The organism is Pseudomonas sp. S2_C11, assembly GCF_054668395.1.
On record NZ_CP162765.1, the window covers coordinates 4809658 to 4867328 of the forward strand.

Below are 57671 nucleotides of genomic sequence, written 5' to 3' on the forward strand. Positions count from 1 at the left end.
GATTTGAGCGGTTTGACACTGCCAACCCTGCCGGATCTGAGCAGCGACTTCAGCCATGTCGGCTCACTCAAACTCAACAACATGAATCTCACCGAATCCCCGGAAGGTTTCCTGACCCGCTTCCGGCATTTGCGCTGGCTGAACATGGCGAACAATCGACTCAGGGATCTCCCTCCGGCCATCGGCGAGATGCACGGGATGACGCGGTTGTTCCTGCAGGGCAATCAACTGGAACTCACCGCCGAGACCGCGCAGATACTGGCCGGGAGAACCACTCTGAGGGCCTTGTGGATTCACGACAACCCGCACTTGAGCGTGAGCCCGGATTTCAGTGCGATCACTGACATGCGCGAGGTCGACATGTCCAATACGGGCATCGAAAGCTGGCCAACCGGACTGTTCGATCAGCCCCTGCTGGGCAAGGTCCATCTGAACGACAACCGGATCACGAGTCTGCCCGACTTTGTCGTCGCACCGGCAGCGGATCGCCTGACGCATTCGATTCAGGTCAACAGTGGCACTCAGATAAGCGGTAATCCCCTGAGCGCATACACACGAGAACGCCTGGCCGGCTACGGTGAATGGCTGAACCGCTCCGCAGCATCGCTCTACAATCCATTGAACCTGCTGACGACTTCTCTTTCGGCAGCCCACCCGCAAGCAGTGGCAACGAACTCTGTTTCGGTCTATCCGCAGTTGACCGTCGGCATGACGGCAGACGAGGCGATGATTCGCGCCGAGCAATTGAACAGGCTCAAAGCACAGGTGGGCTCAGATGGCTTTTTCAACATCATTTCCAAGCTCGCCCACCATGCCGATTTCCGCCGACAGATCTGGGACGTGGTCGATGCGATCAGCGAGAACAGCGTGCAGACACGTGCGCTGCGCAGAGACGTTTTTGATCGCGCCTGCGAGGCTGGCTGCACTGACCTTGCCGCTGCCACGTTTACAGACATGCAAGTACTGACCATGACGCACAAGGCGCGAATGCAGGCGAGGCAAGACGGCGATGGTGCTCGATTGGTGGACCTGTCCAGAAGCCTGTTCAGACTCAGACAGGTCGATGATCTGGCCGCAGCCGAAATCGCTGCGAGCAGGGCAATCGTCGACGATCCGCAAACTTCAGCGAGGGAGCGCAATATCCATCAGCTGCGCTTGCGCGACCCGCACGAGATGACGATGGCCTACCGCTTTGGGCTCAAGGATCGGCTGCAGTTACCGTTTCAGCCGCAGACACTGTCCTTTATCGGCATGGCCGGCGTCACATCGCCGATGCTGGAAGTGGCCTACCGAAAGGTCATCGCCTTGAACGACTCCCCCGATGAGTTTCAGGCTCTGGTATCGATGGATTTCTGGCAGGACTTCATCACGCACAAATACTCGTCCCGGTTCGACGCCGCACGTCAGCCCTATCAACAGAAACAGGCCGCACTGGACGCGCAGTCTGCGACAAATGCCCTGACCGAAACCGAATATCAGGCGCAAACCAATGACGTCACAGCACAGCTGGCCATCAGCGAAGCGACGCTGATCCAGGCACTGACCCGCGAGGAAATTCGCCCCGGTGACGGAGTCGAAACAACTGCAAGCAGCGAGACGGCAGCTTCGGCCGATTGAAACCGACCACGACAGCAGGCCGGATGATCCGGTCTGCTGTTACTCGTCGTCGTCGAAGTTGTAACTGCCCGGCGCGAGGTTTTCGAAGCGCGTGTACTTGCCGATGAACGCCAGCCGAATAAACCCGATCGGGCCGTTACGCTGTTTGCCGATGATGATTTCGGCAATGCCCTTGTGCTCGGTTTCCGGGTGATACACCTCGTCGCGATAAACGAACATGATCACGTCGGCGTCCTGCTCGATCGCTCCGGATTCGCGCAAGTCGGAGTTGACCGGGCGTTTGTTGGGGCGTTGTTCGAGGGAGCGGTTGAGCTGCGACAGGGCGACTACCGGGCAGTTGAATTCCTTGGCCAGCGCTTTCAGCGATCGCGAAATCTCGGAAATCTCGTTGGTGCGGTTGTCACCGCTGGAACCGGGGATCTGCATCAGTTGCAGGTAGTCGATCATGATCAAGCCGACATCGCCGTGCTCACGCACCAGACGCCGGGTCCGCGCGCGCATTTCCGAAGGGCTGATACCGGCGGTGTCATCGATGAACAGTTTGCGATCATTGAGCAGGTTGACCGCTGACGTCAGGCGCGGCCAGTCGTCATCTTCGAGCTGGCCGGAACGCACCTTGGTCTGGTCGATTCGGCCGAGCGAAGACAGCATACGCATGATCAGCGATTCGCCTGGCATCTCGAGGGAGTAAACCAGGACAGCCTTCTCGCTGCGCAACACGGCGTTTTCCACGAGGTTCATCGCGAAGGTGGTTTTACCCATCGACGGACGGCCGGCGACGATAATCAGGTCGGACGGCTGCAAGCCGCTGGTCTTTTCATCGAGGTCGGTGTAACCCGTAGACAGACCGGTGATGGCGTCGGCGGTGTTGAACAGGGTATCGATCCGGTCGATAGCCTTGGTCAGCAACTCATTGACGCCGACCGGGCCGCCGGTCTTCGGCCGCGCTTCGGCGATCTGGAAGATCTGCCGTTCAGCTTCATCGAGGATCTCTTCGGCGGTACGGCCTTCGGGGTTGAAGGCGCTGTCGGCGATCTCGGTACTGATGCCGATCAGTTGGCGCAACGTCGCACGCTGGCGGACGATCTGCGCATAGGCCTTGATGTTGGCGACGGACGGGGTGTTTTTCGCCAGTTCGCCAAGATAGCCGAGGCCGCCGACTTGCGACGTCTGACCTTCCTTGTCCAGCTGTTCGGCAAGGGTCACGACGTCGATCGGCGAGTTCTGATCAGCCAGTTTGGCGATCGCTCGGAAGATCAGACGGTGGTCATGTCGATAGAAATCGCCATCGGAGACTTGATCGAGCACGCGTTCCCAAGCGTTGTTGTCCAGCATCAGACCACCGAGTACGGCCTGTTCGGCCTCGATGGAATGCGGCGGCACCTTCAGGGCAGCGGTTTGCAGATCGTATTGCTCGGGAGCGGAGATATCGTTCATGGCCACTTGAGTATTAGTGAAAAGCAGGGAATTCAGAAAGACAAAGGGCACGACCTGTAAACAGGATCGTGCCCGATGTTAACCGTCTGATGGACAAGCCGCCAGCCGATCGATGTTGCTTAAGCTGCTACCACGACAACGCGTACGGTGGCTTCAACTTCGGCGTGCAGGTGCACGGCCACGTCGAATTCACCCACGTTGCGGATGGTGCCGTTCGGCAGACGAACTTCGCTCTTCTGCACTTCAACGCCGGAGGCGGTCAGTGCGTCAGCGATGTCGTGAGTACCGATCGAACCGAACAGCTTGCCTTCGTCGCCAGCGGTGGCAGTGATGGTCACTTCCAGCTCGGCCAGTTGGGCAGCACGGCTTTCAGCCGATGCCTTACGGTCTGCGGCGGCTTTTTCCAGCTCGGCGCGACGCTCTTCGAACGCAGCCAGGTTGGCAGCGGTCGCAGCGGTAGCCTTGCCGAAAGGCAGCAGGTAGTTACGGCCGTAACCGGCCTTAACGTTTACTTTGTCGCCCAGGTTGCCCAGGTTGGCGATTTTTTCCAGAAGGATCAGTTGCATGTGAAAATCCTCTAACTTTTAACCTTCACCGTTCGCGCTGTCGGTGTCTTTCGACACGTGACGACCGCGAAAATCAATCAGGCTGTCGACAATGGCCAGAACCACGAGCAACGGATAGATCAGCTGCATGAACAACAGCAGCGTGACGTACAACCCCACCAGCCAGAAACCGGCCAGTCGCTTCTGCCCGACCAGCCCGTGAATCAGGGCCAGCCCGGCGAACACCAGCGGTACACTGCACAACGGCGTCAACATGGCCATCTGTGCACCGAGATTCGGGCCCAGAAGCATCAACGCCAGCAGTAACATCGCCGGCCCCAGCGGGATGCGGATGGCGCGAAACTCGCGACCGAAACCACCCGGGTTGTACAACAACGCCTGCCAATGCCGCCCGACAATCAGGCTCAGCACGCTGACGATCTGCAACAAGGCCGCAATCAGTCCGGTCAGGACCGGTGCAATCAGGGACGCGAAACGCGCTTGCTCATCGACCGACAATTGCTTGTAGGTCTCACCGAGAAGTGCCGGCATGACCTTTATAAGGGCCTGTGCAAGCATCTCGATCTGGGCCGCAAACGCGACCCCGAGCACCACTGAAAACACCACTCCGATCACTACGCTGACCAGCAGCGTGCGGACCCAGGATTCGCTTGCGCGCAAAACCAACGCATGCCCCGAAGACCCCAGCAGCACCAGAAGTGCCCGTGGGTCATCGGCATACAGCCACCAGATCAAGGCCGGCAGCAGTCCCAGTGACAGAACGCCAAGGGCGTCCGTCAATCCGCGCCGCAGCAGCACAAGGCTCCCGGCGGCAGCACCCAACCAATACAACAACGGCAATGTTGCACATCCGGCCACCACGAGAGTGGCCTGCATTCGGCCTCGCATGATGAACTCAGCTAAGGCGCGCATGCATTCAATCCTTTGCTACTTGTCGACTGCCCGGTCTCAGCGGCCGTGGCTGTCGGTGTAGGCCAGCAGGGCCAGGAAGCGGGCGCGCTTGATAGCGGTGGCCAGCTGACGCTGATAACGAGCTTTGGTACCGGTGATGCGGCTTGGAACGATTTTGCCGGTCTCGGATACGTAGGCTTTCAGAGTGTTGAGATCTTTGTAATCGATCTCTTTCACGTCTTCAGCGGTGAAGCGGCAGAATTTACGACGACGGAAGAAACGTGCCATTTGATAGGCTCCTTAATAAGGTCCGTGGATTACTCGTCAGCGTTATCGCTGTTGTCGCTGTCATCACTGTCGGTGCCTTCGGCGCCTTCGTGCTCAGGACGGTCGCGACGCTCACGGCGCTCACTGCGGTTTTCTTCAGCCTTGAGCATCTCGGACTGGCCGGTAACGGCTTCGTCGCGACGGATGACCAGGTTACGGATCACTGCATCGTTGTAGCGGAAGTTGTCTTCCAGCTCGGCCAGGGCCTTGCCAGTGCACTCAACGTTCAGCATCACGTAGTGAGCCTTGTGAACATTGTTGATTGCGTAGGCCAGTTGACGACGGCCCCAGTCTTCCAGACGGTGGATTTTGCCGCCGTCTTCTTCGATCAGCTTGGTGTAACGCTCAACCATGCCGCCGACTTGCTCGCTCTGATCCGGGTGGACCAGAAAGATGATTTCGTAATGACGCATGAATGCTCCTTACGGGTTGTAGCCTGCCGCTCAAAAACGGTCAGACAAGGAGTGAATGACACTTATGGACTTGCTGGCGCGGGGCACATGCGTGCCTGCCGTCACAGCAAGGGGCGCAATTGTAGAGAAGGGACTGCGGGCGCGCAAGGCAATTGGTGAATATTTGAACAACCACCGGGCGACCCGTGTAGGAGCTGCCGAAGGCAGCGATCTTTTGACTTTGATTTTTTCAAAGCAAGATCAAAAGATCGCAGCCTCGTTTCACTCGACAGCTCCTACAGGGGATTTGCAGCAGGTCAGGACTTCTTCGCAGTAGCCTTGGCCTTCGCACCGCGCTGGCGCTGGGCTTCGAACAGGCACACGCCGGTGGCGACCGAGACGTTGAGGCTGCTGACGCTGCCGGCCATCGGCAGGTTCACCAGATAGTCGCAGTGCTCGCGGGTCAGGCGACGCATCCCTTTGCCTTCGGCGCCCATGATCAGAATGGTCGGGCCGGTCAGGTCCTGGTCATAAATGCTGACCTCGGCTTCACCAGCGGTGCCGACTACCCACAAACCGCGCTGCTGAAGTTTTTCCAACGTGCGCGCCAGGTTGGTCACGGCCACCAGCGGGATCACTTCCGCCGCGCCGCAGGCGACTTTACGCACCACCGGGGTCAGCGTGGCCGACTTGTCTTTCGGCACGATCACCGCCAGCGCACCGGCCGCATCGGCCGAACGCAGGCAGGCGCCGAGGTTGTGCGGATCGGTCACGCCGTCGAGCACCAGTAACAGCGGCGCGCCTTCGGTGCGATCGAGCAACTCGTCGAGCATCGCCTCGCCCCAGACCTGACTCGGGCTGACTTCAGCGACAACACCCTGATGCACGCCTTCAACCCAGGCGTCCATTTCGCGACGCTCGGCCTGGCCGACCTGAACACGGTTTTCATTGGCCAGCTCGACCAGCGTCTGCACGCGCGGATCGTTGCGGCTTTCCGCCAGCCAGATCTGCTTGACGCGCTTGGGGTGGTGACGCAGCAACGCTTCTACCGCGTGAACGCCGTAGATTTTTTCCAACTGACTCATGACTTCGCCTTCGGTTTACGCGCCCCGCCACTTTTGGCTGGAGCGGAACCCGCTTTTGGCGGGCCCTTACGGTGTTTGCTCGGTTTGGCTGGCTTGCCGTCGGTCGCCCTGTCAGGCGCCGACCGTCCGGTCTTTCCCCCGGACGCCGCTTTACCACCGTTTTTCGCATCGGCCAGCAAGGCCTTCTTCAATTCACGGCTTTTGCGCAGCTCGGCGTTTTTCGCCACGGCATCGCTCGGACGATAGGCTTCGGCAACCTTTTCCTTGGCCGGACGACGGCTGGCGGTTTTCGCTGGAGCCTTTTCTTCCGCAGCCTTGGCAGCAGGCGCAGCGGTTTCGGCGCCACGTTTCTTGCGACCGATCGGCGCGCTGATGGTTTTCTCGGCCATCTCGAAGTCAATCTTGCGCTCATCAAGGTCGACGCGCATGACGCGTACTTCAACGGTGTCGCCAAGACGGAAACTGCGACCGGTGCGCTCGCCCGCCAAGCGGTGATGCACAGGATCGAAGTGGTAGTAATCGCCCGGCAGCGCGGTGACATGCACCAGGCCTTCGACGTAGATATCGGTCAGCTCGACGAACAGACCAAAACCGGTAACAGCGGTGATTACGCCCGGGAACGATTCGCCGACGCGATCCTTCATGAACTCGCACTTGAGCCAGTTCACCACGTCACGGGTCGCTTCGTCGGCACGACGCTCGCTCATCGAGCACTGCTCGCCAAGCTGCTCCAGCGCCGCTTCGTCGTACGGATAGATGCGCGCTTTCGGAATGGTCATCGCACCGGCACGACGAACGTGCGGGGTGTCCTGTTTCGAATGGATCACACTGCGGATCGCGCGGTGCGTGAGCAGGTCCGGGTAACGACGGATCGGCGAAGTGAAGTGGGTATAGGCTTCGTAATTCAGGCCGAAGTGGCCGTCGTTTTCAGCGCTGTACACCGCCTGACTCAACGAACGCAGCATCACAGTCTGGATCAGGTGGAAATCCGGACGATCCTTGATGCTCGCGAGCAAAGCCTGATAATCCTTCGGCGACGGACCGTCCTTGCCCTTGTGCAGGGACAGGCCGAGCTCACCAAGGAACGCGCGCAGCTTTTCCAGACGCTCTGGCGGCGGACCGGCGTGAACGCGATACAGCGCAGGGATTTCGTGCTTCTTGAGGAATTCGGCAGTGGCCACGTTGGCGGCCAGCATGCACTCCTCGATCAGCTTGTGCGCATCGTTGCGCACGGTCGGACGGATTTCGGCAATCTTGCGCTCGGAACCGAAAATGATCCGGGTTTCCTGGGTTTCGAAATCGATCGCGCCACGCACATGACGGGCGGCCAGCAATACCTTGTACAAGGCGTAGAGCTGCTTGAGGTGCGGGACGACGTCGGTGTACTCGCCGCGCAGTTTGCGCGCTTCGGTAGCCTTCGGCGTTTCCAGCATCGCGCTGACCTTGTTGTAGGTCAGACGGGCGTGGGAATGGATCACCGCCTCATAGAAGCAGTAGTCGGTCATTTCGCCGGACTTGGAGATGGTCATCTCGCAAACCATGGCCAGACGATCGACTTGCGGGTTCAGCGAGCACAGGCCGTTGGACAGTTGCTCCGGCAGCATCGGAATCACGCGCTCGGGGAAGTACACCGAGTTGCCGCGAACCTGAGCTTCGTTGTCCAGCGCCGAACCGATCTTCACGTAACTGGAAACGTCGGCAATCGCCACGTACAACTTCCAGCCACCGGAGAACAGACGCAGCTTGCCCGGTTTGGCTTCGCAGTAGACCGCATCGTCGAAGTCGCGGGCATCTTCGCCGTCGATGGTGACGAACGGCAGATGACGCAGGTCGATGCGCTTCTCTTTGTCTTTTTCTTCAACTTCCGGCTTGAGCTTGGCGGCTTCTTTCACAACCGCTTCAGGCCAGACGTGCGGGATATCGTAGGTGCGCAGGGCAACATCGATTTCCATGCCCGGCGCCATGTAGTTGCCGACCACTTCGACCACATCGCCTTGCGGCTGGAAACGCGGCGTTGGCCAGTGGGTGATTTTCACCTCGACGAATTGACCGATCTGCGCATTGGCGTTGCGGCCCGGGGTGACCAGCACTTCCTGCTGAATCTTCGGATTGTCGGCAACGACAAAACCGATGCCGCCTTCTTCGAAGTAGCGGCCGACGATGGTTTCGTGAGCGCGGGAAACTACTTCGACGATCACGCCTTCACGGCGACCACGACGGTCGAGCCCGGAAACCCTGGCCAGCGCGCGGTCACCGTCGAACACCAGACGCATTTGCGCCGGGCTCATGAACAGATCGTCGCTGCCGTCGTCCGGCACCAGGAAGCCGAAACCGTCACGGTGACCGCTGATGCGGCCGAGGATCAGGTCGAGCTTGTCCACCGGCGCGTAAGTGCCACGGCGGGTGTAGATCAGTTGAGCGTCGCGCTCCATGGCGCGCAAGCGGCGGCGCAGGGCCTCGATCTGGTCTTCGGTGGTCAGACCAAACTCTTCGACCAGTTGCTCGCGGGCAGCAGGCGAACCCCGATCGGCGAGGTGCGCCAGGATCAGTTCGCGGCTGGGAATAGGGTTTTCGTATTTTTCCGCTTCACGAGCGGCCTCGGGATCGAGGGACTGCCAATCGGCCATTAGAGAGTTTTCACCTTGTCTATATGCGGGTTAGTTTGGCATAGGCGCCGGGAAACGGGAAATTTCCGCTTCTATAAGGCTTTGCATGGCCCTGTATCGACGCTCTGATAGGGTTTTGAACGCCGCTGGTAAAAAAATTCAGTTTTTTCTGCAGTAGGGGTTTACAGTTAAAAAGGCGCTCCGTATAGTGCGCGCCATCGACGACGCACAAGCGCTTTCGATGATGCCCAGGTGGTGAAATTGGTAGACACGCCAGCTTCAGGTGCTGGTGACCTTACGGTCGTGGAAGTTCGAGTCTTCTCCTGGGCACCAATTTCGAGTTGGAGACTAGATCAGTTTCAAGACTCACACAAAACCCGCGAAAGCGGGTTTTTTGCATTTGCGGGAAAGCTTTTGTTCACACTGATTTATTAAAACCAAATCAGGGGTTTACAGATCAAAAAGGCCTCCGTATAGTGCGCCACATCAACAGCGGCAACGCTTGCGATGATTGCCCAGATGGTGAAATTGGTAGACACGCCAGCTTCAGGTGCTGGTGACCTTACGGTCGTGGAAGTTCGAGTCTTCTTCTGGGCACCAATTCAAATTCAAGGTTCAGGCCTTGGATTTCACAAAAACCCGCGAAAGCGGGTTTTTGCGTTTCTGGCTTCCTGAATTTCGCCATCCCTACAGGATCGCCAGTCGCCCCACAAGGCGCACTTGAGAAACAATATCGTTTATCATTGTTGCAAGTTTTTGCAATGCGACAGTGAGGAACCCTGCGAATGACGTTTCGAAATACCCTGCGCCGAGGCCTGACCTTCACCCTCCTCGGCCTGGCACTCGCCACTCCCCTCACCCAGGCTGCCGATGCGGTTTCCCTGACTCTCTACAACGGCCAGCACGAGGAAGTCGGCGACGCGATTGCCAAGGCTTTCGAAGCCAAGACCGGCATCCACGTCAACGTGCGCAAAGGCAGCAGCAACCAGCTCGCCAGCCAGATCATCGAAGAAGGCGACCGCTCCCCCGCCGATGTGATCTACACCGAAGAGTCGCCGCCGCTGAATAACCTCGGCGAACAGGGTCTGCTGGCCAAGGCCGATGACGCCACGCTGGCAGTTCTGCCGGAAAAATACGTCGCCGCCAACGGCACATGGATCGGCGTTACCGCCCGCGTACGCGTGGTCGCGTTCAATCCGAAACTGATCGATGAAAAAGACCTGCCGAAATCGGTGATGGAATTTTCCGAGCCGCAGTGGCAGGGCAAGGTCGGCTTCGTTCCGACCAGCGGCGCCTTCCAGGAGCAGGCCGTAGCGATCATCAAGCTGCACGGTCGTGACGCCGCCGAAGAATGGCTGACCGGCCTGCGCGCATTCGGCAAGACCTACAGCAACAACATGGTCGCGCTCAAAGCGGTGGAAAACGGTGAAGTCGCCACCGTACTGGTGAACAACTACTACTGGTTCGCCCTGCAACGCGAGAAAGGCAAGCTCGATTCCAAATTGCATTACTTCACCGGCGGCGACGCTGGCGGCTTGATCACCGTGTCCAGTGCTGCCGTGCTGAAATCCAGCAAACATCCAAAAGAAGCCCAGCAATTCCTCGCCTTCATGGCCAGCGAAGAAGGTCAGCGCGTGATCACTCAGACCACCGCCGAATACCCGCTGCACAAAGGCATGGAATCGGATCGCGGCCTCAAGCCGTTCAGCGAACTGGAAGCGCCGAACGTCACCCCGGCGGATCTTGGCAACGCAGAAGAAGCCCTGGAACTGGAACGCGAAGTTGGCCTGAACTGATGGCAGCATCGTTATCGGCCCCCGCCGCGCGCGGGGGTTACGTACCAAGACGCAAACGGCCGTCGATATGGCTGGTACTGCCGGTATTGCTACTGGTGGTACTAAGCCTGCTGCCACTGGCCTACGTCGGGGTGAAAGCCTGGCAAGCCGGCTGGGCCGAGGCGCTGCATTTGCTGTGGCGCCCGTACGTGTTCGGCCTGTTGCTCAACACCTTGGCGCTGATGGTCGGCGTGACGATCACCTGCGCCGTGATCGGCCTGTCGCTGGCATGGCTACTGGAACGCAGCAATCTGCCGGGTCGACGCCTGTGGGGCGTGATCCTGTGCCTGCCGTTTGCGGTGCCGGCGTTTGTCAGCAGCTTCACCTGGGTGTCGCTGAGTGCACAGTTCGAAGGCCTCGGCGGAGCGATTCTGGTGATGAGCCTGTCGAAGTATCCGCTGATCTTCCTGCCAGTTGCGGCGACCCTGCGCAATCTCGATCCCTCCCTCGAAGAATCCGCCCGCACGCTGGGACAGAATCGCTGGGGCGTGTTTTTCCGCGTCACCCTGCCGCTGTTGTGGCCATCGCTGCTGGCCGGCTCGCTGCTGATTGCCCTGCACATGCTGGTGGAATTCGGCGCGCTGTCGATCATCGGTTTGCAGACCTTCACCACGGCGATCTACCAGCAATTCGAACTGGAATTCAGTAACGCCAACGCAGCGATGCTTTCGGCGGTGTTGCTGGCGCTGTGCCTGCTGCTGTTGTGGCTGGAACTGCGGGTGCGCGGCAAGGGCCGGCATGTGCGCACTGGCCAAGGTGCAGCGCGACAGGCTGAGCAAGTAAAGCTTGGGCCATGGGCTGCGGCAGGTCAGTTGTATTGCCTGTTGCTGGCGATTATCGGCAGCGGCGTTCCGCTGGGCATGTTGGCCTACTGGCTGGCGGTCGGTTCGTCGGCGGCGTTCCCGGTAGCAGCGATCACTGAGGCGCTGCTGTCATCGCTGGCATTGTCGTTGGGCGGCGCGGCGTTGTGCCTGGCGCTGGCAGTGCCGGTCGGGCTGCTGGTGGTGCGCTATAAAGGCCAATTGGCAATCTGGGCCGAACGCCTGCCTTATCTGCTGCACGCGCTGCCGGGCCTGGTGATTGCGTTGACGCTGGTGTATTTCGCCCTGCATTACGTGCCGGTGCTGTATCAGACGTCGGGCTTGCTGCTGATCGCCTATGCGCTGCTGTTTCTGCCATTGGCGCAGGCGCCGATTCGTACGGCACTGAACAAGGCTGCACCGCAGCTGGAAGAAGCCGCGCGGACCTTGGGCGCATCGTCGTTCACGGCGTTTTGCCGGGTGACATTACCGATCATTTTCCCGGCACTGGGCGCGGCGTTTGCGCTGGTATTTCTTGATGCGATGAAGGAATTGACGGCAACGTTGCTGCTCAGCCCAACCGGACTCAATACATTGGCGACCGAAGTCTGGGCGCATACGGCGAATGTCGAGTTTGCGGCGGCGGCGCCTTATGCGGCGTTGTTGATTGTGGTCTCGGGGCTGCCGGTTTATCTGCTGACGACACGTATGTATCTGAGCCGCTGATACCGTTTTCGCGAGCAGGCTCGCTCCCACAATGGATTGAGTTTCCCTGTGGGAGCGAGCCTGCTCGCGAAGAGGCCAGCCCGGATAACATCAAGCGCGAAACTGCCCCAGGCTAGCCTTCAACTGCGCCGCCAGACCATCCAGCACCTTGCCACTGGCGGTGGTTTCCACCACTGCCTGCGCCGCTTTCTCGGCTTGGGCGTGAATCGTTTCGACGCGCCCACGCACAGCCTGTGCACCCTGCGCCTGATGTGCTGCTGCTTGCGTCGCCAGACCGATCGCCGCATGCACCTGCTCGACCGAAGCCTGCACCGATTGCTGCAAGCGCGCACTGTCGCGCAAGACCAGCAAACCTTCGCTGGCCTGCCGTCCGGCCTGGCCAATCGCCTCGACTGCCTCACGTGCGCCCTGCTGCAGAGCGACGATGTGCGCTTGAATATCGCCCGTCGAGCTCTGCGTTTTGCTCGCCAGTGCCCGCACTTCATCCGCCACCACGGCAAACCCACGCCCGGTTTCACCGGCCCGCGCCGCCTCGATCGCTGCGTTCAACGCCAGCAGGTTGGTCTGTTCGGCGATGCCGTGAATCACCGTCAGCACCACCTCAATCTGCTCGCTCTGCTGCGCCAGCCGCTCGATGACCTTCGCCCCGGTATCGACCTGCCCGGCCAGTGCTTCGATCAGGCTGCCAACTTTCGCCGAAGTCCGGGTGTTCTCATCGGTGGCCTGACGAATATCGACAACCTGCTTGAGCGCCGCCTGCATCGCCTGACTTTCCGACTGCGCCTCGTCTGCCATTTGCGACAGCGCGCGCAGGCTTTCCGCCACTTCATCGCGCTGCATTCCGGCAGCGGCATCGGCGCCAGCGTTGCGCAAAGTCATCGCGCCGATTTCCACGCCAGTGCGCTGAGCGACGTCGCCCGCCTCGCGCACGATCGGCTGCAATTTATCCACGAAGCGATTGACCGCTGAGGCCATGTCGCCGATTTCATCCTTGCTGTTGATCTGCACACGCTTGGTGAGGTCGCCCTCGCCTGCTGCCAGATCGTCCATTGCCGCATTGAGCATTTTCAGGCGATTGACCACGCGATGACCGAGCACCACGGCCAGCAACAGCAGCACGCCGCAACCGACCAGTGCCAGGCCAAGGCCGATACGCCAGCGCAGTGTCGCGGCAGCGTCTTGAACGGTTTGTGCGGTGTTGGCTTTCATTTCGCCAGCGGTGCCCTGCGCCGATTGCAGACGCGCCTGCATCGCTTTGGCGCTGTCCGCCGCCGCGCCTTTAAGGCTGTCGCCGACCAGTTGATCGCTGCTGGCAATCAGCGCCAGGAAGCGCTTGTCGAGCTCGGCCAGATCGGTTTCCACCGAGGCTGTGGAAACGCCCATCAGCACTTTGCCGATCTCCACGCCATTGGGATTGATCGAGGCTTCGAGGTAATAGACTGAGGGATCGTTCTTCGCCGCATCCAGCACTTTATCCAGCGCACGCTCACCCTGACCTTTTTCCAGCAAGGCCTTGTTGATCGGGTTTTCACGATTGAGATAACGGGTCAGATGCTGGCCGGTGGCGTCGTCATACACCACGAACAACACGTTGGGATTGCGCTGGGCGCGACGAGCGAACTCCGAGAGCGTCGGCACGTCGCTGTCCCACATGGCACGCGGCGCTACGGATGCAAGCAACTGCGCCATGTCGTTGGCCGAATCCTTCAGGTCCTTTTCCAGCGTCGCTCGCAGCTGCGCCTGCTCTTCTTTCAGACGCGCGGACAGGCCGACCGTCAGGCGCTGACGAGTGCTGGCCGATAACGCATCAAGACTTGAAGTGACTTCACGCCCGGCCTGCTCCAGCTCACCGGAGAGCTTCTGGCTGTCGGCACCCAGGCGCACGGCCAGATCGGCTTCCAGCGCGGTCACCGTGCTCCGCGTCAGGGCAACCGCCACCAACACCTGCACCAAAAGGGCGATACCAAGGGTAACGAACACCGGCCGCAACAAACGGCTTTGTAACAGTGAGAGAACGGCTGACACTTTAAATCCCTCTACTTCTGACGCCATTAATTTGATGGCACTCTTGTAGACAGATTCACAGCAAAGGTCATGCCGTCCAACAGGCATAAACGACAAAGGCCCCGATTAAGGGGCCTTTGTTTTTTACATCAACGACTTATCAAGCAAACGGATGACGCAGAACGATGGTTTCGTTGCGGTCCGGGCCCGTCGAAATAATGTCGATCGGCGCGCCGATCAACTCTTCAACGCGTTTGATGTAGGCACGAGCATTGGCCGGCAGCTCTTCCAGGGTTTTTGCACCCACGGTCGATTCGCTCCAGCCTGGCACTTCTTCGTACACAGGCTGCAGGCCTACGTAGCTGTCAGCATCGGTCGGGGCAACAGCATTGCCTTGCGCGTCTTTGTAGCCGACGCAGATGTTGATGGTTTCCAGACCGTCGAGTACGTCCAGCTTGGTCAGGCAGATGCCCGAGATGCTGTTCACATCGATAGCGCGACGCAGGATGACGGCGTCAAACCAGCCGCAGCGACGGGCACGGCCGGTGGTAGCGCCGAACTCGTGACCCTGCTTGGCCAGGTGCGCACCGACTTCGTCAAACAGCTCGGTCGGGAACGGACCGGAACCGACGCGAGTGGTGTAAGCCTTGGTGATGCCCAGGATGTAGTCGAGGAACATCGGACCAACGCCCGAACCGGTCGCCACGCCACCCGCAGTGGTGTTGGAGCTGGTCACGTACGGGTAGGTGCCGTGGTCGATGTCGAGCAACGAACCTTGCGCGCCTTCGAACATGATGTCCTTGCCGGCACGACGCAGGTCGTGCAGCTCGGCAGTCACGTCGAGCATCAGCGGCTTGAGCAGCTCAGCGTATTCCTTGCACTCGGCCAGGGTCTTTTCGAATTCGATGGCTGGCTCTTTGTAGTAACCGACCAGCATGAAGTTGTGGTAATCCACCAGTTCACGCAGCTTGTCTTCGAAGCGTGGCATGTTCAGCAAGTCGCCGACACGCAGGCCACGACGGGCAACTTTATCTTCGTACGCCGGGCCGATGCCGCGACCGGTAGTACCGATCTTCAGCTCGCCACGGGCCTTTTCACGGGCCTGGTCCAGCGCGACGTGGAAGGACAGGATCAGCGGGCAGGACGGGCTGATACGCAAGCGCTCGCGCACCGGTACGCCTTTCTCTTCCAGCTTGGTGATCTCGCGCAGCAGGGCGTCAGGTGCAACCACCACGCCGTTGCCGATCAGGCATTGCACGCCTTCGCGCAGCACGCCCGACGGAATCAGGTGCAAGACGGTTTTCTCGCCGTCGATCACCAGCGTGTGACCCGCGTTGTGGCCACCCTGGTAGCGCACTACGGCGGCAGCATGTTCGGTCAGCAGATCAACGATCTTGCCTTTGCCCTCATCACCCCACTGGGTGCCCAGGACTACGACATTCTTACCCATAACACTTGTCCTCATTCGCGCAAACTTGGTGCCGGCGATGGCCGGCAGGAAAACTCAAGAAGCCAGTGGCGATACTTGCCAAAGCCCGTTCTGCTGAATCAATTGCCGGTCGCAGTCCGCATCACGGGCGGCGGCCAAAGGTTGTCCAGGCAAGGCCTGAACGACACGCTGACCCTCACTGCGCAACTGGCAAACCTGCTGCCAGAGTGCCGCATCCGTACTGTCAGGCATCCAGATACCGCCAGACGGTAGCTCGATCTCAGCACGCCCCAGGGTCACCAGGGTTTTCAAATCGGTAGAGAAACCGGTCGCCGGACGGGCGCGGCCGAAGTCAGCGCCGATGTCATCGTAACGACCGCCCTGAGCGATGGACTGGCCAACGCCCGGCACGAACACCGCGAACACCACACCGGTGTGGTAGTGGTAGCCGCGCAACTCGCCGAGGTCGAAATACAGCGGCAGCTGCGGGAAGCGCACGGAAAGACGCTCGGCGATCGCCAGCAGGTCTTCCAGCGCCGCCAGCACCGGCGCCGGCGCATTGGCCAGACGCTCGCGGGCAGCGCTCAACACTTCACGGCCGCCGCACAGATCAACCAAGGCACGCAGCATCCCCGACAGATCGGCCGGGAGACCTTCGGTCAGGATAATCACTTCATCGATGGCCTTGCGCTGCAGGGCATCGAACAACTGCTGCTCGACTTCACCGGACAGACCGGCGGCGCGAGCCAGACCACGGTAGATGCCGACATGGCCGAGGTCCATGTGCACGTCCGGCACATCGGCCAGTTGCAGCATGGCCAGCATCAGGCTGATCACTTCGACGTCGCTGCTCGGGCTGGCGTCGCCGTACAGCTCGGCGCCCAGCTGGATCGGGCTGCGCGAGGACGACAATGCACGCGGCTGGGCATGCAGGACACTGCCTGCGTAGCACAGACGGCTCGGGCCTTCGCGGCGCAGGGTGTGCGCATCGATGCGCGCCACTTGCGGCGTGATGTCGGCGCGGAAACCCATCTGCCGGCCCGATTGCGGGTCGATGACCTTGAAGGTACGCAGATCCAGGTCCTGGCCCGCGCCGGTCAGCAGGGATTCCAGGTACTCGATATGGGGAGTCACGACGAACTCGTAACCCCAGCTCTGGAACAGATCCAACACCTGACGACGCGCGACTTCAATGCGCGCCGCCTCCGGTGGCAGTACTTCTTCGATGCCATCTGGCAGCAGCCAGCGGTCTACCGTTGCCATTACGCCATTCCCCTTTGATCCGGGCGGCCAGCACTAGGCGAGCCTTGAGTGAAGCAGAAAATGACCGGAGCGTTCAAAACGCACGCGCATGAACGACGCAGCGAAAGGCCGGCTGGCGGCTTCGCCCATCACTTTCCTCGAAAAACGCTCGGGCTATTCAAACCCGATGCCTGCAACAAAAACAGCAATCAAACGTGCAGACGCAAAAAAGCCGGGAATTTCCCGGCTGCCGCATCATACACACGTTTTCCGAAAGGATCACCCCGCCCGAGGTTTTAGCCGCCGGGCGGAATGATTCAGGTCAACGTCGTATCAAGGTTTGGCTTTTTCCAGGTAACGGAAGAAGTCGCTGCTTGGGTCGAGGACCAGGACGTCGGATTTGTTCGCGAAGCTTTCACGGTAGGCACGCAGGCTACGGTAGAAACCGTAGAACTCCTGATCCTGACCGTAGGCCTTGGAGTAGATCGCAGCTGCCTGGGCGTCACCGTCACCGCGAACCTCTTCGGATTCACGATAGGCTTCGGCCAGCAGCACGCGGCGTTGACGATCGGCGTCGGCACGGATGCCTTCGGCCAGCTCGTTACCCTTGGCGCGGTGCTCGCGAGCTTCACGCTCACGCTCGGTGCTCATACGCTCGAACACACTGCGGTTCACTTCCTTCGGCAGATCAATGGCCTTGACCCGGACATCAACCACTTCGATACCCAGCTCTTTTTCCGCCATCTTGTTCAGCGATGCAGTGATGTCAGCCATCAGCGCATCACGCTCACCCGACACCACTTCGTGCAGGGTGCGCTTGCCGAACTGGTCACGCAGACCGGACTCCAGACGACGGGACAGACGTTCGTCGGCGATCTGCTTCAGACCCGAAGTCGCGGTGTAGAAGCGCTCGGCATCTTTCACCCGCCACTTGGCGTAGGCATCGACCATCACGGCTTTCTTTTCCAGGGTCAGGAAGCGCTGCGTCGGCGCATCCAGCGTCAGCAGACGCGCATCGAATTTGCGCACCTGGTTGACGTAAGGCACTTTCACATGCAGACCTGGCTGGACATCCGCCTGAACCACACGACCGAATTGCAGCAGCACCGCGCGCTCGGTCTGAGCGACGATGTAGAAGCAATTCCAGCCCACCAGTACCACAACGACGCCAACGATCAGGGCGATCAGCGATTTATTGCTCATCAGCGGGTCTCCCTTGTACGCGTCTGCGGCACGTCAGTGACATGCGGCGTGACGTCCGTGTTGTTGCTGGCGGCCGAACCGGTCACCGGTGCGTTGCCCGAGCTGTTCTGGATCATTTTGTCCAACGGCAGGTAAAGCAGATTGCTCTGGCCGTTCTTGTTGCCGGTCACGAGTACCTTGCTGGTGTTGCTGAAGACTTCCTGCATGGTGTCCAGGTACAGACGTTCGCGGGTGACTTCAGGTGCCTTGCGATACTCGGCGACCAGCTTGGTGAAGCGATCGGCCTCACCCTTGGCGCGCGAGATGGTCTCGTCGCGATAACCGTTGGCATCTTCGATGATGCGCTGGGCCTGACCACGGGCTTCCGGCACCACACCGTTGGCATAGGTTTCAGCCTGGTTGCGCGAACGCTGCTCGTCTTCACGGGCGCGGATCACGTCATCGAAGGCTTCCTGCACTTCACGCGGTGCCGCTGCGCTCTGTACGTTGACCTGAGTCACGGTGATACCGGTGCGATAGGTATCGAGGAAACGTTGCAGACGCTCCTTGATTTCGCTGGCCATCAATTCACGACCTTCGGTCAGCACCTGGTCCATGGCGGTGGAACCGACCACGTGACGCAGTGCACTTTCGGTCGCGTGCTGCAGACTGATTTCCGGCTGATCGACGTTCAGCACGAAGTCCTGCAGGTTGCTGATCTTGTACTGCACGGTCAGCGGCACTTCGACGATGTTCTCGTCTTCAGTCAGCATCTGGCCCTGCTTGGTGTACGCACGCTCACGCGTCACGTTCTCCATGTACTTCTTGTCGATCGGCGGGAAGTAGATGTTCAGGCCCGGGCCGACAGTCTCGTAGTACTTGCCGAAGCGCAGCACCACGGCTTGCTCCTGCTCGTCCACCACGTAGACCGCGCTGTACAGCCAGACAGCCGCCAACACGACCAGGCCGATGCCGAGCAGACCGCCGAAGCCGCCACTGCTGCGCCCCGACCCGCCGCCGTCATCACCGCGTTTCTTACCACCACCGAACAACCCGTTCAGGCTTTCCTGCAGCTTTCGGAAGGCCTCGTCGAGATCCGGTGGTCCCTTGCGGTCGCCGTTATTGCGGCGCTTGCCACCCCAGGGATCCTGATTATTCGAGTTGCCACCCGGCTCATTCCAAGCCATAGCGCTCTCCATCTGATAAAGCAAAGACGCACCCACGGCGCGCCGACCAATGCTACAGAATGCCTGCCGTTGCGGCACAACCGCTTTGTCAGGCTTTTATTGCAAAGTGTGTTGCTCGATGAATTCCATCGGCTGCAATCCTTCGCGGCTTACCAATCGATTCAGCTCGATCCGGGGCAAACGAACGGCCAGCAGGCTGACACCTTCATCATCGTATTCTTCTTTCTGCACCGCCCCGAGTTCGAAGAACTGCGCACGCAGCCGAGCGAATCGTTGCGGCAAGCGCAAGGTACCGACGAACAGATCACTGCCGAGCAACTCGGCGATGGCCTGTTCAAGCAATTCCAGACCGCTGCCATCACGCGCCGAGAGCCAGACCCGTTGCGGCTTGCCATCGGCATCGCGCTGGATCTGCGGCTCGACGCCTTCAAGCAAATCGAGTTTGTTATAGACCTCGAGGATCGGCAAGTCCTGGGCACCAATCTCGCCCAGCACCACCATCACCTGCTCGATCTGCAACATGCGATCCGGTTCAGCCGCATCGATCACGTGCAACAGCAGGTCGGAATTGCTCGACTCTTCGAGCGTAGACCGAAATGCCTCGACCAGCTTGTGTGGCAGGTGACGAATGAACCCCACGGTGTCGGCGAGGACGATCGGACCGAGGTCGTCAAGCTCCAGCCGGCGCAGGGTCGGGTCGAGCGTGGCGAACAACTGATCGGCCGCGTACACCTCGGACTTCGTCACGTTGTTGAAGAGTGTCGATTTTCCGGCGTTGGTGTATCCCACCAGCGAAACGGTAGGGATGTCCGCACGGGATCGGCCACGGCGCGACTGCTCGCGCTGACTGCGCACCTTCTCCAGCCGCCCCTTGATCTGACGCAGGCGAACCCGCAGCAGACGGCGGTCGGTTTCCAGCTGGGTTTCACCCGGACCGCGCATACCGATACCGCCACCCTGACGCTCAAGGTGAGTCCAGCCGCGAACCAGCCGCGTGCTCATGTGGTCAAGCTGGGCCAGTTCGACCTGCAGCTTGCCCTCATGGGTGCGTGCGCGTTGGGCGAAAATATCGAGAATCAGCCCGGTGCGGTCGATCACGCGACACTCGAAGACACGTTCAAGGTTGCGTTCCTGACTGGGCGTGAGGATGTGATTGAAAATCACCAGATCGGCTTCTTCAGCCTTGACCAGGTCGCGCAGTTCCTCGACCTTGCCGCTGCCGATCAGATATTTGGCGGTTGGCCGATGACGCGGCACGTTAAAAAACGCGACGGTCTCGGCGCCAGCCGAATTTGCCAACTCCTGAAACTCCTGCGGATCTTCGCGCGCCTCAGGGTCCTGTCCATCCAAGTGAACGAGGATGACTCGCTCACCACCACCGTGGCGCTCAAAGAACAAAGGAGACTCCTATCAGGCGTTACCCGGCGCTGCATCGGCATCGCCCTGTTCGTTTTCGGTTGCGCTAGGCAGACGAATTGGACGAACCGGCACGACGGTCGAGATAGCGTGTTTGTAGACCATCTGGCTTACGGTGTTTTTCAGCAGGATCACGAACTGGTCGAACGACTCGATCGTCCCTTGCAGCTTGATACCGTTGACCAGGTAGATGGAAACCCCGACTTTCTCTTTACGTAAAGTGTTCAGGTAAGGGTCTTGTAGCGAATGCCCTTTTGACATGTGCCGCACTCCTTTAAGGATTCAATAATAAAAACAGGTAAATTCAGATGGCTTCGGCCGTCACACCCCCAAGGATAGACGGCAATTGCAAGGACTCAGCTCAATATGGAGATGGTCCCGAGGTATTTCAAGGCGCGTGGCAGATTGTCGCAATCAAGACTGTCCAGCCAATGCAAATCGTCCCAGCTGCGCAGCCAGGTAAACTGGCGTTTGGCCAATTGGCGCGTGGCGATGATGCCCCGCTCCTGCATCTGGGCCAATGTCAGCTTGCCGTCCAGGTAATCCCAGACTTGGCGGTAGCCTACCGCACGTATAGACGGCAACCCCGAATGCAGGTCACTTCTTTTACGCAGGGCTACGACCTCGTCGATGAATCCCTGTTCCAACATATTTGTGAATCTTTGTTCAATTCGCTGGTGCAGAACCTGACGATTCGCCGGAGCAATGGCCAGGTTCGCGACAGTATAGGGCAATTGTTGCCGTCCCGAAGCGGCTGCTTCAGTACTTTGCACAGATTGTTGCTCGCGCAGAGCGGTCATGCTCTGCCCGCTGACTCGATACACTTCCAGTGCCCGACTCAAGCGTTGCGGATCATTGGGATGGATGCGCGCCGCCGACACCGGATCGATCTGCGCCAACTGTTCGTGCAGGGCTTGCCAGCCGAGGCGTGCAGCTTCTTCCTCGATCTGCGCGCGGACCTCGGGATCGGCTGCCGGCATGTCCGCCAGACCTTCGACCAGAGCCTTGTAATAGAGCATGGTGCCGCCGACCAGCAGCGGGATCTTTCCTCGCCCAGTGATTTCGGCCATGGCCTGCAACGCGTCGCGACGGAAATCGGCAGCGGAATACGCTTCAGCGGGGTCGAGAATGTCGATCAGCCGGTGTGGGTATTCGGCGAGCAGTTCTTGCGAAGGCTTGGCCGTGCCGATGTCCATGCCGCGGTAGACAAGCGCCGAATCGACACTGATCAACTCGCACGGCAACACCTTGGTCAGCTCGATGGCCAGATCGGTCTTGCCCGCAGCGGTCGGGCCCATCAGGAAAATCGCTGGAGGCAGCTGGCTCATCAGCGACCGCGCAGGAACAGTTTGTCCAGATCGTCCAGGCCCAATTGGGTCCAGGTCGGTCGGCCATGGTTGCATTGACCACTGCGCTCGGTGTTTTCCATATCGCGCAGCAGACCGTTCATTTCCGGCAGGGCCAGACGCCGGTTGGCGCGGATCGCGCCGTGGCAGGCCATGGTGCCGAGCAGTTCGTTGAGGTGCGCCTGGATACGGTCACTGGTGCCGTATTCCATCAGGTCAGAGAGCACGTCGCCGACCAGTCGATTGGCTTCGGCCTGCTTGAGCAAAGCGGGAATCTGCCGGATCGCCAGGGTTTCCGGCCCCAGTCGCTGCAATTCAAAACCAAGACGCTGAAACCAAGCGGCGTGTTCTTCAGCGCAATCGGCCTCGCGCTGACTGACCGCCAGCGATTCCGGCACCAGCAACGGCTGGCCACTGAGACCTTCGCTGGCCATGGCGATTTTCAGGCGCTCGTACATGATTCGCTCGTGGGCGGCATGCATGTCCACCAGCACCAGGCCATGGGCGTTTTCGGACAAAATATAGATGCCCTTGAGCTGCGCCAGTGCATAGCCGAGCGGCGGGATATCTTCCTGACCGGTTGGCAGCGCGCTGGCATTGGCTTCAGGCAGCGGCGCGAAAAACTCTTTGTAAGCGGCTTGCGCCTCGGCAGCGGGCAGCGCCGATTGCGGACGCGGCGTGTATTGATACTGATAAGCGCCGCCAGCGCTAGCCCCGGACGGAGTATTGAACACCGGCTGCGCCTGAGGCTGCTCCAGCAGCGCATTGGCGGCCAGACGCATCTCGCCTTGCGGGCCGAACTCGCCAGCCTCGATCCCGCTCGGCCGAACGATCGCCGTGGTGACCGAGCCGGCAAGTTGATCTTCCGGACGCACATCGCCCAGCGCACGGTGCAGCGTGCCATACAGGAAATCGTGGACCATGCGCCCGTCACGGAAACGCACTTCGTGTTTGGTCGGGTGCACGTTGACGTCTACCGCTGCGGGATCGACCTCGAAAAACAGCGCGAAGGTCGGGTGCCGACCATTGAACAGCACGTCGCGATAAGCCTGGCGTACCGCGTGGGCCACCAGTTTGTCGCGCACCGCCCGCCCGTTCACAAAGAAATACTGCAAGTCAGCCTGGCTACGGTTGAAGGTTGGCAAACCGACCCAGCCCCACAGGTGCAAGCCATTGCGTTCGATCTCGATCGGCAACGCCTGCTCAAGGAAACCCGAACCGCAGATCGCCGCCACACGCCGGGCGCGGGCTGCATCATCGTGGGCCTCGTGCAGGCTGAGGATGGTCTTGCCGTTGTGGCGCAGATGAAAAGCCACGTCGAAGCGCGCCAGCGCCAGACGCTTGATCACTTCCTGCAGGTGATCGAATTCGGTTTTTTCGGTCTTGAGAAATTTGCGCCGGGCCGGGGTGTTGAAGAACAGGTCGCGGACTTCCACCGAAGTGCCGACCGGATGCGCCGCCGGCTGCACGCGCGGCGCCATGTCCCGGCCTTCGGTTTCGACCTGCCAGGCCTGATCGGCATCGCGGGTGCGCGAGGTCAGGGTCAGACGCGCCACGGAGCTGATCGACGCCAGCGCCTCGCCCCGGAACCCCAGGCTCATCACCTGCTCGAGATCTTCGAGGTTGCGAATCTTGCTGGTGGCGTGACGGGCCAGGGCCAGCGGCAGGTCATCGGCGGAAATACCGCTGCCGTCATCGCGCACGCGCAGCAACTTGACGCCGCCCTGCTCGACATCGACGTCAATACGCCTGGCGCCGGAGTCAAGGCTGTTTTCCAGCAACTCCTTGATCACCGAAGCCGGGCGCTCGACCACCTCACCGGCGGCAATCTGGTTCGCCAGCCGGGGGCTGAGCAGCTCGATGCGCGCAGTGTTCAATACCTGGTTCATTCTTTCGACGCCAGTTCGGTGCCAGGAATCGTCAGGTGCTGACCGACTTTCAGCTCATCGCTTTTCAGATTGTTGGCGGCGCGCAAGGTGGCCGGCGAAACCTGATAGCGCACGCCGATCATCGCCAGGGTTTCCCCCGGGCCGACACGGTGGTCGCGCGGGCCTTGGGCAATCTTGCCGGAATCACGCAGCCAGGCGATGTAGGTGCCCGGCGGCGGATTCTGCTGGAAGAACTGGCGCACGCCGCTGCTGATCGAACGGGCCAGCGCTTGCTGATGGCTCGATGCGGACAGCTTGTTCGCTTCGTTGGCGTTGGAAATAAAGCCGGTTTCAACCAGGATCGATGGAATGTCCGGCGACTTCAACACCATGAAGCCGGCCTGTTCCACGCGCTGTTTGTGCAGCGGCGTAACGCGACCGATGTTGGTCAGAACCTTCTGGCCGACGTTGAGACTGGAGGTCAGCGACGCAGTCATCGACAGGTCGAGCAACACGCCGGCGAGCATGCGGTCCTTATCGTCGAGGCTGACGTTGCCGGCACCACCGATCAGGTCGGATCGGTTTTCACTGTCGGCCAGCCAGCGGGCGGTCTCGGAGGTAGCGCCACGATCGGACAGGGCGAACACCGAAGCACCGAAAGCGGCCGCGGACGGCGCAGCGTCGGCGTGGATCGAGACGAACAGGTCGGCGCCCTTCTTGCGGGCGATTTCGGTACGCCCGCGCAATGGAATGAAGTAGTCGCCGGTACGGGTCAGCTCGGCGCGGAAGCCTTTCATGCCGTTGACCTGACGCTGCAGTTCGCGGGCGATCTGCAGCACCACATCTTTCTCACGCTGGCCGCGCGAGCCGGACGCGCCCGGGTCTTCCCCTCCGTGGCCGGCATCGATCACGACGATAATGTCGCGCTTGCCAGCCGGGGCTGGCGGCAGCTTGATCGCCGGTTCGGTCGGAGTCACCGGCACCGCCGGCACGGTCGCTACCGATGGCGTCGGGGCTGGCGGCGGCGCGGCATCGGCCGGGTTGTCGAAAAGATCGACCACCAGACGGTTGCCGTATTGCGCGTTCGGCGCCAGCGAGAAGCTTTTCGGGGTGACGGCTTTTTTCAGGTCGATGACCACCCGCAGGTCGGTCGGCGTGCGCTGGGCTGAGCGCATCGCGGTGATAGGCGTGTTCGCGGTCTGCACGTTCAACGGCGCGCCGAGGGTGGCGCCGTTGATGTCGATCACCAGCCGATCAGGGGCTGTCAGGGTGAAAACGCTGTGCTGCACCGGGCCGCTGAGGTCAAAGACCAGTCGCGTGTTGTCCGGCGCACGCCACAGGCGCACGCTGTTGACCTTTGAATCGGCCACAGCGTTGACGGTTACTGCCATCAACATCAGTCCAGCGGCAGCCACCAACGCGCGAAAGCGCATACCAAACCCCATCATTTAATTGGATTCCAATGCCAAAGCGGCACACCAGGCCTCGCCACGCGAGCCCTGGGCTAAAATTTTCAGCGAACGCCCGCTGTCTTGCGGGCTAATGGTAATGGTCAGGTCGGGCTTTGGCAAAAAGCCTGCACCTTTATCGGGCCACTCGATCAGGCACAGGGCATCGTCTTCGAAGTAGTCACGGATGCCGAGAAACTCCAGCTCCTCGGGATCGACCAGACGATAGAGGTCGAAGTGGAAGGCACGTATGTCACCGATCTCGTAGGGCTCGACCAGAGTGAAGGTGGGACTTTTTACCGCGCCAACATGGCCCAAACCGCGAATGATGCCCCGTGACAGGGTGGTTTTGCCCATACCCAGATTACCTTCAAGAAAAATCAGGCCATGGCCCTGGGTGACGCGGGCGATCCGTGCGCCAAAGTCGCTCATTGCCTGTTCATCGGCCAGGTACAGGGTTACTTCAGACACGGTGCTTGCTCCTCCAACAACTGACGAATGGCTGGAATCAGATCACTGGCCGCCAGCCCACGGCCGAATTTGCCTTGTTGCATACCCGCGTTGGCGTGCAGCCAGACGGCCAGGCATGCCCCATCGAACGCGTCCATGTCCTGGGCCAGCAATGCGCCGGTGAGACCGGCCAGCACATCCCCCAAACCGCCCGTGGCCATCGCCGGATGGCCCTGATGACACAGGGCCAGACGCCCGTCTGGATGGGCGATCAGACTGCCGGCCCCTTTCAGAACCACTACCGCTGAATACTTTTTGCTCAACGCCAGAGCAGCGGCCGGGCGATCGGCCTGCACTTCGGCGGTACTGATGCCAAGCAAGCGCGCCGCTTCACCGGGATGCGGGGTGATCACGCAATCCTTGGGCAACTGGACAAAATCGCTGGCCAGCAGGTTCAACGCGTCAGCGTCCCACACTTGCGGCAACGCAGCATTGGCGGCCGCCGACAACAGGGCACGACCCCAACTGGCCTGACCGAGACCCGGTCCGACCACCAGCACCGAAACCTTTTCCAGCAGCCCCATCAGTTGATTGGCTGACGAAGTGCCGAGCGCCATCGCCTCCGGGACCCGGGTCAGCGCCGCCGGCACATGCTCTGGGCGAGTCGCCAGCGAGACCATGCCCGCGCCGCCGCGCAAGGCCATTTCCGTGCTGAGCAGAATCGCTCCGCCGAAACCGTGATCGCCGCCGATCAGCAACACATGGCCAAAGCGGCCCTTATGCGAGGTCGGCGCGCGCGGCGCAAGTGCTGGAAGATTAGCGGCGCTCAGGCGCTGAGCGCAGACAGGAATGTCACTGAAAATTTCGTCGGGGGCTTGCAGGTCGCTGAAGACCAGCTCACCGATATGATCCGCCGCATCACCGGTCAACAGCCCGACCTTCATACCAATGAAGGTCACCGTTAGATCGGCGCATACCGCGACACCCAGTTCACACCCGGTATCGGCACACAGCCCGGAAGGAATATCGACCGCCGCTACCGGCAAGCCGCAGGCGTTGATCGCCTTGATCGCCGAGGCATAGGGCTCACGCACTTCGCCGCTCAGGCCAGTGCCGAGCAACGCATCGAGGACGACACCGCGCAGCTCGCGTTGCGCCTGCCAGCCTTGCACCACAACACCAGCAGCCACCGATTCGGCATGGGCCAGTGCGGCATCGCCCTGCAAACGTTGCGGATCGCCGACGGCGAGAACGCGCACGGTCCAGCCGGCCCGCAGCGCCAACCCGGCCACCAGATAACCGTCACCGGCATTGTTGCCATGGCCGGCGAGCACGGTCAGCTCGTTCGCGCCCGGCCATTTGCGCACCAGTGCGCGCCACGTCGCGCGGGCGGCGCGTTGCATCAATTCGAAGCCCGGCGTGCCGGCGGCGATCAGCCGCGCGTCGAGTTCGCGCACCTGCGCGGCGCGGTACAGCGCGTCGGGTAATTCATCTTTCGTCTGCGGCATGCGTCTTCGGGCTCCGATGTCTGGCAGAATTATACGCACCTCAGCTCCGGTTTCTCTCGCCTCATGTCCGCCATCACCACAGACCTGCCCGCCCTCGCCCAATCGATCAAGGATTGGGGCCGCGAGCTGGGCTTCCAGCAAGTCGGCATCAGCGGTCTGGACCTGACCGAACACGAGCAGCATCTGCAGCGCTGGCTCGAGGCCGGCTACCACGGCGACATGGACTACATGGGCGCCCATGGCAGCAAACGCTCGCACCCGGAAGAGCTGGTGCCGGGCACGTTGCGCGTGGTTTCCCTGCGCATGGACTACTTGCCAGGCGATACCGAAATGGCCAAACGCCTGGCTGAGCCGGAGAAGGCTTACGTGTCGCGTTATGCCTTGGGCCGCGATTACCACAAATTGATCCGTAAACGTGTTCAACAATTGGCCGACAAGATCCAGGCGGAGATCGGCCCGTTCGGCTTTCGTGCGTTTGTCGACAGCGCACCGGTGCTGGAAAAAGCCATCGCCGAACAGGCTGGACTGGGCTGGATCGGTAAAAATACCTTGGTGTTGAACCGCAAGGCCGGCAGTTATTTTTTCTTGAGCGAACTGTTCGTCGACCTGCCGCTACCGGTGGACGAACCACACAGCACTGAACATTGCGGGCGTTGCACCGCATGCCTGGATATCTGCCCGACCAATGCCTTTGTCGGCCCGTACGTGCTGGACGCCCGGCGCTGCATTTCCTATTTGACCATTGAGCTGAAAACCGCGATTCCCGAAGAATTGCGGCCATTGATAGGCAATCGGGTGTTTGGCTGCGATGACTGCCAGATCGTCTGCCCATGGAACCGCTTCGCTCGGCCGACTGGAGAAAGCGATTTCAAGCCACGGCACAATCTCGATAATGCCGAGCTGGCTGAACTGTTCATGTGGGATGAAGAAAAGTTCTTGAACAGCACCGAAGGTTCACCGTTGCGGCGTGCCGGGTACGAGCGCTGGTTACGCAATCTGGCGGTGGGGCTGGGGAATGCGCCTTCATCGATTCCTGTGCTGGAAGCGTTGAAGGCGCGACGTGATTATCCGTCAGAGTTGGTCAGGGAACATGTCGAGTGGGCACTGGAACAGCACGCCCACCGCGCGCTCGCAAAACCGGCAAGCGCACTGTTCAAATCGTAGCCGAGCCTTGAGTGTTCCTGCTTTCGCTTTGTATCGTTTCGTTGCGTGCTCCGACTTACTTTTTTTCCTTTAAATGACCACCCAGCTGGTTGATGACCGCGATCCGCTCCTTGGCGTTTTCGGTCATATATATTCGGTCTCCTTGCGACAGATAGAGATGCATCGGCTTTGATGCTGAGCCGGATGGACCATGCATGGGCGTGTATTTGGCATGAATCAGCGCTGCAGAAGACGTCGGGGAGTTACCCGCCTCAATGTGCTGCATGAAAGTTTCGGCCTTTTCAAGCAAGCCGGTAAGGCCCTCTTTCTCAAGGATGTTCTTTTTGGGGTCGACCCTGACGAGTGACCATGGTTTCTCGGCCTCTTCCTGAACGGCCGCGCTGGCCTTCGCCTTGGCCGCCGCCTTGTTTCCCTTACCCTTGATCATGCCTCGGGCCATCTCTTGACCCGCTGCTTTGGAGCCTTTACTACTCAGGCCCTGCTTGAAGGCGCCAGCCAGTTTCCTGCCAGCATTGATGCCCGCTTTGGCACCAGCTGCCAGCCCTGCCCCCACCGAAGCCAGCCCAAGACCAAAACTGATCCAGCCCAATATCTCGCCCGCTTGAGAACCCGGTGCGAGTTCATTGACCACCTCGCTGGCAATACCCGCCAGGCCTGAAGCAACCGCCAGCCCCAATGCCGCCACTGCCCATGGCGTCGCCGCGCCCATCGTCACCACGCTGGCAACAATTCCGAGAACACTGAGGCCGATGCCCAGGATCGATTGCCAGGAGATATGCCCGGTAGGGTCGACACGATTGACTGGGTCGCCCAGGCAGTAGCTGTACGCATTCAATCCGCCCGCGCCGAACGGACTCATGCTGTCGGGGGCGAGAAAGCGCATCAGTGTCGGACTATAAGCCCTGTAACCGTTGCCCAGCAGATACAGCCCGGTAACCGGATCCAGCTGTTCGCCGTTGAACCCTGCCACGCTGAACAATCCACCTTCGGCGGGACGATGCCCATAAGGGCTGTAGGCGCAATCGGTGAGCTGCTCCTTGCCCAGCGTTGCCAGCACACTTTGCTGCTGATCGGTGGCGTATAGCTGCGCGTCGGGGTTCAACCCCGATTGCTGTTGCCCCACGAGCGCTCCACCGTGACGCACAACACTGGTTGAACTTTCACCACTCACCTCGTTGGCAACCCGGCCTGCGTAGTAGTAACGCTGCACAATTGCTTTTTCGGCTTGCGACAGCTCCACCAGATCGTCGAAACCGTCGTAATGGTAGCCACGAATCACTGATCCCCCTGCGCTGGACAACTGCTCGAGACGTCCGAACGCGTCATAGGCCAGCGTTCGCGCCTGGTCGTCCTTGATCATCCTGCCGTTGGCGTCGTATTCCAGCGTCACTGCCGAGGGATAGTCGACGTGGGAATGTTTGACGGCGCTGAGCTGTGCAGGATCAGGATTGTCGTAACTGAAGGTGGTCAGATTCACCCCCAGCGGGAACTTCGTCTGCACGGTGAGGATGTTATCCAATGCATCGAAGGTGAATGTCTGGCGGATAATTTCCTTGCCATACGGATCGCGCGGCTTTTGCGTGCCGGCACAGTCGTACTGGATCAAGCGCCCGCGCACATCGTAGGTGAACTGTTCATCACGTAACACTTGAGTGCCACGTCTGGACACTTTCTGCGCCAGTTTGCCAGCCAGCGTGTAAGTCGATTCCAGGGTCTGGTCTGGCTGCCCCTGAATCTCGAATGTTCGGCGGGTTTCACGCCCGATATCGTCATAGGCAAACCGGGTGAGCATTTGACGCTTGATTGACGTTTCTTCGGTTTTCGTCCAGTCCAGCATCCCCGTCTGCGCGTCGTAGTGGAATTCGGTTTTAAGCGAGCCTTGAGAGGTGGATAGCAGGCGGCCGTGCTTATCGTATTCGGATGTGCTTTCGACTCCGAGCACATCGACATGGGCGATCGGTCGCCCCTGCAGGGACCAGCTACTGGAGGTTGCTTTGGTGATAGCGCCGAGGGTCGTCGTTTCGGTTTTCACACGCCCGGAGGGGTGATAGGCGAAATTGCGCTGTCTGCCGTTTTCGGTACAGGTCAAGGGATTGCCACTGAGGGGGTCATACGTCATGGTCGTGACCAGATCCCCTGCCTTGCGCTCAGTCAGCAGGCCGCCCAGTTCCCGCAAATAAGTGAATTCGGTTTTTTTGCCATCAGCACTCCTGTACCACTGCGGCTGGGTGAAGCCCGCTTCATAACCTGCCTCGGACTTACGTCCGCCAACGGTACTTCGGATCAAGCGACCCAGACCGTCATAAGTTTGCTGCCCCAACACTTTGTCAGCGACCTTGATGTTGATCGGCAGACCTTCATCACTATGCCCGGCGTAGTCGGTCACGACCGCAGTGGCGTCGGGCAGGACACTGCGGGTTATCCGGTCAAAAACGTCGTACTCATATCGGCTGGTATTGCCGACAGGGTCTGTCTGACTGGTTGTGCGCCCGTAGCCGTCATAGGTGTACACAGTTTTGCCGAGACTTTTGTTCTTCAGATTGAAGCTCTCGACACTCAGCGGTTTACCGAAATCATTGACGAGGGTGATCGTCTTGCCCATCCCCTGGAGCCAATGGGTCTGCCGGCGAAGAACCGGGTCCGCCTCGCTGTGTTCGATACGTCCATCATCGTGCAGCGTCTTGCTGACCTGGCCCCAGGAATCGAATTCGTAGCCGGTGCTGACCGGATAAGGCTTGCCATCACGCCAATCAGTCAGCGTCACTTTCACCTTGTGGCCGACCGAATCATGCAGCGCAGAATAAAGCGTGCGTGTCTGAATCAGACCGTCCTTGTCGGGATGGTCGCAGTCCTTTTCATGAACGGTGATCACCCGTTCCATCCCGTCATAAGTCACTTTTTGCTCGCCGCCAGCAGGATCCGTGGTCACCATTGTCGCCGGATGCTGTTTGCTGGCAGCCAGATAGGTCCACCGGGTAACGGCCGCATATGGGGTGCCGCCAGCAACCGTTTTGCCCACTGCCCGACCGATTGCGTCGTACTCATGCTCGATGTGCTCGCCATCGACACCGACTTCAGAGACCTGTAATCCGGTCAGCGTCGACAGCACTTTCTCACTGGTCTGCAGCGTGCCGTCAAATCCGCGCGTGCTGGACCTGACTCGCAACCTGTCACCCTCAAGTTCATAGGAAAACTCGATAGCGGTTTTTTTATCATTCAGGATGACACTCTGCTCTTTCGTGGCTCCATGCTTGAGTGGATCCCCGGGCGTATTCAAATAACTGCGTGCGGTTTTCGAACGCAATACCTCAACGCCTTCCAACACTTCACAAAAACGCTCCTCGACCGGTAACACGGATGCCAGTTCCGCACCGTCCAGCGCCGGATGCAGCGCGTAGTCGTAGTAGGTGACTGTCGAAGCACCATCGGATGCGGCAGCAGTCACCGTCCTTTTTTTCGGGAATCTGGAAAAGCCCAGCGGATCCTCTGGGCAGTTATCTCCACCACTGGCCGGATAAAATTCCGTGGTCGTCGTCACCCCAGTGGGCTCGACCTGCTTGAGCAAGTTACCTTCGTCATCGAACTCGGTGACGGTGGTTTCCACACGCTGCTGTTGGGTGCGCCGATCAAGGTGCGTCACCGTGTGGACTTTAGGCATGCGGAACTGAGCCACCTGCTCACTGAATGGCTTGGTAATGGAACAGTGATACTCCGTGGTGGTGGCGATCTGAGCGTCACCACAGGTTGTAACCTCAGCCACCAACAGATGGAATTTGTTGTAGGTGCGTTTGATGCGGGTATGTACTTTGCCGCTGACCAGCAAGTGCTCGTCCGAGGTGTAGACGTAGTGGCCGGGCGCAAGATAGAGAGGATCCAGGTCACTATCCTTGGCAGGAAGGAGGCCCTGCCCAAGGAAGTTATGGTCGGAGTACGTGTAGGTCTTGCACAGTCGGGGCTGGCCGCGCCCTGGGTAGACATCGTGAGCAATCACAAACGGCAGTGTCCGTTCCACACCGCTGATGAAGCGGTGGCCGTGCCGCTTGTAGCGAATGATTTCGACCCCGCGCAGCGGATTGACGATGCGATGAACATAGCTGGCTCCAGCGATGACTTCATACTCAAGGTCCCAACCCTTACCAACCGGCAGCTCGATGGCCGTCACTCGAGAGTTTTTCAAGATCAGCTTGTAGTTGGAACTGGAAGTAGTGTCGGGATGCCGGGACAGCGTCACCTGACCTGCCGCGCGGGTGATTTTCAACAGGCAGCGCTTGCCATCACGGACTTCGGCCAATCGGGGAAACTGGTTGAACAACTCATGCTTCAGCGTAATGCTCACACCGTTCGCCGCGATTATTTTTTCCGCGACGGCGACCTGAGTGCCGGCCAGGACTTTGAGCAGTTCACGCCGGCCATCCTTGTATCGAACTTCATAGCGCCCTGCTCCAGCGACTGACACTTTCGCCGTTTGCAGTTTCATTTCCTTGAACTTCAGACCGGTAGACGTCTCGACAGCCTTGTAGCGCTCACCGTTGGACAAGGTCATCACTTTGCTGCGCAAGTCATAATTGGTCAGTGTCAAAGACCAGCCAACGCCGAAACCACTATCCGCCTGATTGAGCGGATTAAAGCCCACTGAAAGTGCAAGCTCCGGACCATTGAGATCCGCCGAGTGCAACTTGCCAAGCGAAAATGCGCAGGTGTACATGCCCGTGCGGGGATCAACGCCTCCTGAAACAAATTCACCAAAGTTGAAAGCGTTTGAATGAACAGAGGGAGAGAAATTACTTTCCATTGGTAAACCGTCCTTTTATTTCCAGACTTAGGTTGAGCAGTTAAAACTGGCCAGCAAAAAGCGCCGACCACACAACGAAGTCAGCTAAGCTGCTTCATTGACCGCCTGGATTGATCCAGAATAAAAGTGAGCCGCTCTTTATCACCATCGATACAAAGGCGGTGCTCCGTACCGAACTCATCGAACACGGCAAACTCGAATGCGCTTTCATTTTCCCGTGCTGCTTGCGGGTCAGCGGAAAGATATTGAATAAGGGTTAATTGCCCAGGCACCTTATTGATAGGGACGGTAACGTAGCTCAGGGGACTGCGGAATGTTGCTTGCACGCCATATATCGGTGCCATATAGCCATAAAAAACTTTGCGACTACCTTGTATTCCGGGGATATTACCGGACACATAGACTTGCACCGCCTCTTCGGAATCATAAGGATCAAGTTTCACCTCACTGCTGTACCAGTCAAGGAGGTGAATCTGCCTGCCTTCAGCGCGCAGGGCAATATGATAATGCTGAATCGAATCGTATCGACCCCTCTGCCGTTTCTCATCATACTTGCTCAATGAAAAGCTGCTCAGCGAGTACTCTTTCGGAGGAATCGCCTCCAGCGTGACACTGCTGTCGAAACCAACCCCATTACTTCGCAATACCACGCCATTCAAGGAGATCTCGGCAGCTACTTCCATAATTCCAGGTCGGGAAGCCGAGACCCAGAACTGGAAAATCTGTACCGGATCTGCGGCGTTGCTTATCTGGTTGTCACTGACCCGAGGGAGTTCTGTCAGGCGCGTTGCCCCACCCGACATTTCGTGAGCGTAACGATTTTCCTGAATCGAAACACTCCAGTCTCCCTCCAGAGGCCGAGCACCGTTGTAGGCAATCAGCCGCAATGACGGCAATGCAGGATGTCCATGCAGCGATACGCCGTCGCCATTGTTATCGATACCGTGCAGAAGCACCAATACACGCACCTGCATGCGACCGTTGGAATAAAGCACTTTGTGCTGACCATGATTTGTGGCGTCGAGTTTTACCTCGATACGGGAAATACCAACTTGCTCATCAAACATCTGATAACACCTCAGCCGATTAATATATTTCGCCCTTCAAGGGCTCGGCAAAGTATTAACGTCGAATTTAAATATAAACAGCCGCGACATTTGACATTTTGTGAAAAAGCAAACTTTCAACATCATCTTTAATAATTCACACAGATGCTAATAACTTCAAAAAATGCGATCTGCATGTTACGAGATTCAACACTAAGCCTTTCGCCCCTATGATTCTGGCCCACGAAGGCCTGTTACCCCTTCCGAATTCAATCAACCCGAACCGGAAGGGGAGTCAGCGAGTAGCTTATGTTTGCCAAATCATGTTGGCAGCGTGATCGATCCGTTACTTTCGACAACACTCAGTCGCTATCTGGACCTGTCGAAAATCCGCTCTCCGATGACTCACTATCGGAATCAACGTCTGAAACTGTTTCTTCCGTTTGGATTTCCACTTTCCGGTCCATACTGGAATTTTCAAGATATTGATTAATCCGCCGCATCGACTCGTCACTCAGCGGATTGTTCAATAAACCAACATATAGATCTTGAGTATCCGGAATATCGAACAGATCGCCCCCTACGTCTGAGATATTATTATCCTGTAACGCCATGACCCGAAGATCTCCAAGCCTGTCTATACCGGAAGGCAGGCTGGAGAGATTGGCGTTATATAGCATCAACTCGGTTAAACCTGTCATGAAGCCTACATGCGGAGCAACTGTCAGAGGGTTGTTGGCCAGATTCAACAAAGTGAGTGTCTCGATCCTGGACACACCTTCAGCCGTCGCTTCAGATAATTCAAGCGAGCAATCGTCCAGCACCAGTTGACGCAACTGGCGCATTTGGAATATCCCTGACGGGAAGTCCTCCATTTTTATGCCAGTGACCATCAAATATTGAACATTGGGAAAACTGTCAAAAAAAGCGCCGATGCGTGCGCCTGGCGTTTCCACAGTCAATATCAACTCTGTTACATAGTCGAACCTGGCGGATAATCTTGGTAACTCACCAGTAAAATCGACATGATGGGAAAAATGATAGTCACCGTAACCCCACCTGGAAACCGACTTGCGTCGCCAGATATCTTGCAGTTTTGCGCTAAATTGCTCGCGAGCCTGGCGCTGTTCTGCGATCTGCATTGCGTCCTGCGAAGAGTCCGCTTGGGTCGATAATCCTTCCGCACTCCAGATCGCCAATTCATTGCGCAATATTGCGAGGTCTGTCTCCAGGCGCGCTAAAACTGTGGACGGCTCAGATCCCAGGCGCTCGGAAACGAACGCGGCCAACTCCTTGTCAGCAAGCTGCGGATAGAGGCTACGGACACGTTCCACAACGGATCCTGTCAACATCGGGTTGACATCGCCGCCGCCTCGCAGCCCCGCTTGCGCGTATTGGGCGCTGGCCGGAACAGCCGTTACCTGCACCGGTGCCAGTCCCAACAATTCGCTCACGCGTTGGCGCGACGGCAATGGCTGTGCGCGTACCAGTTGCCGCAGCGCCGCACCACCGCCCTGCGCTACACCGAGCAACTGGCGCTGCCCGGGCAGTAAAAGGCGCCAGACGGCGGCATACAGATCCATCCGATCCTGAGGGGACGCGATGCCGCTGCGTTGGATAACGTAGCCTTCATGCTGACGAATCAATATGTGCCGCACTGGCGATCGAGCATCGCCAATAGCACTCAATGACTCACCCTCTGACGCTTGCAGACGAATCTCGATACGAATCTGTCGCGGCCACTGATCAAGCTGCCCGAGCATCTGCAAAGCCAGTTGGTCACTGTCCAGGCTGGCTACCGCATCCAGATAGATTCCTTCGCACGCCCTGGCGAGACGCACCTCGCGTAGCGCCACCAGCGTTTTTTCTGCCATGTGCCGCGGCATTCCCGGCCGCAGGCGCAAATGCCTGTGGTCGGCGCCACTGGCCTCTCGCCACAACGCCTGAGCAATCGTCTTGGGCAGATGAGGAAAAATCCGTCGCATCTGCAACGTATTGTCATCGCAATCGAGTTCGAACGCCCGCTCGCTCTGCTCAAAGAGCAAAGCGCGGGACTGTTCGATAACGCGCTCGCTCAGATCAGTTGCCTGTAGCGTTAACAAAGCCTGCAGTTGTGAATCGGCTTGCGCACGCACGGTCGGATCGGAATGTTGCACTTGGGTGATGAACTGGCGGATCTTTTGATCGAGGGCGAAGCGCCTCGCAGTGTCCTGCAGCAATGCCAGCGAAGCGGGATGAATGTCGGACCTGTGCGCCATCATCGCGTCGACGCCGCTCACGGCAAATATGCGTTGGGTCATCAGTGGAGGGAAATCCTTTATTGAATACTCCGTGCCGGGAAGCTCTGTCGTGCGATTTTGTCCGGTAAAGACAGTTGCAACTGGATTGGCCGACTCAGGATCATCCAGCGGATGCCACAAACGGCCCTCGCTGTCAGGCCTCAACAGCGGACCGGAAGGATGCAGTTCTCTGGCATGTGTGGCGCGAAACAGGCCGCTCTCGGGGTCTCGGACCACTTGTACGATGTGATTGTCAGCGACGGCAACATACTGACGCTGCTTCATGATTGCGATGCCCCATGCATCGGTCTTGTCGAGACGCTCTTGCGTGGGTATCCAGTAGTTCTCCAGCGAATTCCTTGCGGACACACTTGCGAACTCGTCGATCGTGGAATATTTCGGCCTCGTGCTCACACTGATGACAGGCATCACTGCAAGCGAATCTGAAGAAGATGGCGAAGGCAAGGGTCCCTGATGATGTGCAACAGTCGAATGCGGCATTGTCGAAGACGGGTTCAGAGCCCGGGGCAGGCCATCCCCGCTGGACTCGATGGGTCTGGTTGGGGCAGATACAGGTTTGATTTTCGGCGGTTTGCCAGTCATGAATGCTCATCCTTGAGGAGTGGTGACGCTGGCCACACATCGCTGCGGGCCAGCGCAAGACATCAGATAAAGCACTTTCGTGCATATGCCTGATCATCGAACATGGCAGCTTATCTGCAGCCGCGATGCCAAACGCATATACAGCTACTACATCCCAAGACATTGCATCAATGGATGATGAAACTCAGCCTCGCTGAAGAGACAAATTGCGCTCATAAAAACTCACGCGAATCGCCAACTTATGCCCGGTACCATATTCATCGATAGCGATAAAGTAGAGGACACTTCCATATTTTTGCGCACCGGTATTTTCCGAGTATTCGGATAACGCCTGCACAATAGTGAGTTCTCCGTCGCTTTGAGTATTTACTTTGTAATGCTTGTGATTCCATGTTTGCGCATCGCCGGTGAAAGCATATACAAACGGATCACCCCTATCAGGCAAGGTGACGGTCACACTGGTTTTTTCGGGACGGACGAAAATGCACTTCATATAATTGGTTTTGATTTCGTTAAGCCTGTTCCCGCCCGCAAAATCGAGGTTTTCGCCCTCTTCAGCCCCCTCGACCATCCAATCGACCAGGCGGATTTGCTTCCCGTCCGGGTACAGCCCCAGATGGTACTTCCAGATACGATTACCAGGCGACTCATTACCAATCCTGTTCTGATACAACTGAAAGACTCCATATGTCGCGGGCTTTTCAGCCTCCAGAGTCACGCTGCTGTAATGAACACTGGCAGGGGTGGTTCCGTTGCTCAAAATCCTCTCCCCGTTGAGAGACAGGCGCGCACCGACCTCAGTCGTTCCGGCACTCGACGAGGAAACCCAGAACGTACGCACCTGTGGATGAACGCTGTCATTCTCAAGATCATCATCGTGCCTGTCCAAGGCATCCGGTGCAGGCCGTGCCTCACGCGTAAACCGGCCTTGGACTGCGCTCGCGACCCAACCATCGCGCAAGGTCTTGCCGGTCGCGTAATGAATAAGCTGGATGCTTTCCATTACATCTTCCGGTACATGCACAGCGTTGCCGTCGGCGTCTACTCCGGCAACCAGCACCTGAACTTTGACTTGCATCCGGCCATTAGCAAAAAGTGCCCTGCTTTGAGTGTTATCACTGGCGTCAAACTTGACCTTCAGACTGGACAACCCCACAAGAACGGGCGAAGTGTTTTGTTGATTACCTGTAGCATCCATGCTTTCACTCATAATACAGCTCCTCTGTGAGAATATAACTTGATAGTGACATCGAAAACATGTCAGCAAAAAAAGTTACATACCCACCGAGAAAATATCAAAGTGAAAAGTGTAAGAAATATGCGCGCACCAGCCGCCGGCAACTCATACGCCTTTAAACCAGCCTCCAATACACCAACGCAAGAATGATCAATGTTCGTCGTTATAGACGAACTTCGGCATTTCCCAATGGAAACGGATGGCCAGCAGACGTAACAGGAACCCGCCAAATAAAGTGATCAGAATGGCTTGTTCGCCCGGCACATTTATATAGAGACAAAACATGTAGCACCATGCCGCAGCGAATGAAACACTGGCATAAAGTTCGCGGCGAAATATCAGCGGAATGTCATTGCAGAAAATGTCGCGCAGGATGCCGCCGAACACACCAGTGATAACGCCGCTGACCGATGCCACCAGCATGCCGTGACCCATTTCCAGCGCGGTCATGCAGCCGATCAAGGTGAACGCCACCAGCCCCACCGCGTCGAGCACCAGAAACAGCGAGCGCAGGTGGCGCATCCAGCGCGCAGCGAATACGGTGAACATCGCTGCCACCGAGGTCAGCACCAGATATTCCGGATGTTTGACCCAGGTCAGCGGGTAGTGCCCGAGCAACACGTCGCGCACCGAACCGCCACCGAGCGCGGTGATGCAGGCGATCAGCACCACGCCGAACCAGTCCATGCCTCGTCGTCCGGCGGACAGCGCGCCAGTCATGGCTTCGGCGGTAATGGCGATCAGATATAGCATCAGCAACATGATGGCAGTCCAGGCAGGAAGGCGCGCAGTCTAGCCATTTCGGCGCCGCACCAGAAGAGGGCGCGCCTCTCGCGAGCCGGCTCGCGTCCACATAAGCCGCATTCCATGTGGGAGCGAGCCTGCTCGCGAAAGCGTCAGGGCTGATGCCGCCGCATCAGAACTTGATGAAGTGCTTGCGGTAGTGCTGCAGCTCGGCGATCGATTCGCGGATGTCATCCAAAGCCAGGTGGGTGCTGCCCTTCTTGAAGCTGTCGCGCACATCCGGCGCCCAGCGCGCGGCCAGTTCCTTGAGCGTGGAGACGTCGAGGTTGCGATAGTGGAAGTAGCTTTCCAGCGCCTTCATATGGGTATAAAGGAAGCGACGATCCTGGCAAATGCTGTTGCCGCAGATCGGCGACTTGCCCTTCGGCACCCACTTTTCCAGGAAGGCGATGGTCTCAGCTTCTGCCTCAGCCATGCTGATGCGGCTGTCGCGCACACGCTGGGTCAGACCGGAGTTGCCGTGGGTGCGGGTGTTCCACTCGTCCATGCGCGCGAGCACTTCATCGCTATGGTGGATGGCAATCACCGGGCCTTCGGCCAATGTATTCAGCTCACTGTCGGTGACGATGGTGGCCATTTCGATGATGACGTCGTTGTCCGGGTCCAGACCGGTCATTTCCAGGTCGATCCAGATCAGGTTCTGCGGATTTTGCATATTCGGGCTCCTAGGCAATGCTGCGCAGTTTAGCCTAGGCCGGTGGCCGGGCGTGCTAAACTCGCGGCCGTTTTACCTAATCGCTGCATTCTTCAGACGGAACACCCATGGCCAAACGCCAACTCAATCGTCGTCAAAACTGGCGCATCGAAAAGATCCAGGGCGAGCGCGCCGCACGCGCCGCCAAACGCGAGTCCTCGGCGGTCGAAGCCCTCGAGGGCGGCGACCTTGGCCCAGAGCAACACGGCCTGGTGATCGCCCACTTCGGCGTGCAGGTCGAAGTCGAAGCCGTCGACGGCGAACTCGCCGGTCAAGTGTTCCGTTGCCACTTGCGCGCCAACCTGCCAGCGCTGGTCACTGGCGACAAAGTGGTCTGGCGCGCCGGCAACCAAGGCATTGGCGTGATCGTCGCGCAACTGCCGCGCAGCACCGAACTGTGCCGCCCCGACAGTCGTGGCCAGCTCAAGCCGGTTGCCGCCAACGTCGACATGATCGTCATCGTTTTCGCGCCGCTGCCCGAGCCGCACGCCAACCTGATCGACCGCTATCTGGTCGCCGCCGAACATGCCGGCATCCGCCCGCTTCTGCTGCTGAACAAATTCGACCTGATCGACGAGCAGAACGCCCCGGCGCTGAACGCGTTGCTGGCGGTGTACCGCACGCTGGGTTATCCGGTGCTGGAAGTCTCGGCTCACCACGGCGATGGCATGGAACAGCTGCAAAAGCAGCTCGACGGGCGCATCAGCGTGTTCGTAGGCCAGTCCGGCGTCGGCAAGTCGTCGCTGGTCAACAGCCTGCTGCCGGAAGTCGAAACCCGCGTCGGGCCGTTGTCGGAATTGTCCGGTCAGGGCACGCACACCACCACCACCGCGCGCCTGTTCCACTTCCCTGGCGGCGGCGAACTGATCGACTCCCCGGGCATCCGTGAATTCGGTCTGGGCCACGTCAGCCGCGCCGATGTCGAAGCCGGTTTCATCGAGTTCGATGACCTGCTCGGCACTTGCCGTTTCCGCGACTGCAAGCACGACCGCGAACCGGGTTGCGCGCTGCTCAAGGCGCTGGAAGATGGGCGCATCCAGCAGCAACGGATGAACAGCTATCGCTCGATCATCGCCAGCCTGCCCGAAAACGGTTATTAAACAGTCGCGCCGGCAGCCCCGCACCACGGGCTGCCGGTTGTCGGACCGCATCTGAATCAGTTCTCCCCCACTTAAACATAAGCCTCTGCCGTAGGCTTTTGCGCGGCTGCTTGCAGGACTTTTCTGTTTTGCCGCGCAGCCCTTGTAGGTCTCTGCCAGCGGCCTACATTCCTTTCCTCCTTCGCTCACAGCGACCTTCGAGGAAAGCCATGCCAACCTGTGTTTTATTCATCCGCCATTCGTCTCGCTACATCCACGCGTGCAGTGCCCACAGCATCGTCGGCGCGATCCGCCTGCACACGGTGGTATGAGCATGCGCAAGGCACTGTTCATCGGCATCAACGATTACACGCATATCGGCGGCCTGAGCGGCTGTTGCAACGACGCCATGGCCATGGCTTCGGTGCTGAAAACCAATGCCAACGGCGACCCCAACTTCAAGAATGTCGTGTTGACGTCCGCCGAGGATTATTTGAGCCGGCAAAAACTCGAAGATCAGATCCGCGAGTTGTTTTCCGGTGACTGCAACGTCGCCCTGCTGTATTTCGCCGGCCATGGCGGTTTCGACGCCGACACTGACGAAGGCATGCTGATACCCCAGGACTACCGCAACGCCAAGGACGGCATCCGCATCAGCGACATCCTCAACTGGGCGGACAAAGCCACGCGGATCAAAAACAAAGTGATTATCCTCGACTGCTGCGAAAGCGGTTCGGCCGGCGAAGTGCGCGCCTTGCGCAGCGAGAGCAGCATGGTCAGCGAGGGTATGACGATCCTCACCGCCTGCAAAAAAACCGAGCCGGCGCTGGAGGGCGCGCAGCACGGCGTGTTCACCGGCTTGCTCCTGCAAGCGTTGCACGGCGGCGCGGCGAATATCCTCGGCAAAATCACCCCCGGCAGTCTGTATTCCTTTGTCGACAACGCCCTCGGCGCCTGGGAACAGCGTCCGGTGTTCAAGACCAATGTGTCGCAGTTCATTTCCCTGCGCGAAGTCTCGCCGCTGATCCCCAAGGAGATACTGCGCAAATTGCCCGACTGGTTCGCCGAAGCCGAATCGGTCTACCCGCTCGACCCCAGCCATGAGCCCACCGAAAAGGCGTTCGTGCCTGAGCACGGCGAGGTCTTCGCCCAGTTGCAGAAGTGCAACCGCCACAGCCTGATCGAGCCGGTCGACGCCGAGCACATGTACTACGCCGCCCTCAACTCCACCGGCTGCCGCCTGACGGCACTCGGCGCCTATTACCGCGAACTCGCCCTCAAAGGACATTTCTGATGCCAGTCTTTATCAGCTATCGCCACATGGATCGCGCCCATGCGATCGCCATCAACACCCGCCTGACCCAAGCGAAGATCAGGACATATCTCGATGTCCTCGATCCGGAATCGCAGACCACGGACGACATCACCGGGGTCATTACCCGCAACATCACCGAGTGCACGCATCTGCTGGCGGTGGTGTCGGAGACAACTGCACTGTCGTGGTGGGTGCCGTTCGAAATTGGCGAGGCGACGATCAGCAATCGGCGGATCTGTACGTTCAAGACCGGACCTGCGCAACTGCCGATCTATCTGGACAAATGGCCGAAGCTGAGCACGGCCAGCGATCTGGATTTCTTTATCGATGCGTATCGTGATGAGGTGTCGAACAAGCGGTCGATGGCGCTGGATTCGATCAGCGAATCGGTCAAAGGGGCTTACAAGCGCGATGCAGAGATGTTTCATGAACAGCTGAAGAACCGGATTCGTCGGGGATTCTGAGACTGTGCCGGCCTGTGATAGCCACAAAAAAGCCGACATCACTGTCGGCTTTTTTTCACTCACTGCTTCGGCGCAGGCGCCGCCCCACCCGGCTCAGCCGGTTTCGGCGCCGCATCGTCAAACAGATTCAACCGCTCGCGCAACTCGTGAGCTGGCACTGGCTGTTTGTCCGCCGGCAACGCATTCGGATCAACCGGGGCTGCCGGAGCAGCACCGTTCTGCCCCTGATCCGCCGGTTTCGCTGCCTCAGGCCCCTGCGCACCTTCGATGGCGGCCTGGGCTTTCTTGGTCAGCACGACAATATCGATCCGGCGGTTGACCGGGTTGAACGGGTTTTCCCGATCGAACAACGCCGACGAGGCATAACCGACCACCCGCGCCACCTGCGCATCCGGATAGCTGCCCGCGACCAGGGCACGGCGAGCCGCGTTGGCGCGGTTGGCCGAAAGCTCCCAGTTGCCGTAATCGCCAGTGCCAATGTACGGCTTGGCGTCGGTGTGGCCGCTGATACTGATCTTGTTCGGCACCGCTTTGATGGTGTCGGCCATGGCCAGCAGGATGTCCTCGAAGTACGGTTTCAGGCGTGCGGAACCTGAGTCGAACATCGGCCGGTTCTCGGCGTCCATGATCTGGATGCGCAAGCCGTTCGGCGTGATTTCGAAGAGGATCTGATCCTTGAACTTCTGCAGTTGCGGGTTCTCGTCGACCTTGTTCTGCAGTTCTTGCAGGAGCAGTTCGAGACGCTCCTTCTCGACCTGCTCGGCCATGCCTTCAACCTGATCGGTGTCGACCGTAACCTTGTCCGGTTGCGGTTGCGACTTCACTTCCGGGTTGAGGGTGTTTTCCGGCGCCAGGGTCGGCGTGCCACCCAAGTCGATGATGTACGGCGTGCCGCTTTCGGAGAAGCCGACCGGGTCCTTGAAATAACCGGCGATGGCGATCTTCTGTTCCGGCGTAGCGGTGGACAGCAGCCACAGCACGAGGAAGAACGCCATCATCGCCGTGGCAAAGTCGGCGAAGGCGATTTTCCACGCCCCGCCGTGGTGCCCGGCGGCAATGCGCTTGACGCGCTTGACGATGATCGGCTGATTATTTTCCATGACTTAGCGACCGCGAACCGCTTGTTCCAGCTCGGCGAAGCTTGGACGGTGCGCCGGGTACAGAACCTTGCGCCCGAACTCGACCGCCAGCGACGGCGGCATGCCGGACGCCGAAGCCACCAGCGAGGCCTTGATGGCTTCGTAGACGTTGAGCTCTTCCTTGGCATCGTGGGCCAGGGAATGCGCCAGCGGACCGAAGAAACCGTACGCCGCGAGAATACCGAAGAAGGTACCGACCAGTGCCGCACCCACGTGCAGACCGATCGACGCCTGGTCACCCTCACCCAGCGAGGCCATGGTCACCACGATACCGAGTACCGCCGCAACGATACCGAAACCGGGCATGCCGTCGGCGATGCCGTTGACCGCGTGCGATGGGTGCTCGAGGTCTTCCTTGAGGCTGTACAGTTCCATGTCGAACAGGCCTTCCAGTTCGTGCGGAGCCATGTTGCCGGAGGACATGATGCGCAGGTAATCGCAGACGAACGCGGTCATGCGTTCATCCTTGAGCACCGCCGGGTACTTGGCGAAGATCGGGCTCGCGGCGGCATCTTCGATGTCGCCTTCGATCGCCATCATGCCTTCACGGCGGCTCTTGTTGAGGATTTCGTAGATCAGCCCGAGCACTTCCAGGTAGAAGGTGTGGGTGAAGCGCGAACCGAACATGCTCAGGGATTTCTTGAGCACGTGCATCGTCATGTAACCGGGGTTGGCCTGGAGAAATGCGCCGAGGGCCGCACCGCCGATGATCATCACCTCGAAGGGCTGGATCAGAGCGGCAATCTTGCCGTGGGAGAGCACGTATCCGCCGAGCACGCTCGCGAATACGACGATGATGCCGATAATTTTAGCCATAGGTAGAAGGTACTTGTTTAAGTCGGGTTCAAGGTCATATTCGGAAGTTAAAAAATCTCTTCTTCTACTTATCGGCAAAACTGCGCCAGACTATAGCCAGTTCAGGCGAAAAGCCAATTTAGCCCATGCCGGGCGCGTCTACAGTCAGTGAAGATCTCGTCCAGACATGGCTAATGAAACGAACATTCCATCGGTAATACCGACCACGCTCCAGGCTTGGGTCAAGCTGCTCGACAGCGTCCGCCTGCCCGTACCACAAGAGGCTCACGACAAAGTCTGCCGGGCGATCCGCGACAATCGCAGCTCGCTGCGCGACATCGCCGATCTGATGCAGGACAGCCCGGCGCTGGCCTTGAGCGTCATCCGTGAGGCGAATCGTCACACCCACGGCACCATGGCCGCGCCGGCGGAAAATCTTGAGGTGGCAATCAATCGCCTGGGCCTTGCCCGCACCGAAGAATTGCTCGCGCGCCTGCCCGCCGAACCGCACCGGCAAATCCCCAAGGGTTTGCGCCAATTGCAACTGATCAGCCAGCACGCGACACAACAGGCCAACGGTTTTTTTGCCAGTCGCCTCGCGCGGCTGTGGCAGGACATTCATTGGGGCAGCTTGCTGTTTTTGTCGCCGCTGTGGCCCTTGGCACTGACGTATCCGCAGTTGCTCGAGGAGTGGGAACTGCGCGTGATCCACAAGGGCGAGTCGGCACGTGTGGTCGAAAAGCAATTGTTCGGCGTGCGCCTGTTGAAGATCGCCGAGGCACTGGTCCACGCCTGGCATCTGCCGATCTGGGTCGAGCAAGGCTACAAATTGCTGCTCAGCGAACAACGCGAACTGGTCAAAGTGCTGCGCATCGCCCGCGACAGCGAGCACCCACTGCGCCAGCAGAATCGCCTCGACGATGACCCGACATTGCGCCGCTGGCTCAACCAGCCGGCGAATACCGTGCTGCTGGCCAATGGGCTGGCGCTGTCGGCGCAACAGGCCTGGGACAGTCCGCACAGCAAGCGCTGGCAGTACCTGACCAGCCTCTATCTGCAGATTTCCATGGACGAAGTGCAGCAACAGTTGCACCAGCAAGCGGCGAACAGCGCGCGTCAGCATGCGATGCCTGATTTATGGCACCCGGCGGTTTCGCTGATCTGGCCGTGGGGCACTCGTCGCTTGCCGGCCGGCATGCTCCCGGCCGCAGCGCCGAATGCGGATGACTTGGGCCAGTGGCGTCGGCAATGCGCCGAACTCCTCGCCGAGCCCAGCCGCTTCACCAATGCCATGAGCCTGACCGTCGCCGCCCGCGAGGCACTGGTGGCCAGCGGCATGCGCCGGGTGATGATTCTGATGGCCGACCGCACGCACTCGACCCTGCGCGTACACCAGACCGCCGGTTTGCCGAAGGATGCGGCGGCGCTGAGTTTTGTCGTCAGCCAGAGCAAAGTCCTGCAACGCCTGCTCGCTCAGCAGGCGCAGGTGCGGATCACGCCGGAGAACAACGCACAATTCTCGGCCTTGTTACCGGCGAGCCTGCGCACGCTGTTTCGTGGCGAACATCTGTTTCTGCGTTCATTGGTCAACAATGGTCGGGTGATCATGATCGTCGTTGCCGATCAGGGCGGCGGCCCCTTCGCCGACATCACTGTGCAAGCCTTCGGCAAAACCGCGCAGTGCATCGAAAAAGCCCTGCACAGCTTTAGCAGCCGTGGCCAATGAGCCTGCGCTACAATCCTCCCCTTTGTGCTCTGGAGACCTCACATGTCTGACTTCTCTGGCTTGCCGCTTGTCATCGAGCCGAGCGACCTGCTGCCGCGTCTGGAGTCCCCGGAACTGATCCTGGTGGACCTGACCAGCCCTGCCCGGTATGCCGAAGGTCACTTGCCCGGCGCACGTTTTGTCGACCCGAAACGCACCCAGCTCGGCCAGCCACCGGCCCCCGGGCTGATGCCGGCGAAGGCCGATCTGGAAGCGTTGTTTGGTGAGCTCGGTCATCGCAAAGACGCGGTCTACGTGGTGTATGACGATGAGGGCGGCGGCTGGGCCGGGCGCTTCATCTGGCTGCTCGATGTCATTGGCCACGACAAGTACCACTATATAGACGGTGGTCTGCCGGCCTGGCTGGCGGACGGTATGCCGATGTCGATTCAGGTGCCGGCCGCCGTCGGTGGCCCGGTCTCGCTGACCCTGCACGACGAACCGACCGCCACCCGCGAATACCTGCAAAGCCGTCTCGGCGCGGCCGATCTGGCGATCTGGGACGCGCGCGGGCCGCTGGAATATTCCGGCGAGAAAGTCCTCGCCGCCAAGGGTGGCCACATCCCCGGTGCGGTCAATTTCGAATGGACTGCCGGCATGGACCAGACGCGTCAGTTGCGTATCCGCAGCGACATGCCGCAGATCCTCGAAAACCTCGGGATCACCAAGGACAAGGAAATCATTACCCACTGCCAGACCCATCACCGGTCGGGCTTCACTTATCTGGTGGCCAAAGCCCTCGGTTATCCGCGGGTCAAGGGCTACGCCGGTTCCTGGGGCGAATGGGGCAACCACCCTGACACGCCAGTCGAGATTCAAGGTTTTTAAGGACAACTAATGAAAGAGCGTCTGTTTATCCTCAGCCAGTACCTGCTGCCGCATCACCTGCTGTCGCGTCTGGCCGGCTGCATCGCCGAATGCCGCGTGCGCTGGTTCAAGAATGCCTTCACCCAATGGTTTGCCAAGCGTTATCAAGTGGACATGTCGCAAGCGCTGGTCGAAGACCTGACCGCTTACGAGCACTTCAACGCCTTCTTCACCCGCGCCCTGAAAGACGGCGCGCGTCCATTGGACGAGACCCCGGGCGCGATCCTCAGCCCGGCCGACGGTGCGGTCAGCCAGCTCGGCCCGATCGAACACGGTCGTGTGTTCCAGGCCAAGGGCCACAGCTTCAGCGTGCTGGAGTTGCTCGGCGGGGATGCGGCCAACGCAGCGCCGTTCATGGGCGGCGACTTCGCTACCATTTACCTGTCGCCTAAGGACTATCACCGCGTGCACATGCCGCTGGCCGGCACCCTGCGCGAAATGGTCTACATCCCGGGCCGCATTTTTTCGGTGAACCAGACCACTGCCGAAAACGTCCCGGAGCTGTTCGCCCGCAACGAGCGCGTGGCGTGCATTTTCGATACAGAACGCGGGCCGATGGCCGTGGTGCTGGTCGGTGCGATGATTGTCGCTTCGATCGAAACCGTGTGGGCCGGTCTGGTCACGCCACCGAAGCGGGAGCTGAAAACCTTCCGCTACGACGAAGCCGCACGCGCACCGATTCATCTGGAAAAAGGCGCGGAACTTGGGCGCTTCAAGCTCGGTTCGACGGCGATCGTGCTGTTTGGCCCGGATCAGGTGAAGTGGGCCGAAGAGCTGGTGGCCGGTTCACCCGTGCAGATGGGCCAAGGCCTGGCACTGCCAAAAGCGTGACCCTGTTCGCGGAAGCAGCCGAGGCTGCTTCCGCAAACCGCGGCATTTGCTGCTATGGTTTTGCTCATGAGCCAGACCAACTTTTCTCCCAAGCTGCGCGCTCCGACTCCCACGCAAACGCGCCTGTCGTTCTGCGAGGCCAGCCCGCGCGACCTCAAGCGCTGGATCGCCGGCCTGCCCAAGGCCAACATCGGCGAAACCGCCCGCTTGCTGTATCAAGGCCTCGGCGAACTGAACCTGTTGCTCACCCCCAGCGACAATCGCCTGCAATTGCTTGAGCTGCTGCGGCCCGAGGTGTATTTCGTCTGCCAGCATCTGGAACGGCATTTTCTGCATCAGGCGATCATGCTCGACGAGCGTTCGCGCAAAGTCAGCAACCTGTGTCAGGCGCTGCAAGCTCAGTTGGCCATCGGCTATAAACAGGTTGTTCTGCGCATCCTGCCCAAATACAGCAAGGATCGCGCGACGTTGGTCGGCACCGCCTTGCAACGCGCCGCGCATGCCCTCAAGGCGCAACTGGTGCGCGCCACGCAGCTGTACAGTTCACCGCCGGAACACGTGTGGTTCGAATTGCATCAGCTGTATCGCAGCGCGGCGCAATTGCAGCTGCAACAACGGCGGCTGCGCGATGATCTGGCGTTTTTGACCAGCGAACTGAGCGTCGAACAGACCTACATCGCCGCGCTGCTATTGGGCAGTGCCCGTTGCAATCAATTGCGTCAAAGCCAGATTGCCCGGCTGGCCGAGGTGATCGAGCCGTGGAGCGCCCTGCTCAAACTGCATCCCGGCAGCGCCGACGACGGCTTGTTTGCGGTCAGTCCGGAACTCGATGTCGGCCCGCGCTACCGCAAGATGTTTCGCAGCGAACAACAGAACGGGCTGCTGGGCTTCGATCCGCAACCGCTGGTCAAACAGCTCGAAACGCACCTGCTGCACCAGTCCACCTCGACCCCGTTACCCGTTTCCGTCGGCCTCAGCGTCGACACCCTGCAACATCTGCACGCTACTTGGGGCCAAGCGGCCGAACGCAGCTTTCAACGCATCGCCGGCCAGGGCACGCTCACCGTGTGCGTTGGCATGAGCGCCCTGCACTTCTACCTCGGCGGCGAGCGCACTTTCAGCGAATTGCTCAAACATCCCGGTGCACGCGCGGCAAACTTCAGCAGCGTCGTGGCCAACGGCGAAAAGGACAGCTGGAGTCAGGCGTTCGACGCTGCCCCGCAAAGTAACGATGAGCTGTTGCCGTACGAGGAAATCCAGTACGACCAGTTGAGCGAAGAAGAAGGCCCGGGCAACGCGCCGAATTATCCGACTTACGCCTTGCCGGTGATCAACCATAGCCCCGGCGGCTATTGCCTGGCCTGGCCGAGCGAAGTACCGGCGGAGTTGCAGGCCGGGGAAATGCTCGGCATTCAGGACAGCGAGAGCAAAGGCTGGAGCATTGCGGTGATTCGCTGGATTCGCCAGGTGCGCGGCAGCGGCACACAGATGGGCATTGAACTGGTCGCGCCACACGCGCAGCCGTGCGGGCTGCAACTGGTTCGTTCCAAGGACGATCACAGCAATTATCTGCGAGGTTTGCTGTTGCCGGAAATCAGTGCGATCGATGTGCCGGCCACCGTGCTTGCGCCGCGCCTGCCGTTTCAGGAAGGCAACAAGGTGTTGATCAACACCCAGGGCGAAGAACACCGCGCCGGGCTGGATCGGCGGGTGGCGAGTACGCACAGCTTCAACCAGTTCGCCTATCGCTCGCTGGATCCTGCGCAGAATGGCGGGGGTGAGGAGGATTTTGATTCGTTGTGGAATTCGCTCTAGACCGAGGCGCGGCCTTCGCGAGCAGGCTCGCTCCCACACTGGAATGAGATTTCCTGTGGGAGCGAGCCTGCTCGCGAAGAGGCCAGATCAGCTTATGGAGATCTCAGAGCTGCCCGTCGCGATCCCGGAAGCCCAGCAGATACAACACGCCATCGAGCCCCAGCGTTGAGATCGCCTGCTTCGCCGACTGCTTGACCAACGGTTTGGCGCGGAACGCCACGCCCAGCCCGGCAATCGCCAGCATCGGCAAGTCGTTGGCGCCGTCGCCGACGGCAATGGTCTGCTCCAGACGCAGACCTTCCTTGTGCGCCAGCTCCTTGAGCAAGTCAGCCTTGCGCTGCGCATCGACAATCGGCTCGATCGCCACGCCGGTGCACTTGCCGTCGACCACTTCCAGCTCGTTGGCGAACACGTAGTCGATGCCCAGCCTCGCTTGCAGCTGCTTGGCGAAATAAGTGAAGCCGCCGGACAGGATGGCGGTTTTGTAGCCGAGGCGCTTGAGTTCGGCGAACAGGGTTTCGGCGCCTTCGGTCAGGCGCAGCGAGGCGCCGATCGAGTCGAGCACGCTGACGTCGAGGCCCTTGAGCAGCGCCAGACGCTCCTTGAAGCTGGCGCGGAAATCCAGTTCACCGGCCATGGCGCGCTCGGTGATTTCCGAAACCCGGTCACCCACGCCGGCCGCTTTGGCCAGCTCATCGATGACTTCCGCTTCGATCAGCGTCGAGTCCATGTCGAACACGGCCAGACGCCGGTTGCGACGGAACAGCGAGTCTTCCTGAAAGGCGATATCGACGTTCAATTCCTGGGCCACGCTGAGGAATTCGGCGCGCAAGGCCTGCGGATCGGCGGCTTCGCCGCGCACGGAAAACTCGATGCAGCCCTTGCCCTTGTCGGCCGGTGTGTCCAGTGGCATGCGCCCCGACAGACGGTCGATATGGTCGATATTCAAGCCATATTTGGCGGTGATGGCGCTGACCGCCTGCAACTGGCCGGCAGTGACCTTGCGCGTCAGCAAGGTGACGATATGGCGTTTCTTGCCCTGATTGCCCACCCACTGCTGGTAATCCTCTTCGGACACCGGGGTGAAACGCACTTGCTGATCCAGTTCGTAGCCCTTGAACAGGATGTCCTTGAGCACCGACTTGCCCTGTTCGGAATCGGGAATTTCAACCAGGATGCCGAACGACAGGGTGTCGTGGATCACCGCCTGACCGATGTCGAGAATGTTCACACCACCTTGTGCCAGAACACCGGTGATGGCCGCTGTCAGACCGGGACGGTCGACTCCCGTGATGTTAATCAGGACGATTTCGCGCAACGCGCACCCCCGCAACTGGAAAAAAACCGCATTCTACCCACTTTCAGTGACCATCGGGCACCGCGAGCGCTTTGCCGGTCTGGGGCCTGTCGCTATACTGCGCGTCAACTTCACGGACAAAGAGCCGAGCTCAAGTGAACCGGCCCACGCCAGTCAAAACCGATAACTTCTTCCTGCTGATCTTCCGTGCACTGCGCCATCGCCGTGTACCGATTGCATTGCGCATTGCCAGCCACAACGTGATCCTGGTCGCTCTGGCCCTGGTGATCTATGCCGGGGTGATGGGGCTGCAATTCAAGCAGGCCATGCACGAGCAGGCCGATGCGCTGGGCGAAAGCCTGACCACGCAGACCGCCACCTCCGCCACCGAGCTGCTGGTGTCCAACGACATCCTCAGCCTCAACGTGCTGCTCAACAACCTGACCAAGAACAAACTGGTCGCCCACGCGGCAATCTACAGTGTGGACAACCGCATCCTCGCCGAGTCCGGTCAGCGGCCAAAGCACAGCCTGCTGGGCGAAGCCGAGGGCATGTACGAGAGCAAGATCACTTTCCAGGACGTGACTGCCGGGCAACTGCGCATCAGCCTGGACATGGATCAGTTCCAGCAGCCGATGACCATCAGCCTGCAAAGCATGGGCATTCTGAGCGCAATTCTGCTGGCGCTGTCATTGGCTCTGAGTCTGCGCATGGGCCGCTATCTGTCGACGCCGTTGCTGCAATTGCGCGTGTGGCTGCGCCGCATCGACGCGCACACCCCGGGCATCGACCGCCAGGATGAAATCGGCGATCTGGCGCGCCAGCTGCATGCCAGCTACGCCCCGGAACCGGAGCCTGAGCCCGAACCCGAGCCGGAATTCGCCGAGGAAGAAGACGAGCCTGAATTCGAGGTGCGTAACCTGCGCGATCCGAGCTTCGACGAAAGCCGCCCGCTGGCCGCGAAGAAACCGGCACCGCGTCACCTGGTCAGCACCGTCGAAGACGATGATGACGATGACGCTTTCGCCGACCTGCGCGACGAATCGCTCAACGGCGCCGCCCAACCGCTGACGCGCAAACCGAGCCCTGACGTGCCACAGCACACCGCCGTACTGGCCGTGCAATTGGGATCGCAGGAACAATTGCGTCGTTTGCCTCGCGCACGTCTGGAAGAATTGCAGGAACGCTATCGCGACTGCCTCGAGCAGGCCGCGTCGCTGTATCAGGGCGAAATCGAAACCCTCAACGATGGCAGCACGCTGTTGCTGTTCCACACCGAAGACTGCGGCGACGATTACCTGACCAATGCCATCTGCTGCGGCGAACTGCTGCGTGCACTCGGCCACCAATTGCAGATCGAGGTCGCGGACAGCGGCATCACCCTGCAATTGCAGCTGGGCCTGACCTTGGGCGATGAGTTGTTCGGTCTGAGCCAGATTGATCTGCTGCTGACCGATTCGGCTCAGGATGCACTGGCCTTGTCGCAACACAGCCGCAATCTGCTGCTGGTCGAGCGCAAGATCAGCGATGACACCTTGATCCGCCAGCGTGCGCGGATCCGGCCGATCGCCAGCCCTGAAGGCGCTTGCTGTGTGGAGCGGTTGATGGAGCCATATCCGTCGATGCTCGAACGGCAACTGGCGCGGATGCATGAGCGCCGGGCGTAAGGCTTAGGCCCGATACGCAAAAGCCCGCAGACAATTAATTGTCTGCGGGCTTTTTTGTGCGCGGTGTTATTGGATTCGAGAGCATCCCTGAAAAGCCCCTCACCCTAGCCCTCTCCCAGAGGGAGAGGGAACAGATTGGGGGATATTCGAGAGTTACATCGACATGCACGTTTGGCTGTGAATCCATAATCGCCAAGATCTCTCAGGTCGACGTAAGACGCCCGACACCTCAGTCGGTCCCCTCTCCCTCCGGGAGAGGGCTAGGGTGAGGGGCTTTTGATCTTCCACCTCACCTCCAGACATAACAAAGCCCGCACAAGGCGGGCTCTGTTCTGACGCGTTCCAGCCTCAGAAGCGAAACACTTCCATATCGGTACGAATAGGCGAGGCCATCGGAATCTTTGGCTGCTTCTCGGCATCCGCCGCCGGCGCTGCGGGTTTCGGCGCGGCTTTACGCGGTGCCTCGGCCACGGGCGGCTGGTTGGCCAGTGGCTTGAGCGCCACCGACAACTGCTCGGCCAGACGCTGCAACAGAACCCCTTGTGCCTGCACCTGGGACGCGGTGCTGCCGGCGTGCGTTTCCTGCAGGTGAATGATGCGGTTATCGCGCACCTTGCCGCGACGATCGATCAAACGCCATTGCGCATCGAGAATCGCCGGTTGTTTCGCCCCGGAATCCAGACGGGTGATGGTCAGCAGAACCTGCACATCCGGCGTGAATCCGGCAGTAGCAGGCGCCAGCACCACACGCTGACTGTCCAGGTGACCAGCCACCTGACGCATCAGCAGTTGATCGATATCCGACGAAAGGCTGCCAGCCCAACGACCGTCGGTCGCCGCTTGCAGGCTGCCGTCGGGTTGACGTTGCAGCAGGGTTTCGCGTTGCAGGTAATCGGCAACAACTACCGGCCCCAGCAAAACTGCCATGCCTGCGCTTTGCGCAGGCTGAACCGGACTTCCGCTGTCCAGTTGGTACAGCGACACCGGCTGGTGAACGCTGCAACCCGCCAGGCCAAGAACGCCGGCGAGCAACAAAATAAGGGGGCGTAGAGCAGTCATCATCCCGTCCAGGTGGCCGCCACAAGGCTGACCACAGTGAAAATACTCAATAAATATGAAGAACGCTCGGCCACGCCGGCGCTTGAAAGGCCATATCATCCGTGAATATGCGTTCCGACTCCAGCGCCAAAGCGTCGATCTACGCGTTTAATCGCAGATCGAACGCTCTAGTAAGGCGTTCTCGCCTAATTGAGGTTTTCGACGAGCAGCGCATCCACTCTCTGGAAGCCCCGCGGAAGTTTGTTTCCGCGCCGTCCACGCTCACCTTTATAGTGCTCGAGGTCGTCGGCTTTCAGCGACAGGGTCCGTTTGCCAGCCTGCAATACCAGGGTGGCGCCTTCCGGCAGGACGGCGATGTCCGTGACATATTCTTCGCGACTGGCCACGCGTTCACCGGATATACCGATGATCTTGTTGCCTTTGCCCTTACCTAATTGTGGCAGATCGCTGATTTTGAAGATCAGCAGGCGACCTTCGGTCGTGACCGAGGCCAGCCAGTTCTGCTCACGATCGGCCACAGGGCGCGGCGCGATGACCTTGGCGTTGTTCGGCAGGCTCAACAGGGCCTTGCCGGCCTTGTTCTTCGCTTGCAGATCTTCGCCTTTGACCACGAAGCCGTAACCGGCATCGGACGCAATCACGTACAGCGCATCGTCTTCGGGCATCAGCACGCATTCGAACGAAGCGCCCGGTGGCGGCGTCAGACGGCCGGTCAAGGGTTCGCCCTGGCCACGGGCCGACGGCAAGGTATGCGCGGCGACCGAGTAGCTGCGACCGGTGGAATCGATGAACACGGCAAACTGGTTGGAGCGCCCCGCCGCCGAGGTCTTGAAGCCATCGCCGGCCTTGTACGACAGACCGGTAGCGTCGATGTCATGGCCCTTGGCCGAACGCACCCAGCCTTTTTCCGACAGCACGACAGTGACTTTCTCGTTCGGCAGCAGATCGTGCTCGCTCAACGCCTTGGCTTCGGCGCGCTCGACGATTGGCGAACGGCGGTCGTCGCCGTAGGTTTCGGCGTCTTTGAGCAGCTCGGTGCGCACCAGTTTCTTCAGCTTCGCTTCGCTGCCCAGCAGGGCTTGCAGCTTGGCTTGTTCCTTGAGCAGTTCGTCCTGCTCGTCGCGCAGCTTCATCTCTTCCAGTCGCGCCAACTGACGCAAGCGGGTGTCGAGGATGTAGTCGGCCTGAATCTCGCTGAGGGCGAAACGCTCAATGAGCTTGGCTTTCGGATGCTCCTCGGTACGGATGATGTGAATTACTTCATCCAGGTTGAGGTAGGCGATCAGCAAACCGTCCAACAGGTGCAGGCGACGCTCGACCTTGTCGAGGCGGAATTGCAGGCGGCGACGCACGGTCAGCACGCGGAATTCCAGCCATTCGACCAGCAGCGCACGGAGGTTTTTCAGCTGCGGCTTGCCGTCCAGACCGATGATGTTGACGTTGACCCGGTAGGTCGACTCCAGCTCGGTGCTGGCGAACAGGTGCTGCATCAGCGCGTCGTGATCAACGCGGCTGTTGACCGGGATGATCACGATGCGGCACGGGTTTTCGTGGTCAGATTCGTCACGCAGATCGGCGATCTGCGGCGCTTTCGACGGTTTGGCCTGCATCAGCGCGGCGATCTGCTCCAGCACCTTGGCGCCGGAGACCTGATGCGGCAGCGCGGTGACGATGATGTCGCCATCCTCGACGTGGTACACGGCGCGCATACGCACCGAGCCCTTGCCGGTTTCGTACATCTTCAGCAGGTCGGCACGCGGCGTGATGATTTCCGCTTCGGTCGGATAATCCGGACCCTGAATGTGTTCGCAGAGCTGTTCGACCGTGGCTTTCGGCTCATCGAGCAAGCGCACGCAGGCGGTGGCGACTTCGCGCAGGTTGTGCGGCGGTACGTCGGTGGCCATGCCCACGGCGATACCGGTGGTGCCGTTGAGCAGAATGTTTGGCAGGCGCGCCGGTAATACCAGCGGTTCCTGAAGGGTGCCGTCGAAGTTCGGCCCCCAGTCAGCGGTGCCCTGGCCCAGTTCGCTGAGCAGCACTTCGGAATAGCGCGACAGCCGCGCTTCGGTGTAACGCATGGCCGCGAAGGACTTCGGATCGTCCGGCGCACCCCAGTTGCCCTGGCCGTCGACCAGCGTGTAGCGATAGCTGAACGGCTGCGCCATCAGCACCATCGCTTCGTAGCACGCCGAATCGCCGTGGGGGTGGAACTTGCCGAGCACGTCACCGACGGTACGCGCCGATTTCTTGTGCTTGGAATCGGCGTCCAGCCCCAGTTCGCTCATGGCGTAGACGATACGCCGCTGTACCGGCTTCAGGCCGTCGCCGATATGCGGCAAGGCGCGGTCCATGATCACGTACATGGAGTAGTTGAGGTAGGCATTTTCGGTGAAGTCAGCCAGCGATCGGCGTTCTACACCGTCCAGGCTGAGATCAAGGGAGTCGCTCATGCGGGCCTCATCGGTTCGTTGTCTGGCGCAGCAGCATGGTGCCACCGCGCTGGGTAAATTCAAGTCTGTTCAGGGCGCTCATGCCGAGCAGCACCTGGTCGCCATGCAGCCCCGGCGCCACCAGTGCACGGACATCCCGCAGCACGATGTCGCCCAATTGCAGGCGGGCAATCTTCGTTCGATAGCCCTGGCTCAGGCCATTGGCCGTGCTCAGGGTCACGCCGAAACCTTCTTGCAGCTTCAAACGCTTGGCCAGATCCGCCGGGATCGCCACATCGGTCGCGCCGGTGTCGAGCATGAACTCCACCGGCTCGCCGTTGATCTGGCCGCTGGCGACAAAATGCCCTTGGGCATTGCTCGCCAGTTTCACTTCGATAAAACCTTCGCCCTGCTCCGACGTAACCACGATGTTCGGATTCTGCTGGCGCTGCTCCCACTGACCGAAAAACCGCGTCGCGAGAAACAGCGCCGCGCACCAGGCGAGGATCATCAACACCCGACCGACACGCTTGCCCGGCGGTTGCTGGCTCATGGCCTGGCACTCCAGCCACCGTCCGGCTCGGCGAAGCGCCAGACCACCGGGCGGACTTCGCCATCAGCACGTGGGCCAAAATTGTTGTCGACGCCGATCCACGCGCCTTCGGCATCAATGATCAGCGCTTCTTCCAGCCCGTAGTTCTGCGAATACCGACGTTGTTCCTGCAACAGTTCGCCGGCATACGACCAGCATTGCTCGACCTTGGCCGTCTGTGCATCGCGACGGCAGATCTCGAAAGCGTTGCGTTCAAGGGTAAACAGCTTGCCGTTGAACAAGGAAATGTCGGAAAAGTCGCGATGCACCGCTTTCGCCTTGGGAAACTGTGGCGGCTGCATCTCCTTGCCGCCCTCACTGAGCAGCACGCAGCGACCGTCACAATCCCACACCGTCTGCTGGCGCTTGATCAGCAGCAGGCCGCGCTTTTGCCGTTCGGCGGCCAGCCATATCTGATCACCGGCCGGGTTGATCGCCAGGCCTTCGAAGATCGAATTGAACTTCAGCAGCAGGCCGCTCGCCCGCGCTTCGCGAACCAGCAGCGGCGAGATTTTCAGCCAGTTCGCCGGGCCACTGACCGGCACCTGCAACACCGCCGCATGGGCTTCGCTGACG

Annotated in this window: 46 protein-coding genes and 2 tRNA genes (2 of these 48 only partly in view); 16 read left to right on the forward strand and 32 right to left on the reverse strand. The window is 59.7% G+C overall.

What is annotated here, in order from left to right:
- Nucleotides 1–1617: the 3' end of an NEL-type E3 ubiquitin ligase domain-containing protein gene (locus tag AB4N48_RS21700; protein WP_460094301.1), read on the forward strand. It extends 3024 nt beyond the left edge of the window; only the last 1617 of its 4641 coding nucleotides appear in the window; the start codon falls outside the window, past its left edge; its stop codon occupies nt 1615–1617.
- Nucleotides 1618–1656: 39 nt separating this feature from the next.
- Here AB4N48_RS21700 and dnaB read toward each other — a convergent pair whose 3' ends face one another.
- The 5 genes from dnaB to rpsF all read right to left on the reverse strand — a co-directional run bounded on the left by dnaB (nt 1657) and on the right by rpsF (nt 5251).
- Nucleotides 1657–3054, reverse strand: a complete 1398-nt coding sequence (gene dnaB, locus AB4N48_RS21705) for a replicative DNA helicase (protein WP_016771936.1) — start codon at nt 3052–3054, stop codon at nt 1657–1659.
- A gap of 119 nt (nt 3055–3173) precedes the next feature.
- Nucleotides 3174–3620 carry a 50S ribosomal protein L9 gene (rplI, locus tag AB4N48_RS21710; RefSeq protein ID WP_003221136.1) on the reverse strand — a complete coding sequence of 149 codons (447 nt, stop codon included), beginning with the start codon at nt 3618–3620 and terminating at the stop codon, nt 3174–3176.
- Between the two features lie 18 nt (nt 3621–3638).
- Nucleotides 3639–4532, reverse strand: coding sequence for a hypothetical protein (locus AB4N48_RS21715; protein ID WP_460094302.1), 894 nt, complete (start codon nt 4530–4532; stop codon nt 3639–3641).
- A 36-nt stretch (nt 4533–4568) separates the two neighbouring features.
- Nucleotides 4569–4799, reverse strand: coding sequence for a 30S ribosomal protein S18 (gene rpsR / locus AB4N48_RS21720; protein WP_002551829.1), 231 nt, complete (start codon nt 4797–4799; stop codon nt 4569–4571).
- Nucleotides 4800–4828: 29 nt separating this feature from the next.
- On the reverse strand, nt 4829–5251 hold the full coding sequence (gene rpsF / locus AB4N48_RS21725; protein WP_016771938.1) for a 30S ribosomal protein S6: 423 nt from the start codon (nt 5249–5251) through the stop codon (nt 4829–4831).
- A 55-nt stretch (nt 5252–5306) separates the two neighbouring features.
- Here rpsF and AB4N48_RS21730 point away from each other — a divergent pair, with 55 nt between their 5' ends.
- Nucleotides 5307–5567 (forward strand): hypothetical protein, encoded by a 261-nt coding sequence (locus AB4N48_RS21730; protein ID WP_315435147.1) that lies wholly within the window; start codon nt 5307–5309, stop codon nt 5565–5567.
- On the opposite strand, the gene rlmB is transcribed toward AB4N48_RS21730, so the two are convergent.
- A complete protein-coding gene (rlmB, locus tag AB4N48_RS21735; RefSeq protein WP_095180954.1) occupies nt 5548–6315 on the reverse strand; it encodes a 23S rRNA (guanosine(2251)-2'-O)-methyltransferase RlmB in 768 nt (255 codons plus the stop codon). The genes AB4N48_RS21730 and rlmB overlap by 20 nt on opposite strands.
- On the reverse strand, nt 6312–8942 hold the full coding sequence (gene rnr / locus AB4N48_RS21740; RefSeq protein ID WP_024011371.1) for a ribonuclease R: 2631 nt from the start codon (nt 8940–8942) through the stop codon (nt 6312–6314). Before rnr ends, rlmB begins: the two co-directional genes overlap by 4 nt.
- Nucleotides 8943–9167: 225 nt before the next feature.
- Between rnr and AB4N48_RS21745 the strand changes: the two genes are divergently transcribed.
- The 4 genes from AB4N48_RS21745 to AB4N48_RS21760 all read left to right on the forward strand — a co-directional run bounded on the left by AB4N48_RS21745 (nt 9168) and on the right by AB4N48_RS21760 (nt 12282).
- Nucleotides 9168–9254: transfer RNA gene (locus AB4N48_RS21745), tRNA-Leu, on the forward strand.
- Between the two features lie 180 nt (nt 9255–9434).
- A tRNA-Leu gene (locus tag AB4N48_RS21750) sits at nt 9435–9521 on the forward strand.
- 185 nt (nt 9522–9706) lie between these two features.
- Nucleotides 9707–10717: an extracellular solute-binding protein gene (locus AB4N48_RS21755; RefSeq protein ID WP_460094304.1), complete on the forward strand. Its 1011-nt coding sequence runs from the start codon at nt 9707–9709 to the stop codon at nt 10715–10717.
- Nucleotides 10717–12282, forward strand: a complete 1566-nt coding sequence (locus AB4N48_RS21760) for an ABC transporter permease (protein WP_460094305.1) — start codon at nt 10717–10719, stop codon at nt 12280–12282. Before AB4N48_RS21755 ends, AB4N48_RS21760 begins: the two co-directional genes overlap by 1 nt.
- Before the next feature lie 90 nt (nt 12283–12372).
- Here the strand turns inward: AB4N48_RS21760 and AB4N48_RS21765 are convergent, their stop codons facing one another.
- From AB4N48_RS21765 to AB4N48_RS21775, 3 genes are all read right to left on the reverse strand, one after another.
- On the reverse strand, nt 12373–14307 hold the full coding sequence (locus AB4N48_RS21765) for a methyl-accepting chemotaxis protein (protein ID WP_217851188.1): 1935 nt from the start codon (nt 14305–14307) through the stop codon (nt 12373–12375).
- 139 nt (nt 14308–14446) lie between these two features.
- A complete protein-coding gene (locus tag AB4N48_RS21770; protein WP_016771943.1) occupies nt 14447–15736 on the reverse strand; it encodes an adenylosuccinate synthase in 1290 nt (429 codons plus the stop codon).
- 54 nt (nt 15737–15790) lie between these two features.
- Entirely contained in the window at nt 15791–16978 is a 1188-nt protein-coding gene (locus AB4N48_RS21775; RefSeq protein ID WP_076565405.1) for an ATP phosphoribosyltransferase regulatory subunit, read from the reverse strand.
- An 88-nt stretch (nt 16979–17066) separates the two neighbouring features.
- Between AB4N48_RS21775 and AB4N48_RS21780 the strand changes: the two genes are divergently transcribed.
- Nucleotides 17067–17273: a hypothetical protein gene (locus AB4N48_RS21780; RefSeq protein WP_143497950.1), complete on the forward strand. Its 207-nt coding sequence runs from the start codon at nt 17067–17069 to the stop codon at nt 17271–17273.
- 17 nt (nt 17274–17290) lie between these two features.
- Here the strand turns inward: AB4N48_RS21780 and hflC are convergent, their stop codons facing one another.
- The 9 genes from hflC to AB4N48_RS21825 all read right to left on the reverse strand — a co-directional run bounded on the left by hflC (nt 17291) and on the right by AB4N48_RS21825 (nt 27362).
- Nucleotides 17291–18160, reverse strand: a complete 870-nt coding sequence (gene hflC, locus AB4N48_RS21785; RefSeq protein ID WP_016771945.1) for a protease modulator HflC — start codon at nt 18158–18160, stop codon at nt 17291–17293.
- Nucleotides 18160–19326, reverse strand: a complete 1167-nt coding sequence (gene hflK, locus AB4N48_RS21790) for an FtsH protease activity modulator HflK (RefSeq protein WP_024011368.1) — start codon at nt 19324–19326, stop codon at nt 18160–18162. Before hflK ends, hflC begins: the two co-directional genes overlap by 1 nt.
- A 96-nt stretch (nt 19327–19422) precedes the next feature.
- Nucleotides 19423–20724 carry a ribosome rescue GTPase HflX gene (hflX, locus tag AB4N48_RS21795; protein WP_041480728.1) on the reverse strand — a complete coding sequence of 434 codons (1302 nt, stop codon included), beginning with the start codon at nt 20722–20724 and terminating at the stop codon, nt 19423–19425.
- A gap of 12 nt (nt 20725–20736) precedes the next feature.
- Nucleotides 20737–21003, reverse strand: a complete 267-nt coding sequence (hfq, locus tag AB4N48_RS21800) for an RNA chaperone Hfq (protein WP_016771947.1) — start codon at nt 21001–21003, stop codon at nt 20737–20739.
- 95 nt (nt 21004–21098) lie between these two features.
- Entirely contained in the window at nt 21099–22070 is a 972-nt protein-coding gene (miaA, locus tag AB4N48_RS21805; protein ID WP_353187896.1) for a tRNA (adenosine(37)-N6)-dimethylallyltransferase MiaA, read from the reverse strand.
- Nucleotides 22070–23977, reverse strand: coding sequence for a DNA mismatch repair endonuclease MutL (gene mutL, locus AB4N48_RS21810; RefSeq protein ID WP_150638274.1), 1908 nt, complete (start codon nt 23975–23977; stop codon nt 22070–22072). The genes miaA and mutL overlap by 1 nt, the downstream gene beginning before the upstream one ends.
- Nucleotides 23974–25353, reverse strand: a complete 1380-nt coding sequence (locus AB4N48_RS21815) for an N-acetylmuramoyl-L-alanine amidase (protein WP_370593506.1) — start codon at nt 25351–25353, stop codon at nt 23974–23976. The genes mutL and AB4N48_RS21815 overlap by 4 nt, the downstream gene beginning before the upstream one ends.
- 51 nt (nt 25354–25404) lie before the next feature.
- Nucleotides 25405–25875 carry a tRNA (adenosine(37)-N6)-threonylcarbamoyltransferase complex ATPase subunit type 1 TsaE gene (gene tsaE, locus AB4N48_RS21820; protein WP_016771950.1) on the reverse strand — a complete coding sequence of 157 codons (471 nt, stop codon included), beginning with the start codon at nt 25873–25875 and terminating at the stop codon, nt 25405–25407.
- Entirely contained in the window at nt 25863–27362 is a 1500-nt protein-coding gene (locus AB4N48_RS21825; protein ID WP_460094307.1) for an NAD(P)H-hydrate dehydratase, read from the reverse strand. Before AB4N48_RS21825 ends, tsaE begins: the two co-directional genes overlap by 13 nt.
- Before the next feature lie 63 nt (nt 27363–27425).
- On the opposite strand from AB4N48_RS21825, the gene queG reads away from it, so the two are divergent.
- Nucleotides 27426–28526, forward strand: coding sequence for a tRNA epoxyqueuosine(34) reductase QueG (gene queG / locus AB4N48_RS21830; protein WP_150638279.1), 1101 nt, complete (start codon nt 27426–27428; stop codon nt 28524–28526).
- Nucleotides 28527–28581: 55 nt separating this feature from the next.
- Here queG and AB4N48_RS21835 read toward each other — a convergent pair whose 3' ends face one another.
- The 6 genes from AB4N48_RS21835 to orn all read right to left on the reverse strand — a co-directional run bounded on the left by AB4N48_RS21835 (nt 28582) and on the right by orn (nt 39942).
- Nucleotides 28582–33318, reverse strand: coding sequence for an RHS repeat domain-containing protein (locus AB4N48_RS21835; RefSeq protein ID WP_460094308.1), 4737 nt, complete (start codon nt 33316–33318; stop codon nt 28582–28584).
- An 80-nt stretch (nt 33319–33398) separates the two neighbouring features.
- Complete coding sequence (locus tag AB4N48_RS21840) at nt 33399–34385, reverse strand: hypothetical protein (protein WP_460094309.1); 987 nt, start codon at nt 34383–34385, stop codon at nt 33399–33401.
- Nucleotides 34386–34726: 341 nt separating this feature from the next.
- Nucleotides 34727–37246, reverse strand: coding sequence for a leucine-rich repeat domain-containing protein (locus AB4N48_RS21845; RefSeq protein WP_460094311.1), 2520 nt, complete (start codon nt 37244–37246; stop codon nt 34727–34729).
- Nucleotides 37247–37430: 184 nt separating this feature from the next.
- The gene (locus tag AB4N48_RS21850; RefSeq protein ID WP_460094312.1) at nt 37431–38456 is read right to left on the reverse strand and encodes a hypothetical protein; all 1026 of its coding nucleotides are present in this window, start codon (nt 38454–38456) and stop codon (nt 37431–37433) included.
- Between the two features lie 177 nt (nt 38457–38633).
- On the reverse strand, nt 38634–39248 hold the full coding sequence (locus tag AB4N48_RS21855) for a trimeric intracellular cation channel family protein (RefSeq protein WP_177342722.1): 615 nt from the start codon (nt 39246–39248) through the stop codon (nt 38634–38636).
- Between the two features lie 151 nt (nt 39249–39399).
- Nucleotides 39400–39942: an oligoribonuclease gene (gene orn / locus AB4N48_RS21860; protein ID WP_016771957.1), complete on the reverse strand. Its 543-nt coding sequence runs from the start codon at nt 39940–39942 to the stop codon at nt 39400–39402.
- Nucleotides 39943–40049: 107 nt separating this feature from the next.
- On the opposite strand from orn, the gene rsgA reads away from it, so the two are divergent.
- The 3 genes from rsgA to AB4N48_RS21875 all read left to right on the forward strand — a co-directional run bounded on the left by rsgA (nt 40050) and on the right by AB4N48_RS21875 (nt 42839).
- A complete protein-coding gene (gene rsgA / locus AB4N48_RS21865) occupies nt 40050–41081 on the forward strand; it encodes a small ribosomal subunit biogenesis GTPase RsgA (protein ID WP_024011360.1) in 1032 nt (343 codons plus the stop codon).
- A 313-nt stretch (nt 41082–41394) separates the two neighbouring features.
- On the forward strand, nt 41395–42354 hold the full coding sequence (locus tag AB4N48_RS21870) for a caspase family protein (protein ID WP_460094313.1): 960 nt from the start codon (nt 41395–41397) through the stop codon (nt 42352–42354).
- Nucleotides 42354–42839: a toll/interleukin-1 receptor domain-containing protein gene (locus AB4N48_RS21875; protein ID WP_041480739.1), complete on the forward strand. Its 486-nt coding sequence runs from the start codon at nt 42354–42356 to the stop codon at nt 42837–42839. The genes AB4N48_RS21870 and AB4N48_RS21875 overlap by 1 nt, the downstream gene beginning before the upstream one ends.
- A 59-nt stretch (nt 42840–42898) precedes the next feature.
- Here the strand turns inward: AB4N48_RS21875 and motB are convergent, their stop codons facing one another.
- Nucleotides 42899–43939 carry a flagellar motor protein MotB gene (motB, locus tag AB4N48_RS21880; RefSeq protein WP_073471668.1) on the reverse strand — a complete coding sequence of 347 codons (1041 nt, stop codon included), beginning with the start codon at nt 43937–43939 and terminating at the stop codon, nt 42899–42901.
- 3 nt (nt 43940–43942) lie between these two features.
- Nucleotides 43943–44794: a flagellar motor stator protein MotA gene (motA, locus tag AB4N48_RS21885; protein WP_024011357.1), complete on the reverse strand. Its 852-nt coding sequence runs from the start codon at nt 44792–44794 to the stop codon at nt 43943–43945.
- 166 nt (nt 44795–44960) lie between these two features.
- On the opposite strand from motA, the gene AB4N48_RS21890 reads away from it, so the two are divergent.
- From AB4N48_RS21890 to AB4N48_RS21905, 4 genes are all read left to right on the forward strand, one after another.
- Nucleotides 44961–46499, forward strand: coding sequence for an HDOD domain-containing protein (locus AB4N48_RS21890; protein ID WP_150638291.1), 1539 nt, complete (start codon nt 44961–44963; stop codon nt 46497–46499).
- Between the two features lie 42 nt (nt 46500–46541).
- Nucleotides 46542–47366, forward strand: a complete 825-nt coding sequence (rhdA, locus tag AB4N48_RS21895; protein WP_110602719.1) for a thiosulfate sulfurtransferase — start codon at nt 46542–46544, stop codon at nt 47364–47366.
- Between the two features lie 9 nt (nt 47367–47375).
- A complete protein-coding gene (gene asd, locus AB4N48_RS21900) occupies nt 47376–48236 on the forward strand; it encodes an archaetidylserine decarboxylase (protein WP_024011354.1) in 861 nt (286 codons plus the stop codon).
- 66 nt (nt 48237–48302) lie between these two features.
- Complete coding sequence (locus tag AB4N48_RS21905; RefSeq protein ID WP_150638295.1) at nt 48303–50051, forward strand: molecular chaperone; 1749 nt, start codon at nt 48303–48305, stop codon at nt 50049–50051.
- Between the two features lie 103 nt (nt 50052–50154).
- On the opposite strand, the gene serB is transcribed toward AB4N48_RS21905, so the two are convergent.
- Complete coding sequence (gene serB, locus AB4N48_RS21910; protein WP_041477650.1) at nt 50155–51369, reverse strand: phosphoserine phosphatase SerB; 1215 nt, start codon at nt 51367–51369, stop codon at nt 50155–50157.
- Nucleotides 51370–51503: 134 nt separating this feature from the next.
- Between serB and AB4N48_RS21915 the strand changes: the two genes are divergently transcribed.
- On the forward strand, nt 51504–53015 hold the full coding sequence (locus AB4N48_RS21915; RefSeq protein ID WP_095180973.1) for an AhpA/YtjB family protein: 1512 nt from the start codon (nt 51504–51506) through the stop codon (nt 53013–53015).
- 348 nt (nt 53016–53363) lie between these two features.
- Here the strand turns inward: AB4N48_RS21915 and AB4N48_RS21920 are convergent, their stop codons facing one another.
- The 4 genes from AB4N48_RS21920 to AB4N48_RS21935 form a co-directional block, all read right to left on the reverse strand.
- On the reverse strand, nt 53364–54074 hold the full coding sequence (locus AB4N48_RS21920; RefSeq protein ID WP_024011350.1) for a PqiC family protein: 711 nt from the start codon (nt 54072–54074) through the stop codon (nt 53364–53366).
- 185 nt (nt 54075–54259) lie between these two features.
- Complete coding sequence (parC, locus tag AB4N48_RS21925) at nt 54260–56524, reverse strand: DNA topoisomerase IV subunit A (protein ID WP_197891739.1); 2265 nt, start codon at nt 56522–56524, stop codon at nt 54260–54262.
- 7 nt (nt 56525–56531) lie between these two features.
- The gene (locus AB4N48_RS21930) at nt 56532–57056 is read right to left on the reverse strand and encodes a retropepsin-like aspartic protease family protein (protein WP_457264553.1); all 525 of its coding nucleotides are present in this window, start codon (nt 57054–57056) and stop codon (nt 56532–56534) included.
- A protein-coding gene (locus tag AB4N48_RS21935; RefSeq protein ID WP_460094315.1) for an esterase-like activity of phytase family protein crosses the window boundary here: on the reverse strand, nt 57053–57671 show its 3' portion. Its footprint extends 371 nt past the window's final position; only the last 619 of its 990 coding nucleotides appear in the window; the start codon falls outside the window, past its right edge; its stop codon occupies nt 57053–57055. Before AB4N48_RS21935 ends, AB4N48_RS21930 begins: the two co-directional genes overlap by 4 nt.

What these genes read in the sequence shown, in the direction of transcription:
- dnaB (WP_016771936.1), bottom strand. Translation starts at nt 3,054, where the DNA reads ATGAACGATATCTCCGCTCCCGAGCAATACGATCTGCAAACCGCTGCC.
- rplI (WP_003221136.1), bottom strand. Translation starts at nt 3,620, where the DNA reads ATGCAACTGATCCTTCTGGAAAAAATCGCCAACCTGGGCAACCTGGGC.
- AB4N48_RS21715 (WP_460094302.1), bottom strand. Translation starts at nt 4,532, where the DNA reads ATGCGCGCCTTAGCTGAGTTCATCATGCGAGGCCGAATGCAGGCCACT.
- rpsR (WP_002551829.1), bottom strand. Translation starts at nt 4,799, where the DNA reads ATGGCACGTTTCTTCCGTCGTCGTAAATTCTGCCGCTTCACCGCTGAA.
- rpsF (WP_016771938.1), bottom strand. Translation starts at nt 5,251, where the DNA reads ATGCGTCATTACGAAATCATCTTTCTGGTCCACCCGGATCAGAGCGAG.
- AB4N48_RS21730 (WP_315435147.1), top strand. Translation starts at nt 5,307, where the DNA reads ATGACACTTATGGACTTGCTGGCGCGGGGCACATGCGTGCCTGCCGTC.
- rlmB (WP_095180954.1), bottom strand. Translation starts at nt 6,315, where the DNA reads ATGAGTCAGTTGGAAAAAATCTACGGCGTTCACGCGGTAGAAGCGTTG.
- rnr (WP_024011371.1), bottom strand. Translation starts at nt 8,942, where the DNA reads ATGGCCGATTGGCAGTCCCTCGATCCCGAGGCCGCTCGTGAAGCGGAA.
- AB4N48_RS21755 (WP_460094304.1), top strand. Translation starts at nt 9,707, where the DNA reads ATGACGTTTCGAAATACCCTGCGCCGAGGCCTGACCTTCACCCTCCTC.
- AB4N48_RS21760 (WP_460094305.1), top strand. Translation starts at nt 10,717, where the DNA reads ATGGCAGCATCGTTATCGGCCCCCGCCGCGCGCGGGGGTTACGTACCA.
- AB4N48_RS21770 (WP_016771943.1), bottom strand. Translation starts at nt 15,736, where the DNA reads ATGGGTAAGAATGTCGTAGTCCTGGGCACCCAGTGGGGTGATGAGGGC.
- AB4N48_RS21775 (WP_076565405.1), bottom strand. Translation starts at nt 16,978, where the DNA reads ATGGCAACGGTAGACCGCTGGCTGCTGCCAGATGGCATCGAAGAAGTA.
- AB4N48_RS21780 (WP_143497950.1), top strand. Translation starts at nt 17,067, where the DNA reads ATGAACGACGCAGCGAAAGGCCGGCTGGCGGCTTCGCCCATCACTTTC.
- hflC (WP_016771945.1), bottom strand. Translation starts at nt 18,160, where the DNA reads ATGAGCAATAAATCGCTGATCGCCCTGATCGTTGGCGTCGTTGTGGTA.
- hflK (WP_024011368.1), bottom strand. Translation starts at nt 19,326, where the DNA reads ATGGCTTGGAATGAGCCGGGTGGCAACTCGAATAATCAGGATCCCTGG.
- hfq (WP_016771947.1), bottom strand. Translation starts at nt 21,003, where the DNA reads ATGTCAAAAGGGCATTCGCTACAAGACCCTTACCTGAACACTTTACGT.
- miaA (WP_353187896.1), bottom strand. Translation starts at nt 22,070, where the DNA reads ATGAGCCAGCTGCCTCCAGCGATTTTCCTGATGGGCCCGACCGCTGCG.
- mutL (WP_150638274.1), bottom strand. Translation starts at nt 23,977, where the DNA reads ATGAACCAGGTATTGAACACTGCGCGCATCGAGCTGCTCAGCCCCCGG.
- AB4N48_RS21815 (WP_370593506.1), bottom strand. Translation starts at nt 25,353, where the DNA reads ATGTTGATGGCAGTAACCGTCAACGCTGTGGCCGATTCAAAGGTCAAC.
- AB4N48_RS21825 (WP_460094307.1), bottom strand. Translation starts at nt 27,362, where the DNA reads ATGCCGCAGACGAAAGATGAATTACCCGACGCGCTGTACCGCGCCGCG.
- queG (WP_150638279.1), top strand. Translation starts at nt 27,426, where the DNA reads ATGTCCGCCATCACCACAGACCTGCCCGCCCTCGCCCAATCGATCAAG.
- AB4N48_RS21835 (WP_460094308.1), bottom strand. Translation starts at nt 33,318, where the DNA reads ATGGAAAGTAATTTCTCTCCCTCTGTTCATTCAAACGCTTTCAACTTT.
- AB4N48_RS21840 (WP_460094309.1), bottom strand. Translation starts at nt 34,385, where the DNA reads ATGTTTGATGAGCAAGTTGGTATTTCCCGTATCGAGGTAAAACTCGAC.
- AB4N48_RS21845 (WP_460094311.1), bottom strand. Translation starts at nt 37,246, where the DNA reads ATGACTGGCAAACCGCCGAAAATCAAACCTGTATCTGCCCCAACCAGA.
- AB4N48_RS21850 (WP_460094312.1), bottom strand. Translation starts at nt 38,456, where the DNA reads ATGAGTGAAAGCATGGATGCTACAGGTAATCAACAAAACACTTCGCCC.
- orn (WP_016771957.1), bottom strand. Translation starts at nt 39,942, where the DNA reads ATGCAAAATCCGCAGAACCTGATCTGGATCGACCTGGAAATGACCGGT.
- rsgA (WP_024011360.1), top strand. Translation starts at nt 40,050, where the DNA reads ATGGCCAAACGCCAACTCAATCGTCGTCAAAACTGGCGCATCGAAAAG.
- AB4N48_RS21870 (WP_460094313.1), top strand. Translation starts at nt 41,395, where the DNA reads ATGCGCAAGGCACTGTTCATCGGCATCAACGATTACACGCATATCGGC.
- AB4N48_RS21875 (WP_041480739.1), top strand. Translation starts at nt 42,354, where the DNA reads ATGCCAGTCTTTATCAGCTATCGCCACATGGATCGCGCCCATGCGATC.
- motB (WP_073471668.1), bottom strand. Translation starts at nt 43,939, where the DNA reads ATGGAAAATAATCAGCCGATCATCGTCAAGCGCGTCAAGCGCATTGCC.
- motA (WP_024011357.1), bottom strand. Translation starts at nt 44,794, where the DNA reads ATGGCTAAAATTATCGGCATCATCGTCGTATTCGCGAGCGTGCTCGGC.
- AB4N48_RS21890 (WP_150638291.1), top strand. Translation starts at nt 44,961, where the DNA reads ATGGCTAATGAAACGAACATTCCATCGGTAATACCGACCACGCTCCAG.
- rhdA (WP_110602719.1), top strand. Translation starts at nt 46,542, where the DNA reads ATGTCTGACTTCTCTGGCTTGCCGCTTGTCATCGAGCCGAGCGACCTG.
- asd (WP_024011354.1), top strand. Translation starts at nt 47,376, where the DNA reads ATGAAAGAGCGTCTGTTTATCCTCAGCCAGTACCTGCTGCCGCATCAC.
- AB4N48_RS21905 (WP_150638295.1), top strand. Translation starts at nt 48,303, where the DNA reads ATGAGCCAGACCAACTTTTCTCCCAAGCTGCGCGCTCCGACTCCCACG.
- AB4N48_RS21920 (WP_024011350.1), bottom strand. Translation starts at nt 54,074, where the DNA reads ATGACTGCTCTACGCCCCCTTATTTTGTTGCTCGCCGGCGTTCTTGGC.
- parC (WP_197891739.1), bottom strand. Translation starts at nt 56,524, where the DNA reads ATGAGCGACTCCCTTGATCTCAGCCTGGACGGTGTAGAACGCCGATCG.
- AB4N48_RS21930 (WP_457264553.1), bottom strand. Translation starts at nt 57,056, where the DNA reads ATGAGCCAGCAACCGCCGGGCAAGCGTGTCGGTCGGGTGTTGATGATC.